General features: G+C 57.4%; 45 protein-coding genes and 1 pseudogene. 16 read left to right on the forward strand and 30 right to left on the reverse strand.

Annotation, left to right across the window (positions count from 1 at the left end):
* On the forward strand, positions 1 to 130 hold a 130-nt coding region (locus JRF57_01795; protein ID MBW2302426.1), incomplete at its 5' end, for a transposase.
* A gap of 95 nt (positions 131 to 225) precedes the next feature.
* Here JRF57_01795 and JRF57_01800 read toward each other — a convergent pair.
* Positions 226 to 1,632 (reverse strand): sigma 54-interacting transcriptional regulator, encoded by a 1,407-nt coding sequence (locus JRF57_01800; protein ID MBW2302427.1) that lies wholly within the window; start codon positions 1,630 to 1,632, stop codon positions 226 to 228.
* A gap of 394 nt (positions 1,633 to 2,026) precedes the next feature.
* On the opposite strand from JRF57_01800, the gene JRF57_01805 reads away from it, so the two are divergent.
* The 5 genes from JRF57_01805 to JRF57_01825 all read left to right on the forward strand — a co-directional run bounded on the left by JRF57_01805 (position 2,027) and on the right by JRF57_01825 (position 6,911).
* Positions 2,027 to 2,326: a thioredoxin fold domain-containing protein gene (locus tag JRF57_01805; GenBank protein ID MBW2302428.1), complete on the forward strand. Its 300-nt coding sequence runs from the start codon at positions 2,027 to 2,029 to the stop codon at positions 2,324 to 2,326.
* Between the two features lie 270 nt (positions 2,327 to 2,596).
* Positions 2,597 to 4,507, forward strand: a complete 1,911-nt coding sequence (locus tag JRF57_01810) for an FAD-dependent oxidoreductase (GenBank protein ID MBW2302429.1) — start codon at positions 2,597 to 2,599, stop codon at positions 4,505 to 4,507.
* A gap of 238 nt (positions 4,508 to 4,745) precedes the next feature.
* Positions 4,746 to 5,177, forward strand: coding sequence for a 4Fe-4S binding protein (locus JRF57_01815; GenBank protein ID MBW2302430.1), 432 nt, complete (start codon positions 4,746 to 4,748; stop codon positions 5,175 to 5,177).
* Positions 5,119 to 5,775: a DUF1638 domain-containing protein gene (locus tag JRF57_01820; protein ID MBW2302431.1), complete on the forward strand. Its 657-nt coding sequence runs from the start codon at positions 5,119 to 5,121 to the stop codon at positions 5,773 to 5,775. The genes JRF57_01815 and JRF57_01820 overlap by 59 nt, the downstream gene beginning before the upstream one ends.
* A gap of 29 nt (positions 5,776 to 5,804) precedes the next feature.
* The gene (locus tag JRF57_01825) at positions 5,805 to 6,911 is read left to right on the forward strand and encodes a PAS domain-containing sensor histidine kinase (GenBank protein MBW2302432.1); all 1,107 of its coding nucleotides are present in this window, start codon (positions 5,805 to 5,807) and stop codon (positions 6,909 to 6,911) included.
* A gap of 72 nt (positions 6,912 to 6,983) precedes the next feature.
* On the opposite strand, the gene JRF57_01830 is transcribed toward JRF57_01825, so the two are convergent.
* The gene (locus JRF57_01830) at positions 6,984 to 7,706 is read right to left on the reverse strand and encodes a peroxiredoxin (GenBank protein MBW2302433.1); all 723 of its coding nucleotides are present in this window, start codon (positions 7,704 to 7,706) and stop codon (positions 6,984 to 6,986) included.
* Positions 7,707 to 7,784: 78 nt separating this feature from the next.
* On the reverse strand, positions 7,785 to 7,961 hold the full coding sequence (locus JRF57_01835; protein MBW2302434.1) for a hypothetical protein: 177 nt from the start codon (positions 7,959 to 7,961) through the stop codon (positions 7,785 to 7,787).
* Positions 7,962 to 8,566: 605 nt separating this feature from the next.
* On the opposite strand from JRF57_01835, the gene JRF57_01840 reads away from it, so the two are divergent.
* The 5 genes from JRF57_01840 (at position 8,567) to JRF57_01860 (ending at position 14,425) form a co-directional block, all read left to right on the forward strand.
* Complete coding sequence (locus tag JRF57_01840) at positions 8,567 to 9,562, forward strand: radical SAM protein (GenBank protein ID MBW2302435.1); 996 nt, start codon at positions 8,567 to 8,569, stop codon at positions 9,560 to 9,562.
* Between the two features lie 185 nt (positions 9,563 to 9,747).
* Positions 9,748 to 9,957: a hypothetical protein gene (locus JRF57_01845; GenBank protein MBW2302436.1), complete on the forward strand. Its 210-nt coding sequence runs from the start codon at positions 9,748 to 9,750 to the stop codon at positions 9,955 to 9,957.
* Between the two features lie 163 nt (positions 9,958 to 10,120).
* Positions 10,121 to 10,345, forward strand: coding sequence for a hypothetical protein (locus JRF57_01850; GenBank protein ID MBW2302437.1), 225 nt, complete (start codon positions 10,121 to 10,123; stop codon positions 10,343 to 10,345).
* 299 nt (positions 10,346 to 10,644) lie between these two features.
* Complete coding sequence (locus tag JRF57_01855) at positions 10,645 to 11,022, forward strand: hypothetical protein (protein MBW2302438.1); 378 nt, start codon at positions 10,645 to 10,647, stop codon at positions 11,020 to 11,022.
* 616 nt (positions 11,023 to 11,638) lie between these two features.
* Positions 11,639 to 14,425: a PAS domain S-box protein gene (locus JRF57_01860; GenBank protein MBW2302439.1), complete on the forward strand. Its 2,787-nt coding sequence runs from the start codon at positions 11,639 to 11,641 to the stop codon at positions 14,423 to 14,425.
* A gap of 103 nt (positions 14,426 to 14,528) precedes the next feature.
* Here the strand turns inward: JRF57_01860 and JRF57_01865 are convergent, their stop codons facing one another.
* Together JRF57_01865 and JRF57_01870 are read right to left on the reverse strand one after the other, a co-directional pair.
* Positions 14,529 to 14,879: a DUF5320 domain-containing protein gene (locus JRF57_01865; protein ID MBW2302440.1), complete on the reverse strand. Its 351-nt coding sequence runs from the start codon at positions 14,877 to 14,879 to the stop codon at positions 14,529 to 14,531.
* A gap of 351 nt (positions 14,880 to 15,230) precedes the next feature.
* A complete protein-coding gene (locus JRF57_01870) occupies positions 15,231 to 15,569 on the reverse strand; it encodes a DUF134 domain-containing protein (GenBank protein ID MBW2302441.1) in 339 nt (112 codons plus the stop codon).
* Positions 15,570 to 15,700: 131 nt separating this feature from the next.
* On the opposite strand from JRF57_01870, the gene JRF57_01875 reads away from it, so the two are divergent.
* Positions 15,701 to 16,009 (forward strand): hypothetical protein, encoded by a 309-nt coding sequence (locus JRF57_01875; GenBank protein ID MBW2302442.1) that lies wholly within the window; start codon positions 15,701 to 15,703, stop codon positions 16,007 to 16,009.
* Between the two features lie 136 nt (positions 16,010 to 16,145).
* Here JRF57_01875 and JRF57_01880 read toward each other — a convergent pair whose 3' ends face one another.
* Positions 16,146 to 17,405 carry a hypothetical protein gene (locus JRF57_01880; GenBank protein ID MBW2302443.1) on the reverse strand — a complete coding sequence of 420 codons (1,260 nt, stop codon included), beginning with the start codon at positions 17,403 to 17,405 and terminating at the stop codon, positions 16,146 to 16,148.
* Positions 17,406 to 17,511: 106 nt separating this feature from the next.
* On the reverse strand, positions 17,512 to 18,306 hold the full coding sequence (locus JRF57_01885; protein ID MBW2302444.1) for an RDD family protein: 795 nt from the start codon (positions 18,304 to 18,306) through the stop codon (positions 17,512 to 17,514).
* A gap of 65 nt (positions 18,307 to 18,371) precedes the next feature.
* On the opposite strand from JRF57_01885, the gene JRF57_01890 reads away from it, so the two are divergent.
* On the forward strand, positions 18,372 to 19,358 hold the full coding sequence (locus JRF57_01890) for a stage II sporulation protein M (GenBank protein ID MBW2302445.1): 987 nt from the start codon (positions 18,372 to 18,374) through the stop codon (positions 19,356 to 19,358).
* Here JRF57_01890 and JRF57_01895 read toward each other — a convergent pair.
* The 5 genes from JRF57_01895 to JRF57_01915 all read right to left on the reverse strand — a co-directional run bounded on the left by JRF57_01895 (position 19,355) and on the right by JRF57_01915 (position 25,017).
* Positions 19,355 to 20,683: a DUF58 domain-containing protein gene (locus JRF57_01895; protein MBW2302446.1), complete on the reverse strand. Its 1,329-nt coding sequence runs from the start codon at positions 20,681 to 20,683 to the stop codon at positions 19,355 to 19,357. The two genes, JRF57_01890 and JRF57_01895, sit on opposite strands and share 4 nt — an antisense overlap.
* A gap of 61 nt (positions 20,684 to 20,744) precedes the next feature.
* A complete protein-coding gene (locus tag JRF57_01900; protein ID MBW2302447.1) occupies positions 20,745 to 21,698 on the reverse strand; it encodes a MoxR family ATPase in 954 nt (317 codons plus the stop codon).
* Between the two features lie 65 nt (positions 21,699 to 21,763).
* Positions 21,764 to 22,906, reverse strand: a complete 1,143-nt coding sequence (locus JRF57_01905) for a DUF4350 domain-containing protein (protein MBW2302448.1) — start codon at positions 22,904 to 22,906, stop codon at positions 21,764 to 21,766.
* On the reverse strand, positions 22,903 to 23,907 hold the full coding sequence (locus tag JRF57_01910) for a DUF4129 domain-containing protein (GenBank protein ID MBW2302449.1): 1,005 nt from the start codon (positions 23,905 to 23,907) through the stop codon (positions 22,903 to 22,905). Before JRF57_01910 ends, JRF57_01905 begins: the two co-directional genes overlap by 4 nt.
* 180 nt (positions 23,908 to 24,087) lie before the next feature.
* A complete protein-coding gene (locus JRF57_01915; GenBank protein ID MBW2302450.1) occupies positions 24,088 to 25,017 on the reverse strand; it encodes an EamA family transporter in 930 nt (309 codons plus the stop codon).
* 450 nt (positions 25,018 to 25,467) lie between these two features.
* On the opposite strand from JRF57_01915, the gene JRF57_01920 reads away from it, so the two are divergent.
* From JRF57_01920 to JRF57_01930, 3 genes are all read left to right on the forward strand, one after another.
* A complete protein-coding gene (locus tag JRF57_01920; GenBank protein ID MBW2302451.1) occupies positions 25,468 to 26,388 on the forward strand; it encodes a substrate-binding domain-containing protein in 921 nt (306 codons plus the stop codon).
* A 574-nt stretch (positions 26,389 to 26,962) separates the two neighbouring features.
* Positions 26,963 to 27,658 (forward strand): ABC transporter permease, encoded by a 696-nt coding sequence (locus JRF57_01925; GenBank protein MBW2302452.1) that lies wholly within the window; start codon positions 26,963 to 26,965, stop codon positions 27,656 to 27,658.
* Positions 27,655 to 28,662, forward strand: coding sequence for an ATP-binding cassette domain-containing protein (locus tag JRF57_01930; GenBank protein MBW2302453.1), 1,008 nt, complete (start codon positions 27,655 to 27,657; stop codon positions 28,660 to 28,662). Before JRF57_01925 ends, JRF57_01930 begins: the two co-directional genes overlap by 4 nt.
* A 54-nt stretch (positions 28,663 to 28,716) precedes the next feature.
* Here the strand turns inward: JRF57_01930 and JRF57_01935 are convergent, their stop codons facing one another.
* The 18 genes and pseudogenes from JRF57_01935 to JRF57_02020 form a co-directional block, all read right to left on the reverse strand.
* The gene (locus tag JRF57_01935) at positions 28,717 to 30,342 is read right to left on the reverse strand and encodes a radical SAM protein (GenBank protein ID MBW2302454.1); all 1,626 of its coding nucleotides are present in this window, start codon (positions 30,340 to 30,342) and stop codon (positions 28,717 to 28,719) included.
* 149 nt (positions 30,343 to 30,491) lie between these two features.
* Complete coding sequence (gene ftsZ / locus JRF57_01940; GenBank protein ID MBW2302455.1) at positions 30,492 to 31,706, reverse strand: cell division protein FtsZ; 1,215 nt, start codon at positions 31,704 to 31,706, stop codon at positions 30,492 to 30,494.
* A 234-nt stretch (positions 31,707 to 31,940) separates the two neighbouring features.
* Positions 31,941 to 33,164 (reverse strand): cell division protein FtsA, encoded by a 1,224-nt coding sequence (gene ftsA / locus JRF57_01945; GenBank protein ID MBW2302456.1) that lies wholly within the window; start codon positions 33,162 to 33,164, stop codon positions 31,941 to 31,943.
* A gap of 13 nt (positions 33,165 to 33,177) precedes the next feature.
* Positions 33,178 to 33,999, reverse strand: coding sequence for an FtsQ-type POTRA domain-containing protein (locus JRF57_01950; GenBank protein MBW2302457.1), 822 nt, complete (start codon positions 33,997 to 33,999; stop codon positions 33,178 to 33,180).
* On the reverse strand, positions 33,996 to 34,925 hold the full coding sequence (gene murB, locus JRF57_01955) for a UDP-N-acetylmuramate dehydrogenase (GenBank protein ID MBW2302458.1): 930 nt from the start codon (positions 34,923 to 34,925) through the stop codon (positions 33,996 to 33,998). Before murB ends, JRF57_01950 begins: the two co-directional genes overlap by 4 nt.
* Positions 34,926 to 34,940: 15 nt before the next feature.
* Positions 34,941 to 36,317: a UDP-N-acetylmuramate--L-alanine ligase gene (locus JRF57_01960; GenBank protein MBW2302459.1), complete on the reverse strand. Its 1,377-nt coding sequence runs from the start codon at positions 36,315 to 36,317 to the stop codon at positions 34,941 to 34,943.
* 55 nt (positions 36,318 to 36,372) lie between these two features.
* Entirely contained in the window at positions 36,373 to 37,461 is a 1,089-nt protein-coding gene (gene murG / locus JRF57_01965) for an undecaprenyldiphospho-muramoylpentapeptide beta-N-acetylglucosaminyltransferase (protein MBW2302460.1), read from the reverse strand.
* Positions 37,462 to 37,491: 30 nt separating this feature from the next.
* Positions 37,492 to 38,607 (reverse strand): putative lipid II flippase FtsW, encoded by a 1,116-nt coding sequence (gene ftsW, locus JRF57_01970; GenBank protein ID MBW2302461.1) that lies wholly within the window; start codon positions 38,605 to 38,607, stop codon positions 37,492 to 37,494.
* Positions 38,597 to 39,958: a UDP-N-acetylmuramoyl-L-alanine--D-glutamate ligase gene (gene murD / locus JRF57_01975; protein MBW2302462.1), complete on the reverse strand. Its 1,362-nt coding sequence runs from the start codon at positions 39,956 to 39,958 to the stop codon at positions 38,597 to 38,599. The genes ftsW and murD overlap by 11 nt, the downstream gene beginning before the upstream one ends.
* Positions 39,959 to 39,969: 11 nt before the next feature.
* The gene (locus JRF57_01980; GenBank protein MBW2302463.1) at positions 39,970 to 41,049 is read right to left on the reverse strand and encodes a phospho-N-acetylmuramoyl-pentapeptide-transferase; all 1,080 of its coding nucleotides are present in this window, start codon (positions 41,047 to 41,049) and stop codon (positions 39,970 to 39,972) included.
* Between the two features lie 27 nt (positions 41,050 to 41,076).
* Entirely contained in the window at positions 41,077 to 41,487 is a 411-nt protein-coding gene (locus JRF57_01985) for a response regulator (GenBank protein ID MBW2302464.1), read from the reverse strand.
* 1 nt (position 41,488) lies between these two features.
* Positions 41,489 to 42,910, reverse strand: a complete 1,422-nt coding sequence (locus JRF57_01990; protein ID MBW2302465.1) for a UDP-N-acetylmuramoyl-tripeptide--D-alanyl-D-alanine ligase — start codon at positions 42,908 to 42,910, stop codon at positions 41,489 to 41,491.
* Positions 42,911 to 44,407: a UDP-N-acetylmuramoyl-L-alanyl-D-glutamate--2,6-diaminopimelate ligase gene (locus tag JRF57_01995; protein MBW2302466.1), complete on the reverse strand. Its 1,497-nt coding sequence runs from the start codon at positions 44,405 to 44,407 to the stop codon at positions 42,911 to 42,913.
* Between the two features lie 55 nt (positions 44,408 to 44,462).
* Entirely contained in the window at positions 44,463 to 46,430 is a 1,968-nt protein-coding gene (locus JRF57_02000; protein MBW2302467.1) for a transpeptidase family protein, read from the reverse strand.
* Complete coding sequence (locus JRF57_02005; GenBank protein ID MBW2302468.1) at positions 46,421 to 46,792, reverse strand: hypothetical protein; 372 nt, start codon at positions 46,790 to 46,792, stop codon at positions 46,421 to 46,423. The genes JRF57_02000 and JRF57_02005 overlap by 10 nt, the downstream gene beginning before the upstream one ends.
* A gap of 2 nt (positions 46,793 to 46,794) precedes the next feature.
* Positions 46,795 to 47,729: pseudogene (gene rsmH, locus JRF57_02010) on the reverse strand (16S rRNA (cytosine(1402)-N(4))-methyltransferase RsmH).
* Between the two features lie 19 nt (positions 47,730 to 47,748).
* Complete coding sequence (mraZ, locus tag JRF57_02015; protein MBW2302469.1) at positions 47,749 to 48,198, reverse strand: division/cell wall cluster transcriptional repressor MraZ; 450 nt, start codon at positions 48,196 to 48,198, stop codon at positions 47,749 to 47,751.
* A gap of 179 nt (positions 48,199 to 48,377) precedes the next feature.
* Positions 48,378 to 48,689, reverse strand: a complete 312-nt coding sequence (locus JRF57_02020; protein MBW2302470.1) for a hypothetical protein — start codon at positions 48,687 to 48,689, stop codon at positions 48,378 to 48,380.
* Between the last annotated feature and the right edge of the window lie 751 nt (positions 48,690 to 49,440).

Genomic DNA, 49,440 nt, shown 5'->3' on the forward strand with positions numbered 1-49,440 from the left:
TTGGATGCTCAGACGTCATGAAGAAGGGATCCTCGCCTACTTTGATATTCGAATCGACAACGGCATTGTCGAAGCCATGAATAACAACGCCAAGACGATCAGCCATAGAGCCCGGAGGATACAGAAGTGAAAAGACCTTCTCTCTGGCTATTATCCATGGCCTCGGTAAACTCCAACTGCCACAATGTCAGCACAAATTCTTATGAGGAGCCAAAAATTTACGGGTCATACCGGCGGCCTTAATGGTATATCCCACTTTTTCATGTACTTCCACACGGCCGTCCTGCTCAAACCCAACCGCCTTCCAACCTCGGCCTTGTTCCAGCCGCAATCATTTAGAAGCCGCAGCAGGCCTTCGCGAGTCAACTTCTCACCGGCCAGGGAACGAACCCGGTCCTGGGAGATCGATCCCAGGGGTTCCGGTGGGAAGGCCACACGCCTCACCTCCATGGGAAGATCGAAGATACCGATTCGCTTTCCATTGCACAGGACGAAGGCGTGTTCAATGGCGTTTTCCAGCTCTCTCACATTGCCCGGCCAGGGATAATCCATGAGGACCCGCATCGAGGGGCGCGTCACGCCCTCTATTCGCTTGCCGGTCTTCCGATTTTGCAGTTCGATGAAGTGGGCGATCAGAAGTGGGATATCCTCCCTTCTTCTCCTTAAGGGCGGAATCGAGATGGGGAAGACCTTAAGCCGGTAGTAGAGGTCTTCTCGGAAATTCCCGTTCCTGACAAGGGCGCTCAAATCCTTGTTGGTGGCGGCAATGATCCGGATGTCTATTTTGCGCTTCCTGGACTCACCCACCCGCTCGATTTCCTTTTCCTGGAGTACCCTGAGAAGCTTGACCTGGATGTAGGGGCTGATTTCGCCGATCTCATCCAGGAATATGGTCCCCCCATCCGCTTCCTCGAATCGGCCGGCCCGGTCCCGGACAGCCCCGGTAAAAGCGCCCCTCACATGGCCGAACAGCTCACTTTCCAGCAGGGATTCTGAAAGGGCGCTGCAGCTCACGGTCACAAAGGGCATATCCCTGCGGGCCCCGTTGTGGTGTATGGCCCCTGCAACCAGTTCCTTGCCTGTCCCGCTTTCCCCCTCGATGAGGATGGTCGCCTCGCTGGCAGCAGCCGCCCTGATAGCAGAAAAGACCTGCTGCATGCCGTGACTCCTCCCGATCAGGTTGTGGAACCTGTGAAGCTCTCCCAGCTTGAGGCTGGCCTCCTCCGCCTTTCGCCGTGCCTTCTCAAGTTCCGTGAGATCCGTGACGGTTTCGACCACACCCTTTACGGCACCGTTCTTATCCTTGACCAGTCTGGCGCTCTTGAGTACGGGAACGTCATGACCCGATTTGTGGCGCAGGAAACATTCCCGACCGTCCAGGCGGCCTTCCTGGTAAATGCCGCACTCCTCGATGCCTGCAGGACAAGCCTTTGAAAAACAACGGGTGAAATTCAGAAGTGTGCAACTGCGCCCGATGGCCTCCTCGGCCGAATAGCCCGAAATTCGCTCCATCGCGGGATTCCAGGTCGAGATCTCCCCCCGCTCATTGAGCGTGAAAACACCGTCGGCCATGGATTCCAGCAATAAACTCGAAAAACTGGGATCCAGCACTTTTCCCTGCCCGTTTTCCATGATCAGCACCCCCTGTTGCTGGGTTTAACTGTGACCTTTGAAAAACGCCTCTCTTGACCGTTACCGTAACGTTACTAAACATTCCTTTACAAGGCAAGTAACGTTACTTCGCTTGTCAATCTTTATCCACGGCCATATTCCCTGGGGAGATTTTTCAAGGGAATTTGCGGGCTGATTCAGGTCATCCGGCCTACTGGGGCTGAACCGCTGCGGACGACATGGGAGGGAGACGCGAACCGGCATCGGAATTGAACCTGAATCTTGCAAGGTCGAGTTTGTAAAAGATGTACTGAGAAAGAACCGGGAGCGATTGGGATTCTGGGGTTGATCTTCCCATGGTGAGGCTAAGACATTGGAAAAAAGGGAAATCGGATTCCGGCGGGAGTTTGAAAGAATGGTGGCGAAGGGAATCGTCCTGATGGACTTTAATGCCCCTTGGTGTACACCCTGCCGCCTGCAGGAGCCGATCATCCGGCATCTCGCGGTCCGATTCAGGGGAAAGGTACGTATTGAGGGGATGAACGTGGATGAGCATCCGGACCTGGCCCTTGACATGGGGATCCGGAGTATCCCAACCCTGATCCTTTTCAAGGACGGCAAAGAGATGAAGCGTTTTGTGGGACTTCAGTCCGAGACCACCCTTGCCGAAGCCCTGGACAATCTTCTTGAATCGGTCCCTGAAGGCCGGGGATGAAAAAGTCACCGCCCCATTTTCCCAGTGGATCTTTGGCGAGCGAGGGTGATTATAGAGGAACTGGCACGGGCGATGCATAAATACAGCATGGGGAGAATAACTTGGCAATGCCTCCTTTTGAAAATTCTCCTTGAAGGGGTGGGTTCGATTCCCTTGCAGCCTCCAATCGACTTCGGCCCACCTCTTCCCTCATCCAACCTACCCTCAGAAAGGCCCAAACCGTTCCTCTCACCCTCTTTCCACCGAAACCCGAAACGAAAGGAGGACCCCATGGAAAGAATGTTCAAGAAATACCCCCTTGGTGATCTGGAGCTTGTAAACCGCTTCGTCTTCCCTCCCATCAAGCTTGCCTACGGCAAACCCGACGGCACAGTAACGGATCGCCAGTTACTCTTTTACCAACAGGTGGCGAAGGAAGGACCGGGCCTCGTCATCCTGGAACCGGTTTCCGTGACGCCTGACGGGAGGGAACACCCAAAACAGCTCTGCGTGCACCATCCAGGTTCGGGGAGGGAGTTGAAAAAGATCGTCGATGTCATTCACGGCCAGGGACGCCTTGTCTGCCTGCACCTGAACCATGCGGGCGGGGCAGCCAACCCCAAGGCCACAAAAAGCAGCCCCCGAGCCCCCTCGCCCTTCACTTGTCCATCGAGCGGCCAGACCTCCGAAGCCCTGACGGATCAAGAAATCGATGACATTTTGGAAGGATACCGCTCAGCCGCGGCGAAGGCCGTGGAGGCTGGTTTCGACGCCATCGAAATCCAGGCCGGGCACGGGTACCTGGTGTCTCAATTCCTGAATCCGAAGATCAACAGGAGGGAAGACCCTTACGGTAAGGACCGCCTGCTGTTCGCCAGGCGGGTCCTGTCGATGGTCAAGGAAGGGGCCCCGGATCTTCTTCTCATCCTTCGCCTGTCAGGAGATGAAATGGCGCCTGGGTCCGGCCTTTCGTGGAACGAGACGGTGACGTTACTTGAGCTGGCGGAAAAAGAGGGGATCGGGGCTGTTCACGTGGGGATGGGGAATGCCTGCTTCAGCCCTCCCTGGTATTTTCATCATGCCAGCCTGCCAGAGGGGCCCCAGTGGGATGCCCTCGCCGGGATCCGAAAGCATACGGACCTGCCCCTGATCGTCGCAGGAAGGATGGGTAGAGCGGAGAAGGTCCAAAGGGTGCTGGATGATGAGCTTGCCGAACTCGTGGCCCTCGGGAGACCCCTCGTCGCCGATCCCGACCTTCTGGAAAAGTGGGAGGAAGGTTTCCAGGAGAAGATCATCCATTGCGGGTATTGCCTCCAGGGATGTCTCCACCGGGTCAAGAGTGGAGAAGGCCTGGGCTGCAATGTCAATCCCGAAATCGGCCGTCCGGAGTTGGGGAGAACTGACCACCCTCTCAAGGTCCTCGTAGCCGGGGGCGGGCCCGCCGGAATGAGCGCGGCACGTTTCCTGGCTCAAAAAGGCCACCATGTCACCCTGGCCGAGGAAAAGGACCGGCTCGGGGGTGGGTTCGATCTCGCGTGGAAGGCCCCGGGCAAAGAAGAAATGAAAGCGACCCTTGACTCCCTCCGCAGGACCCTGGCTCCAAGCGGGGTCACCCTGCTCCTGGGAAGGAGCGTGGACCCCGGTTTGGTGGAGCAATTGAGTCCCGATCTCCTCGTGTGGGCGGTAGGTGCCGTTCAAAACCTTCCGGAAATACCTGGGCTAGACAACCAGTATACCCTCACCTCACTGGAATATTTTTCAGGCCAAAGGGAGGTCAAAGGCAAGCGTATCCTGATCATCGGCGCCGGCCGGGTCGGGCTGGAGATTGCAGAAAATCTGGGACGGCAAAGCCTGGATGTGACTGCGACAAAACGCACCGACCCCATTGGGAGCAATATGGAGATGGTTTCAAGAAATCTGATCCTGAAGCGCCTCTCGGAGATGAAAAACGTCCGACTCATGCCCCATACGACTGTCAAGGCCTTCACAGACACCCAGGTAGTTATAGAGCAGGACGGAGAGAACAAGGCTCTCAAACCCTTTGACACGGTGATTCTCGCATCGGGCCTGATCTCCGCGCCCGGGCCTGGAGAAGAAATCCGCAGGAAGGTCCCTCGAGTCGAGGTCATTGGAGACGCTGCGGAAGTGCTCGATATTTACAGCGCAACCTTGGCCGGTTATCAGTTGGCCGGGAAGTACTGAAAAATCGAATTTTCAACAAGTTTCAAGATTGCTTATGCAAGATTCAGGTTAATGTCCCAATCTGGGAATGGGAGAGGGCCTTCAGGAGAAGACTTTAGTGCGATTGTTGTAAGAGCTGATAAGCCTGTCTCTACGCCTTTCACTCGAACCCTGGACCCCTTGAACCCTCGACTCCTTGGCACCTAAGCTTACGGCTTCAGCCGAGAGTAGTTTACTAAAGCCTATCCACTGAGGTACCATGAAAAACGGAACCGAACTTTCTGTTCTAAAGGCCAGGGCCGAGGCCCTCAAAGCCCGGCTCGACCTGCTGGAGAAGCAGATCAAGAGGAAAGAGCAAGGCGATGCGCCTCCCCGCTCCCGGGTAGCGACGGTTGACCCGGAGCGGTGTGTCGCCTGTGGAATCTGCGAAGGCTCGTGTCCTGCCAAAGCGATTACTGTAAGAGAGGTGCCCCTGGTGGATCCACAGCTATGCATGGGATGCGGAATTTGCGTCGAGCAATGCCCGAAGGGGGCCCTATCCCTCCTGGACCGGGGAGGAGAACTCCCGGGAGGGGTGTCCAGTGGCCAGAAAAGCGCCCTTCAGGGTTATCACAAAACGAGGAGGTTACGGTATGGAAGATCTATCGTTTTCGGGAATCGCGGTCGTTTCCTGCGGCACCCTGAGTCCTGAATTGAACTACTTGAAAAAGGAAGGATTTCTGGACACCCCTCACCTGTATTACACCACACCGGGACTTCACCAGGATGTCCGCGAACTGGAACGCCAGCTCGTTGACCGGATCCGCAGGGCCAAGGAATCCGCGGACAAGGTCCTCGTTGTCTACGGCGGGAAATTCTGTTATGTCAATGTAGAGGAACCCACCCGCACTATGAGAACTATAATCCAAGAACAGGGCCCGGACGTATCGAGGATCGAGGCCACCCACTGCATGGACATGCTTGCCGGAGAAGAGGAACGGGACCGGATCGCCGGGGAGGTGGCCGGAGGGGAAAAAGTCTGGTGGATGACGCCGGGATGGATCCAGTTCCGCCACCAGGTGTTCAAAGGCTGGGATCAGGGTATCGCAAACGAGAATTTTCCCAAGCACACGGGCGGGGCCGTGGTCCTCGACGGTATCGGGTACGTGGATCGGTACATGGAGGAAAAACCGGAGGAATTCCTGGAATATTCCGACTGGATGGGCATCCCCATACAGGGCTATCCGGTCTCCCTCGACCGGTTCAAGTCGCTCTTGCTGGAGCAGGTGAAAAAACTCAAGGGCGATTAGGTTTAAATGGATAAATCAAGGAACGGCCCATGACGAACGGTGAGAGAAAAGGCCCACCGGTGCAGGCCGTGGAAGGAGATCCGCGGGAGGATCTCCTTTTTTACCGGTTCATAATCGACAGCCTCCCTGTCGCCATACTCACGGTTGATTCCCAATACAGGATCACGAGCTTCAACCCGTGGGCCGAGGAGGTGACGGGATATTCCAGGGACGAGGCCCTTGGTCATTACTGCGGCGACATACTCCAGGGCGGCATGTGCAAGCTCGATTGCCCGCTGAAACGGGCGATCCGCAGGGAGAGTTCCTTTGTCCGGCTTGACACAACCATTCAAAACAAACAAGGGGAGACGATCCCGGTAAGAATGAACACGGCGGCGCTGATCGACGATAAAGGCGCGCTAGTCGGTGCTGTCGAGGCCTTCCAGGATATTTCTTTCATGAAGGCCGTCGAGCGGGAAAAAGACAACCTCATCTCCATGTTCGCCCACGACATGAAGTCTTCCCTTACCATCATCGGGGGTTTCGTGCTCCGTTTGATGAAAAGAGCGACCGACCTGGACGATGAGAAGCGCAGGAAATACCTTGGGATCATCCAGGAAGAGACCAACAAACTGGATTTCCTGGTCGACGATTTCCTCGAATTCGCCCGCCTGCAGACCGGTAAACTGAAATTGAATTTCGAGACCACCTCCCTTGACAGGGAGCTGATGGAACTGATGGAAACTTACCAGGCCAAGGCCCGGCAGTCCGGGATCAAATTGGAGTTCCAGGATGATAAAATCCTTCCGGTTGTGGAGGCGGATCCGAACCGGCTGAGAAGGGCCTTTACCAATCTCCTGGACAACGCTTTCAAGTACTCTACAAAGGGAGGGACCATTACCCTGTCGACCAGGGAAACCCCGAAGGAGATCATGATCACCATAAGGGACAACGGACAGGGCATCGACCCGGAGGATCTGCCCCACATATTCGAGATCTTTTATCGGGGAAAAGGCGCCAACGGGAAAGAGGGATCTGGAGTGGGACTTGCGATCGTGAAGGCCATCGTGGAAGGGCACGGTGGGAGGGTGCTGGTCGAAAGCGAGCCGGGCAAGGGGGCCGCATTTACCATCACACTACCCAAGAGCCGGGGATGAAATCAAAAGAGGGGGAGAACGGCTCCTCCCCCTCGGGAAATCCTGAAAAAAGGCAAAGCGTGGCCCTTGCTGTTATAGGGCTTCCTCCACTTTCCAGACCTCCCAGACCTTTCCGACAAGACCGGGCCCGGGCCTGAGGGTGGTCTTTCCGGGCAGCCATCCGGAAGGTGTCGCCTCCTCCCCCTTGCTCGCGCGCACATGCTGGAAGGCCTTCACCTGGCGGATCAGTTCATTCACATTCCTGCCTACCGGCGGAGTAAGGATCTCCATCGCCTGAATCACCCCGTCGGGATCAATGATAAAGCGGCCCCTCATCTCAACGCCGGCGTCCTCGTCATAGACCCCGTAAGCCCTTCCTATGTTTCCCGGCCCATCTGAGAGCATGGGAAAGGGGACGCCTCCTTCCACCATCTTCGACAGCTCGTAATCCTGCCACATCTTGTGCACGAAATGGCTGTCCACGCTCACGGAGAGCAGTTCCACCCCAAGGTCCTGGAGTTCTCCGTACTTGGCCGCAACTGCGGCCAGCTCCGTGGCTCAAACAAATGTGAAGTCCCCTGGATAAAAACAAAGGACCACCCATTTCCCCAGGTAATCCGAAAGCTTGACCTGGCCGAAGGCACCAGCGTGATAGGCCGGGGCCTCAAAATCCGGGGCCTTGTGCCCAACCCTTGCTGTCGGAACGGCTCTCTCCACGTCCATGCTGCCCTCCCTTATGCTTTCATCCTTGTTTTTTCCACCATCCCCCACGGTCGCGCCGGTGGGTTTACCGCAACCGATCTTCAATTCTTTCATGTGTGTCACCCCCTCCATTTGATATCCAATCGCCGGGGGCATCCCTCAGACCCCTTTATTCGTCTTCACCAGCCCCCCCTACGTCATGATGCCGGTCGTTTTCCCGCTGTCCAGCTCCGAAGAACCCTTTGACCTGATCTTCGGTCTTATCACTTCTTTGAGGAAGAGCAGGGCCTCCTCCCTATCCCCATCCATAAGAATCGCCTCGATCCTCATGATCTCCTGTTCGGAGAAGTCAAGCACTATCTTTCCCATCTGCCTGCCTCCTTTCTTTTAATATGATATCCGGAACCGTAACCTCGATGCAACAAGGTTCTGGAGATTGACTTGCCTTCAACAGGACCAGGGGGTTGGTCAGTCCCCGTAGATCCAAGTAAATGAATCATTTCATCTCCCCATGGAACCCCTCCCGGGGTCCAATCAACAGATATCAAACCGAGGGCACTAACCTGACCAAGAAACCCACCAATTGCGATATTGCAATCCTTCAATAAGGCATCATTGCATTCCAAATCATTCAGTGCACTGAAATCTCCACTTCCTCCCCTTGATGTCTTTGCTAGACAACGGTTTGAAACGGATCCCTTTCTATGGAGATACCCTGGAAATATGGTCTTGTCGCGGGCAGGTGGAAAAGGTCGCACCCCTAGGCCGCCAGATAAAACCAACGGAATTCCAATCGGATGGAAGCATGACTCAGTGACGGGAAATGGGGAGGAAAAGCAGAGGAACGTCTCCCGGGGAAGTTTCAAGGAGACTGATTCCATCCTCCTTTCTTCCCTGCTGGCACATGATTTGCTTTTAATGTATCCAGACAGGGAGACCGGACCTTTTAACAGGCTGTTGAAAGGGAATTTCCCGTGGAAAGGAAAACTATGGGGGAAAATCAAGCCAGTGAGAGAAAGTACCTGTTTGGCCCAGTTCCTTCCCGCCGTTTGGGACTGTCCCTTGGAATCGACCTCACTCCCTTCAAGACCTGCAGTCTCGATTGTGTGTTCTGCCAACTGGGACGGACTACAAAAAAGACGGTCCTTCGGAAGGAATATGTCCCCATCGAGGCGGTGATTGCCGAGATCGAGGCCTGGCTGGCATCGGGGGGACGGGCGGATTATCTCACGCTCTCCGGGTCCGGGGAACCGACTCTCCATTCCCGATTCGGAGATGTGCTCTCCTTCATTCGTTCCCACTGCGGGATTCCCACCGTGCTGTTGACCAACGGCACCATGCTTTTTCACCCCGAGGTTCGAAGTGCTGCCTGCAACGCCGACATTGTCAAAGTTTCCTTGAGCGCCTGGGACCAGGCCTCTTACGGGTGGATGAATCGTCCCCATCCGGATCTCCGGTTTGAGCAACTGATTGAAGGGCAAAAGATCTTTCGGGATCAGTTCAAGGGAAATCTCTGGATGGAAGTCTTCCTGGTCGCAGGCATGAACAGCTCCCCCGACGATGTCTCAAAGATCGCCGCCTTGGTGGAGGAAATACGTCCGGACCGTATCCATCTTAATACTGCTGTACGGCCCCCCGCGGAAGAATTCGCCCAGCCGCTCTCAAGGCAGCGCCTGGCCGCTCTGGTCAACCTTTTTCGTCCCACTGCTGAAGTCATTGCAGAGTTCACCCCTCATACCACCTCCGGCATAAGGGCAAGTCAGGAAAGGGTATTCTTCATGCTGAAAAGGCGCCCCTGCACGGCGGAGCAGATCGCAGAGGCCTTTGGCATGCACCTTAACGAGGTTTCGAAAATTATCGGGAATCTGTTGCGCGCCCACCGCATTTTGGCGGAACGGCGGGATACAGCCGTGTATTATCGGGCCAAAAACACGGATGAGAAATCGACGGAAGGCATGGAAGGCGGGTAAAACACAGGGTCCTATTGATCAGGATCCAGCGAAAAACCATGCCCGAGCCGACCGAAGATAGATGATCCGGTCGCAAAAGACGGCGGATCCATTGAGATTAGCCGCCCGTGGAAGGGAAGCGGATCTGTGGTGGCCCGAGAGAGCCGCTTTACACGTAATCGCTTTTCACCATGAAGGAAAGGAGGATGACGAGATGCCCAGAGGAGACGGAACAGGCCCAAGGGGACAAGGCCCTGGAACAGGAGGTGGAAGAGGTAGAGGAGGCGGACGCGGAGGCGGCTTTGGAGCAGGCCCGGGCGGCAATTGCATCTGCCCGAATTGCGGCGAAAAGGTGCCCCACCAGCCCGGAATCCCTTGCTACCAGGAACAATGCCCGAAGTGCGGCACCGCCATGACCCGTGAATGACAATCTTTCTTGAGGTCCATTTTGCTTGAAAACCCGGGACGGGGCCGTCAAGGACCCGTCTTCAGGTCCCGGGAATGGAGACGTGGGGCCGGGGTCCATGATGAGGCCAGAGACCTTGAAAACCACCCAGACCATGACTATGGTTGTATGAGATGGATCACGACTTGGAATTCCAGGACGAAACCGTCAAGAAGAGAATCGCTGAAGAGGATCTCATCCGGGAACGGGGGGGAAAGTCTACTTCGGCGGGGGAAGACATTGCAGGAACCGGATCGAACAATTCAAGGAGCGTGGCGAGGTCCAGGTGGAAGAAGTGGACTCTTCAGGGTTCAAGTGCTTTGAGCAAGCTGGAGAGAAGTTGTACCGGATCTGGCTGAAGATTGATGAAACAAGACTGGATGATCTTTACTGATGTCCCGGAAAGAAAAAAACAAGGTCAGAGGAAACGCCTCGATTACGGGGCCGATGGAGCCTCGGCCCGAAGCCTCCGATCCCGGGCTGCTCCGGAGATTCCTGAGGTGGATCGCCAGGGGTGCTGATCAGGCAAAGAGCGGAAGAACTTATTGCCCCACCTGACAGATCAAGCATTAGGATCCCGCCGGGTCGGCTCGGGATGGATCCAGTGTGCGAGACCTTTAACCCATTCCATGAAACCCTGGTTCAAGGAGGAATCGAAATGCAGTGTGAAAGGTGCGGCGACGCTGTGCCCGCCGGAGAAGAAAGGGAACTTCACGGGCAGATCCTTTGTGAGGACTGTTACATGGACTTCCTATCTCCTCCCAAGGCATGTGATCCCTGGGCGGTCCACAGCGCCAAGTCTTTCACAAGGAAACAGGCCCGAAATGTGCAACTCAACCCAGTGCAACAAAAAATCCTTCGCATCCTCGAAGAACAGGGGCCTGTTGAACCGGGTCGGTTGGCCAAAAGGCTTCAAATCAAGCCAACGGACCTTGAAAGGGAAATCGCTGCTCTCAGGCACATGGAAAAGGTGAGGGGTGCCCTTAGGGACGGAAAGCGTGTGCTCCTGCCCTGGGACCAGCCGCCCTCACAATGAAATACTATCAGGATAGTCTCACTTTCGGGCGCCTCAAGGACTTGGCGCCCTTTTTTCATCCTTTCCGGTGCCTCCTGGTGATCCGGTCCCAGGCACGCGTTCATCCGGGCAAACTCCTCGTCCATACTTTCCGGAAATTTTTCTTGTACTGTGAAAGATCCTTTCAATATTTCATCCATTCCCCCGTTGCCCGGGCTGGGTCCCATTGAGTCCTTTCAGAACGAATAATCTCCCCACACCGGACACTGCTGAAGACGGTTTTCATCTCCCTGGATCCTGCATAAACAATAATTTTTTCTCTTTCCTCAAAAAATGGTACGAAAGGTGCATAAGAGTACTGAGATAAGGCCGACATCCTCTCTCTCCCCGGCCGAAGACTCGCGCTTGAAACCTTACGGGAGAGAGCGCACAACGTTGCGCCGTCGGCACTGAAAAGCCGAGTGGAGCGACAAAAACCTGACGGGGAGATACGGGAGTCTCGATCTGACAACTTCCCCGGAAGGGCAATGTTTTCCAGGGTAAGGAGAGGGCCCTGGGGTAGGGTCTTCTCCGGGATTTCCGGAAGCCAGCCTGTTGAGGGGCGGGACCTTTTTTTTCGGACCCGAAAGCGGCTGCAATGAGATTCAAAACCAAATTGATCTTGGCTTTCTCGGTCCTCCTCGGCCTTGCCGGAGCATCCATCTATTTCATTCTTTCAGGGTATTTCCAAAGGGAAATCACGGAGGAGGCAAGGAGGCGCGAGATCACTTTCGTCAGAGGACTTCGGCAGGGTCTTGAGCCTCTTCTGGCCAACCGGGACGCCCGAAGTTTAAACCGCAGGCTCCGCCGAATCGGTCGAGATATGATCCAGATCCGTTACATCGTGATCCTGGACGAAAACGGCCAAGTGATTGCAAGCAGTAGTGGGCGTAGATTTCCACGCTGCCTCCTCCGGGCCCACCCGCCCCAACGCGCCAATGTCACCCACGACCAGGTTTTTCACTCTGAAAACGGAAGTGTCAGGGACTTCGTTTTTCGCTCCTCCCGGTGGCCTGGAACCGAAATCCACGTGGGGATGAGCGAAGAATTCCTCCGACAAGACATCCGCAGGGCTCGCAGGACAATAGGCTTTGTGGTGCTGGCCTGGACGGGTGTCGGGATCCTCTTGGCCTGGTTTCTGTCGTTCTACCTAAGACGAAATCTCGAAGATCTCTCTTATGCCCTCGAAAAGTTCGGGGAAGGTAGATTAGACTTCCGTTTGGAGGAAAAAGGGGATCCGGAGGTTGCGGCCCTCATCCGAAGTTACAACCGCATGGCCGATATGCTCCAGGAAAGGGCGGCCGAACTTCTTCAATCCAATGAAAGGATCGAGCACCTGAACGCGGTCCTGGGAGCCATCCGAAACGTAAACCAGCGTATCACCCGGGAAAAGGACCGGGACCGTATGCTCCAGGGTGTGTGCGACGACCTCTGTGAGACCCGGGGGTTTCTCCATGCCTGGATCGCCCTAAGGGACGGTGCCGGAGAGTATTTCGCCTTCAAGCAGGCAGGACTCGGAAAAGATGCCGCCTCCTGCATCCTGGAAACCCTTCGGAGCAGCGACTCCACAGATCCCTGGAACAGGGCCCTCAGGACGGGCGAAGCCCTGACGATTGAGTCTCCTTCCATTTCATGTCCCAAGTACCCTTTGCCCAGCCCCAACGACAGCCAGGGTCTCATGACGGTACGGTTGGAGTACGGCGGGGAAATCTACGGTCTTATGACCATCGGCCTGCCCGCCAAGTTCATAAATAGTGAACAGGAGAGGCGTCTGTTTGAAGAAGTAGCCGGGGATCTTGCTTACGCCCTCCATACCTTGGACCTGGAGGAGAAGGGAAGGCGGGCAGAAGAAGACCTCAGGGAACGGGAGGAAAGGCTCCGGGCCGTATTTGAAGCAGTCCCCAATCCCATTGTAGTCTATGATCCGAACGGGCACCCCCAGTACCTGAACTCGGCCTTCACCCGGGTATTCGGATGGACCCTGGAGGAACTGAGGGGAAAACGCATTCCTTACGTGCCCGAGGATCAAGAGGCCATCACAGCTGAGAAAATACGCGAGATCAATGAAACAGGCGGGCCGGTAAGAATCGACACCGTTAGATTGACCCGCGACGGGAAACCCGTCGAGGTCCTCTTGAGCGCGGCCAGCATCCGCGGCCCCCATGGGGAACCAGACGGGATGGTGGTCAACCTCACCGACATGACCGAAACGAAAAGGCTGGAAAAGCAATTCCGGCAGGCCCAGAAGATGGAATCCATAGGCACCCTTGCCGGAGGGATCGCCCACGACTTCAACAACCTGCTCATGGGAATCCAGGGGAATATCACCCTGCTCTCTTATGACATCGATCCGGAAAGTCCTGATTTCCAGCAGGCCCGGGGCAGGATCCGGAACATTGAACAACTGGTGCGAAGCGGGGCCGACCTGACGAAGCAATTACTGGGCTTTGCAAAGGGGGGTAAATACGAGGTCAAGCCCACGGACCTGAACCGCCTCGTAAGGGAACAGACCCGGATCTTCGGGCGCACCAAAAAGGAGATCCGGATCCATGAAAAGTATGACGAGAATCTCTGGATGGTGGAGGCGGATCGGACCCAGATGGCCCAGGTCTTGATGAACCTTTATGTAAATGCATGGCAGGCCATGCCCGGCGGTGGAAATCTTTATGTCGAAACCGCAAACATGACCGTGGAACCGGATTCGATCAAGGCCTTCGAGGTCAAGCCCGGCCGGTATGTCAAAATCTCCATCACGGACACGGGTGTCGGGATGGATGAGGAGACCCAGAGGAGGATATTCGAACCCTTTTTCACTACCAAGGCTAAAGGCATAGGAACAGGTCTTGGGCTTTCCGCTGTTTACGGAATCGTCAAGAATCACGGTGGATTCATCACCGTATACAGCGAAAAGGGAGAAGGAAGCAGTTTTCACATCTACCTCCCGGCCTCGGGAGATGCCGCAACCGATTCACTATCCTCGCCCCGGGAAGACGCGATCGAAAAAGGAAAAGAAGGAATTCTGCTGGTGGACGATGAAGAGATGATTCTCGAGGTCGGCAGGGGGATGCTTGAAAAACTCGGATACCACGTCTTTACTGCCGGAAGCGGTAAAGAAGCGCTGGAGACCTACCAAAGGGAAAGGGAGCGGATCGACCTGGTCATCCTGGATATGATCCTGCCGGACATGCCCGGCAAAAAAATCTTTGAAGAAATCAGAGCGATCTATCCGCCGGTGAAGGTTCTGCTTGCCAGTGGATACAGTCTCAACGGTCAGGCCCAGGAGATCCTGGCCGGCGGCTGTCTCGGGTTCATACAAAAGCCTTTTACCATGAACGAACTTTCCCGCAGGTTACGGGAGTGCCTTGATCCTTCACCCGGGAGATGAGAATATTTCCGGGATATGGCTGTTAAAAAACGGGGCCCCTGTCGGAGCCCGAGGGAGACTGCCGACAGGAGACCCTGGAATGTGGAGGAGCCTGATTCCTGATTTATGCCTCCGAAGGCTCCGCCTCCAGTTCCTCGATACGCCTGTTGATGGCCTCAAGGTCCTGTTTCAGGGCCTGGGCCTCCTCCTTCAGGGCACCGAGTTCATCCTCGGGGTTCATGCCATAGGGAACCCCGTAGTCAGGGGCGTACCCCGGCCTCCAGGCCGCCGGGTATGCGCCGCGCCAGCCGAAGCCTCGCCCACGGCCGAAACCGGGACCGAAGCCCCTTCTGAAGCCGCGACCCCGCCCATAACCTCTCCATCCATAAGACCTTCCGTATGGGCCGCAGAAACCCCGGCCCCAACCGGTCATGGGTCCTGCTCCCATGGGTCCCGTTCCATCAAATCCGGGCATCTCTATCACCTCCTTGAATTGAAATATTCATCGATTTTGATAGGGACGTATAAATTCGAGTCTCATTTTTCCTCTGTCGGCTACCACCATCCCCTGAACCCGCGGCCCCAATGCCGACCGAAACCTCTCCAGAAGCCGCGACCCCAGCCGGGTCTCCATCCAAAACACCTCCCCATGAAGCGGCCTCGACCGAACCAACGGGCCGGCATCCAGGATCCGGGTCCCCACGGAGGCGTCCACCCATAAGGCCTTCCGTATGGGCCGCAGAAACCCCGACCCCAACCGGTCATGGGTCCTGCTCCCATGGGTCCCGTTCCATCAAATCCGGGCATCTCTATCACCTCCTTCCCTCTAAAAACCACCGCCCCACCCGTGACGGTGCCGCCTTCTTCCCCGGGGAGGCAGCTCAAAGTGTCCGCCCTCGATCCTGAGAACCTTCCCCATCACCAGGGCTTCGGCCACGGCGGCCCTGGCGTCGGCCAGTATCCGGCCGAAGGTCTGCCGGGAAACGTTCATCATCCCGGCGGCCGCCTCCTGGTCCAAACCCTGGTAATCGATCAAGCGGATAGCTTCAAGCCCCTCGATAGGCAGAACCACTTCCGCCCTACCCCACGGCGGCACCCTGTTGGGGATGAAGGCATCAACAATGGGGGGGCCTTGTACAAACCTGCGTTTTCTGGGTCTTGGCAACGGATCCTCCTGTTTTGAGCCTGCGCTCATAATATAATTCTTGCCCAGCAATTAGTCAAGAAATTTTTTGAGCATATGACCATTATTGCATATTCGAGAGATGAGAGGACCTATGGCCTTCGGGCGCACTGGTGGCTGAAATCGCAGAAGCCTCGGATAAGCAGGCCAAGGGAATCGAGCAGTTGAATAATGCGGTGGCGGAGATCGACAAGGTGGTCCAGCGAACCGCGGCCAGCGCGGAAGAATCGGCTTCCGCCGCTGAAGAGATGCGCTTTCAATGTGATATGACTTTCCAAATGGTCAAGGAACTCAATGCCCTGATTCAGGGCGGGAAGGCTATCCGAAAGCAGAGCGGCGAAACCAGGGAAATAGCCTCGGGCAAGCCGGGAAAGGAAAAATCTTTACCCTCCCCCTCCATGAAATCCAAAAAAAAGGAGTGAGCGATCAACCATTCCGGACGATGGAGATCACCCCTGAGCATATTATTCCGATGGATGAGGCGGACTTCAAGGACTTCTAAAGGAATTTTTATCAGGTGGAACAATCCGCTGAGCCGTCCTCTCCCTGTATTTCTGCTCATAGATTTTCCGCCATCATCTTCAGGTCGAACCCCTCCTTTCGGACCCGGATATCGTAATAATAGAGGATCAGAGCGGTGGCGGTAAAAACAGTAGCCAGGCAGTTGGAGACCACCTGGAGAAAGCCATGAAACGCGGCGGCCGCAAGGTGACCCGGGAGAAGAAAGTTGACCACGGCCCCGGGCACCTGAACCACAAGATGGATGCCAACGGCAATTACCCCGCCAAGAAGGAGAATAAATGAGGCCTTCATTTTAGGTCCTTTCCAGAATCCGGTCTCCGTCCTGGCCTTCATGAGTTCCTTGCTTCTCCTCAGGGCCTGCATCCATCCCAGGTTCTCTATGACCACCACCTTGTCCACCATCAGGAAGTTGAACATAAAATGTATGGCGGCCCATACGGCCAAAACAACGGCCCCGATACCGAGGAGTACCAAGACTCCCCTGTTGATCCCGAAACCATGAAGAACGGGGACAAGAACGGCAGCCAGGATCCCCAAAACGGCCGGCACCAGCCCGATGAACACACCCATGAGAAACAGGGACCCGATAAGTCGTCCCAGGCGGGGACGGATGGCCCCATATGCGGATTTCACCGAGGTGGAGTGTCCAAGGTAGGTTTCTGATACGGCATGAATAAGGGCGCCCTGGGCCCAGAATTGAATGACAATAAAAATCAATGCCGTCAATCCTATAGAAATTCCCATGCCGATTCCAAGGCCGCCCCCTCCCGCCTGCAAGGCCTCCCCCCCTGAGAATACGGTAAATGCCGTGTTCAGGGCGAAAACCAAGAACTGGGGGATGAAAAGAATTAAAAAGAGGAGCATAAAATGCTCCCTGAGCATGCGGAAGGATCGGTCCAGAATCTCGCCGATTCCCAGGGGCCGAAGTTGAATCCCAGGATGGACCCGGGGCCTGGCCCTTCTTTCTATCCCGCCGGGAGGTCCCGTGGGAGCCGGTGGGGGATGGGCATCCGAAGTGGGTTTTGCGATAGGTTCCTCTGTATCGGTATGTGGTGTCAAGCTGACAACCGCCCCTTTTGATTCCAGGAATCGCCGGATCTTCTCGGCTTGATCCTCAAGGGCACGGCGCGTCAGGACCAGGGGGATATGCTCCAGGGCCCTCTCGATCTCCCCGGAAGACCTGCCTGGATAGAGGCGCTGAAGCGCAGCAACCAGTTCTTCTCTGGATATACCCGGCCGGATTCCTTCAAGTCGAACTATGTATGTCATTTCTTTTCCACCCTGTTCTCCTGACATATCGGCCTCCCATTTTCTCGTAATATTTCCCTTCGCTCCGGGCAAGATGAAGGGGTCCCTGGTGGTGCCGAACCATCCATACCTCTCCCCTTCTGCTCAGCCGGATTCAAACAGCCTTTTTTCTCGCCTCATAGAGAGCAACGACCCGTTCCAGAAAGGGCTCGTAATCGGCCTCCCCGCCGTCCCTGATCCCCCAATGTTCCATGAGGCGCCGTACCAGAGTTTTTGCCAGATCAGCGCGGTGGTTGGGGTCCATTTCTTCCCTCCTCTCCAGGAACGAACGAAGGAGTTGGTACTGCCGGGCTTCCAGGTGAAGCACCTGGATCTCCATCCCGGGAAAAAGGCTTTCCTTAGAGGTCTCCTCAAGGACACTTCCCATGGGGATCTTTCCCCGCTCTTCCCGGACCACCAGAGTTCCCGCCGCATAATCTCCTATCCGCTGGTTGTTCCTGCTGAGGAAAATCACGAGCAGTCCAAGGGGATAAACACCTCCTAAGATGTCCAGGGCCCGTAAGAGGTTTCGCACCGCTGACTCGACCCACCCGATGGGCTGGCCGTTGCGGCGGATCACCCGGAGATTAAACCGTTTCTTTCCCGGGGTCTGTCCGTTCCAGAAGGCCTCAAAGAAGAGAAAATACCCCAGGTCCACCAACCCGTATGCCAAAATCCCGAGTGCCACGGCCCAAGAGCCTGAAATCCCGGCCAGCACTCCGGAAGGATCCAGGGAAGGCAAAACGGCGGAAAACAGGCTGACCAGCACGAAAATGAAAAGCACAAAAAATGCACGGATGAGGAAGTCCAGAAAGAAGGCGGCTCCCCGGGAGCCCAGGCCTGCCGGGACGTATTGAAATCCGACCTGTTCAGGGGTGTGTACCGTAAAATCTCCCTTCGTGGTTTCCATAGGGCTCACCTTCTGGTATGCTGGAGAAGATCCAAACTCCTTTCCTCGATCCGGGGAGGCACATCATGGTCCAGTCCATCCAGCACTTCATACAGTCCCGGAGACCCAGATGGGAGAGGCTGGAAAGGCTTGTCCGCTGTTTCGAGAAAGGGGAATTCTCCCGTCGCGAGGCCGGGGAGATCCTGGGATTGGGAGGCCTTTACCGGGACGCGGCCGCGGACCTTGCCCGCCTGCAGGCGTCGAGGGAAGAAGGCATGCCCCCGGACGAACTCGAAACCTTCTTGAATCAATTGGTGGCCAGGGCCTATGGCCAGATTTACCGCTCTTCCCCTCCCCGCTGGGAGAAGCTCCGCGAATACCTGGTCCGTGGGCTCCCGGAAGTCTTCCGGGAGACGGCCTCCTGGACCCTGTTCGCCATGGGTATTTTTCTGCTGGGTTTTTTTCATGCCTTTTTCGCCGCCCTTTCCGACCCCTCCTTCGTTCCCCTCATCGTCCCCGCAAACCTGATCCGCCAGGTCGAAGGGGGAAACGTATGGTTCGACCACATCCTGGCCGTGAAACCCGCAGCCTCGAGCATGATCATGACAAACAACATCTCCGTAAGTTTCCTCGCCTTCGCCCTCGGTATGACCATGGGCCTCGGGACCCTTTACCTTATGGCCTTCAACGGCCTCCTCGTCGGAGCCCTTGCCGGCCTGTGTCACTTGAACGGCCTGGATCTGCCTTTCTGGTCCTTTGTCCTTCCCCACGGGGTGATCGAGCTTACCGCGGTATTCATGGCCGGCGGGGCGGGTTTTTACATGGGAACGGCCCTTTTCGTTCCCGGAGATCTTCCCCGGAAGGAGGCTCTCGTTTCCAGGGCCCGCAAGGCGGTGAGACTGGTTCTGGGTTGTGTGCCTCTCCTCGTGGTTGCGGGAATCATCGAGGGTTTCTTCTCTCCTGCCCATGTGCCGGCTTCGCTGAAATTCGCCCTGGCGGCCTTCCTGCTCCTCCTTCTCCTCTGCTACCTCCTCATTACCCCGGGGGGCAAGGCCTCCGGGCCTGGGAATTAGATCAGCCCCCTTCTCTTGACCTCCAGATACCGCTCCATTGTTTCCGTGCTCAGGCGTTCCGGCGGCAGGTCCAGGACCAGCGCTCCCTTCTGGGCCAGAAGGCCCATGGCTTTACGCCGCTGCCGGAGTGACTCCCAGAGGACTGCCTGCTCGTACACCTCCCGGGCATTACCGGGTTTGCGGCCGAGCACCTGGTCCCAGGCCGAATCCCGGATGGTCACGCAAAGGGGGAGGTGGCGCGGTCTCAGCAGGGACACGGCCTCCAGGAGGTTTTCCGAGGCGGTCTCGTCAAGGAGATCCGTAAAAACGACGACCAGGCTCCGGCGGCGGACCCTGGATCTCATCCAGAGAAAGGCCTCCTCATAGCGGGGCTCCACCATGGAGGCCCGGATGGAGAGTGTGGCCTCTAGGATGGAACGGACCTGGGGGGGTTTCCCGCCGGGGGGAACGAAGGAAACCACCCGATCGGAGAAGGCCAACATTCCTGCCCGGTCTCCGCCCGAGACCGCTGCGTGGGCCAAATGGACCACGGCCTCCAAGGCATGGTCCAGCTTCGTCTTTCCGCCTGAAACCGCTCCCATGAGGCGTCCGGTATCCACCAGGGCCATGACGATCTGGTTCGCCTCGGGTTCATATTCCTGGACGATGGGCCGGTCGAGCCGGGCCGTGGCCTTCCAATGGATCCGCTTGAGATCGTCCCCTTCCCGGTATTCCCGAAGGGCCTCGAACTCCCTCCCCTCGCCCCTCCACCTGGCCCTCCGAAGTCCCTGATTCATTCGCCGGAAGGCTGAAAAATCCGTGTAACGGAGGGGCTGGAACCGGGGATACACCTTGATGATTTCATCGGCCTTTCTACTCGAAATCCTTAATATCCAGCCAAGGGGCCCCCGCTCCCGGAGATGCAGGTCACCGAAACGAAACATCCCCCTTTCCTCGGGCCGGACGAAGTAGTGAAGGACCAGGGTGGAACCGGCAGGCACTACCCCTTCGAGTATCGGCGCCCCCTCCCACTCGAGAGGCGGCTCATCCCTTACCAGGACCCTCACCTCCCGGCTCCCGGGATTTTCCACGACGATCTCCACCTTCTGCTTGATGCCCTGGAGGAAGTGGGCGGGAAAGCGGCGCCTGCAGGTTATGCTCTCCTTGCGGGTAAAAGACAGGTAATCCCAAAAACAGAGGAGTAGAAGGGCTACGTCCAGCAGGAGCATACCGCTCCAGCCCCAAAGCATGGCGGCGGGGATCCCTAAGGCCGCCACCCATAGGGCCCGTTGGGTGGGCAGGGGGATGCGGTCCAGGATATGTCTTGCCGTCTTCTTCAAGGTCACGAATCTATCCTCTAAAAAACCTCCCTTCCCCGGGGCCCAGAGCTCCGGGGCCGTCACTTACCTACCGCGGCACCGGGATCCCCTCCAGGATCTGGCCGATCACCCGGTCCGCGTCCAGTCCATCCAGCTCGGCATCAGGCCTCAGGATCACCCTGTGTCTCAGGACGGGACGGGCCATACTCTTAACATCGTCCGGCGTGATGAAATCCCGCCCTTCCAGAGCGGCTAAGCACTGGCTGGTCTTGAGAAGGGCGATGCCTCCCCTCGGGCTGGCCCCCAGGTAAAGATACGGGGATCGCCGCGTTTGTCCCACAATCTCTTGAACATATTTCACAATCCCCTCCTCTGCGTGGACCTTCTCGACCTGTCCTCGAAGAAGGGAAGTCCAGGCCCCTTCCTTAAGTCGTTTCAGGCCCAGGGCCTCGAGATCGTGGGCGGATTCCGCCTTTCCATACCGGCCCAGGATTTTCACCTCGTCCTCCCTGTCCGGGTAGTCCATGCGGATCTTCATCAGGAACCGGTCCAACTGGGCCTCCGGGAGGGGGTAGGTCCCCTCTTGTTCGATGGGGTTCTGGGTGGCCAACACCATGAATCCCCCCGGAAGTGGCAAGGTCCTTCCGTCAATGCTCACCTGCCGCTCCTCCATGGCCTCCAGCAATGCCGACTGGGTTTTGGGCGGGGTACGGTTCACCTCGTCGGCCAGAAGAATCTCGGTGAAGATCGGACCCTTTCGGAGGCGAAAGGTGCGGCTCCTCATGTCATATACATGGGTCCCCAGGATATCGGCCGGCATCATGTCCGGGGTGAACTGCACCCGGGTAAACCGGGCCCGCAGTACATGGGCCAGGGTCTTGGCCAGGAGAGTCTTTCCAAGGCCGGGGACACCCTCCATCAACACATGCCCCCGGGCCAGGAGGCCCACAACGAGATGGGTCACGGCCTCCCGCTGCCCGATGACCACCTTGGATATCTCTTCCGTGATCTGATCCACCACTCTTTTCAATGTCTTCTCCATCGTCCTTCCTCTCCCTTTTTCCGGGGGGCCAGGGTATCCCAGGTAAGCACCCGCCCGGGCGAATCTCACCCCCGAATCTTTCCTGACGCTCCCCGCCGCCTTGCCTCCATGAGGGCATCGTGAAGTTCTCCGGCCCTCCGCGTCAACTCCCTGTCCGATATGCCCTTCAATCCGCCTCCCTCCCTCGCCTTCCTGATCCGTTTCAAGAGGACCTCGTCTTGGTTGAGCAGAAGACGCTCGGCCTCTTCCTCCGCCCGGCGCGCAAGGAGTTCAAGGGCGAGGGCTCCTGCTCCAGCCTTTTGCAGGAGCCGGGCCACGGCCTTGACGTATTCCATGGAGGAGCGCGCTTCTTCCTTTATCTCCGAACGGGCCGGTCCGAATCGCCTACCGGTGGCCGCCCAGAGAACCAGAAGGAAGATCACGGCCTGGAGCAAGGGGACTGCGGCACTGGATGTAAAGAGATGCTCCCATACCGAAGCGGCCCTCCCGTAGCCGTGGTAATACTCATCCATACAAAGGGCGCCCTGACCAAGGTGGGCGAGTGCCAGGTTGAGGGCCAGGCGGGCATGGTCGGCCTTTCCGAGGAGGATGTTCGAAAAGAGGGTTGGATCCGCCAGGGCGATCACCTGTCCCTTTCCCTCCCTCACTGCGGCCAGGAGTCCTCCCCACCGGTCCCTGCAGTGAAGGACGGCCTCCGGGCGTTTGGTTACGAGGTCGAGGTGTCCGCCGCCCTGGATGGAAGAGACCTTCAGGGTATAGGGGCCGGGTTGAAAGGCGGGAAGCCCCTTGGTGACTCCACCTCCATTAGTCCCTGTCGGCGGAGCGAGTTCAAACCCGAAACAGCTCAAGAATCCCTTCGGTCTTCCCACGGCCAGGATCAGGGTGCCCCCTTTCCTGACCCATCCCGTGAGGGCTTCTAGTTCCCTGCCTTCAGGAACTAGTTCCGGTTCCACTATCAGGAGCACCGAGACTTCACCGGCAAGACGATCCGGTGGCTGTTCCCACCGCTTGACCGGCAGGCCGAGCCCCTTGAGCCAAAGATAGAGAGCCTTGTATCCTCCCGGCCCCGGGAAGTAGCTGGTGGGCCTCTGCAGTCCCTGGGGACCCTCGACCGCGGTCTTGATCATCACCAGCCCGTAAACCGCCAAGAAGAGCCCTCCCCAAAGAAGCGCCGTCTTTACCCAGGGGATTTTCCGGGCATTTCTCATCCTTCAAGCCTCATCTTTTGAAGAGCATTCTCACAGGCCCGAAAGGTCTCCTCGTCCGCTCTCCCGTGCCCGTACCAGACCCCCTCGTAGCGGGAAATCAGGTCTAGGAAGGCCTCCCGCATCGCCGGGGGGCCTTTCAACCGGGCGAGATGTTCTCTGTTGGTGGCAGATGGCTCGTGGGACCACCACCCCCGCTCGTGCCCTTCCATGAGGACGGAAACAAAGAAGGCACGGACCGCCTGCCGGTAGTCTCCCCGAAGGGCCGACTCCCCGGCCTCCCTTCTCCACTCGGGCCATTCTTTCTCGGAGGTGGATGGGGTCGGAGACCGGGAGGGTGCGTGGCTTCTCCGCCGAAAGCGTCCTCTGTAGTCCGAGCGACGGATAATCCAGACCAGGATCAGGAGACCAAGAATGATCACGATTCCATAGGCCGGATAAACAATCCACCCGGCCGAAAACCCCTTGAAAAGACCGCTCCCTGAAAACCAACGTATGATACGACCAAGAAGTTCAGCGATGTATCGCCGCCATGCCGGTACAGGTTTTTCCCTTAAGCCCTCAAACTCCTTCCGATTAAAGACCGCTTTCAGTTCTTTGCGGCAATCCTCCCATCCCCGGTTCATCCGGGGCGCGACCCGAACGGCCATGGAAGTCTGCTCCCGGAGGGCCTCGAGGTAGGTCCTCAACCGAGCCCTCCCACCAGGTGGTGCAGCAGCCTCCCGAATCCATCGATTCAGATCTCCAAGATCCACCCGAAACGCCTCGCCCTCCTGGGGCCTGATCTCCAACCCCCTTGGGAAGAGGATCCGAAGGCGGGAAACCTCCTCGGATCGCAAGGGGCCCTGAGTGGCCTCGAGCAGTTCGATGGCCTCGTGGATCCTGCGGTCATAGTCTTCCTCTGAGACCGGCTTTGCGGCTCCTTGGGAGCAGAATACCAAGAAAAGGAGTAAAACCTGTAAAATTAAAAGGGCGGGGACCTTTCGGCGCACTTCGTTGGACAAGAACCGTCTCCGCCCCCGGCGAAGCGGAGGGAAAGGGAACAGGGGCGGGCCAGGGCCGTTTGTTTCACACTGCCTTTTCATCGCCCTCCTGGATCATTGGATTTACCGGGGGAGCAGAAGTCCATCCGCCATGCCCCTGGTGGCCGTTTCAGGTACGGGTATTTCCCGTCCTCTTTTCACTCATCCGCTCCCGCGGATCCTTGCAGGCGCCATTTCATCCTGCTCCCTTTGAAGTTGGAGCAGTATCACGGCGGCAACCACCAGAACCCCTCCCAGGATCTGCAAGGGCTCCATCCGTTCGCCCAGGATGAAGAAGGCCATCAGTCCTGCCGAGATGGGTTCCAGGGTGGCAGTGATGCTTGCGCGGGTGGAGCGGATATAATTGATCCCGACGAAATAGAAACCGAAGGGGACAATGGTTCCAATCAAAGAAATGTAGAAGATCCAGCCCCATTGCTGCAGGCTGTACTTCCCGCTGAGGTAATGGGAAGGTGAGAAGAAGATGTTCCAGCTCAGGGCCGCAAATGCGATGGCATAAAAGAGGACCGTCCAGGGACCGTACCGGTGCATTCCCCGCTCACCCAGAAGGGTATACCCGGCGAAGCAGACCGCCGCGGCAAGCCCCCCGATAATCCCCAGCCGGTTCATCTGCAGGAAGGCCAGGTTGTAGCCCCCCACCACCAGATAACAACCGCCGAAGGCCAGGATTAGGGCCGAGATTTTTGTAAAGGTCAGGCGCTCTTTCCAGAAGCAGATGGAAAAGAGGCCGATGAGGGCCGGAGCCATGTATTGCAGCAGGATAGCTGCAGCCACCTGAATCTTGCTGATGGCAAAAAAGTATGTGATCTGTACCAGGGCCATGGCACATCCGCCAAGCAGGGCGAAATACCCGAGGTCCATAAAGCGGATCTTCATGACCCCCGGACAGAACAGGGCGAAGGCCGCGGCCATGAGAACGGTTGAAAGGGTGACCCGGATCTGCACCAGTTCAAAGGGCGTCATGCCGCCCTCGAAAAGTCCCTTACCCGCCGTACCCGAGGATGCCCACATCACCGCCGCCAGTACCACGCAACCGTACCCTTTCAATGTCTCCATTCGCACTTCCGTCATAGCATCTCCTTTTCGGGCGGCAGCACCCCCCGCACCTCCTTCCCTGCTACGAATCTGTACTTCCCAAGGTTGGGTTTGTATCATTGTAGGACTGGCGGGTCAATAAGATCCCGAAAGACATCTTCTCTTTGGGAAGAATCTTTCAAGGCTTCAACGCCTGGCTCCCCCATTCTCCTCACCTTCAATGAAATTTTACTTGACCTATATATCTAAATTGATATATGCAATAAAATGTCATTTTTGACATATGAAATGCCGATGGAGGAGCCGCTTCCGGGAAGATCCCTTTACCCTTCTTTGGGCAAGCGTTCACGCATAATTTGGGTTAAGGAAAGATGATTTTCACTTGATCCCTTGCCCCTAAAGCTATCGAATTCAGCCGATAGTAGTTTACTCTGGGCCGTTTGAGGAAGCATTACTCATGTCCTTTAGTAAAGAAAGGAGAAAAACATGAATGGTTTGAAGTCTAGAAAAGGATTTGGAGTTTTGTTCGCCGCCTGTCTTCTCATTTTCACACTGGTCGGTTCGGTCTTTGGGGAACCCAGTATTCTCAAGATGTCCACCACCACGAGTACGGAAAACTCCGGCCTTCTAGACGTTCTTCTCCCCGAGTTCACGCGGGATACCGGGATCGAAGTACGGGTTTTCGCCAAGGGGACAGGAGCAGCCTTGCGCGACGGTATGGACGGCAATGTGGACGTCGTCTTCGTCCATGCCAGGGCCCGGGAGGAAAAATTCGTTGCCGAGGGTTACGGAACAAAACGATATGCTGTCATGCATAATGACTTCGTGATCCTGGGTCCGGCCGGGGATCCTGCGGGCATCAGGGGAATGAAGGGTGCCGCCGCAGCCCTGAAAAAGATCGCCGGATCCCGAGCTCTTTTTGTCTCACGGGGGGACGACAGCGGCACCCATACTAAGGAACAGGCCCTGTGGAAGGCTTCAGGGGTGCCCCTTGAAAAAAAGATACGCACCGTCTTCAAGGGAGGGAAGAAGGCCTCGATCGCTTTTCTCTATCCCCGGGGATCGGAGAACTGGTACCTCTCCATCGGGCAGGGTATGGGGAAGACCCTGACCTTTGCCGAAGAAAAACAGGCTTATGTACTCTCGGATCGCGGGACCTACCTGAAATTCAAATACGGACGGGAAAGGGGGCTCGACCTGGAGATCCTTTGCGAGGGAGACCCGGCCCTGTACAACCCTTACGGGATCATTCCCGTAAACCCCAAAAAGTTTCCCCACGTGAACCACAAGTGTGCAGAAATCCTGGCCCGCTGGCTGGTATCGCCCAAGGCACAGTCCCTGATCGCCCGATACAGGATCCACGGCCGGCAAGCTTTTTATCCCGATGCGATCCCGGAGGCGAAGTAGGAGAGGAAACCTTGACGGCCATTGCCTCCGGAACGCCGCTACCGCGTTCCGGAGGCGGGATGTCACCGGCCCAGGGGCATCTCACGATTTAAACCTAAATTGAGCGATTTCCGAATTTTTCAGAGACCTGCCTGAGGCGGGCGACGCAGCGGATCCAGTAAAATCGGAAATCGCTCAGTTCAGGTTAAATGAAGCATTGCCTTTTAATGGGTCTTTCTTTATGTTCAAACGGATCTCATCACTATCCAAAATAGAATTATTTTGCTATTCATTAATAATAAAATCAGATGGATACCCATACATAACGTTTACTTTCAAATTCAGCTCCATCTTCAGGCCGGTGGAAAGCAGGGGCTCGGGATTTTCTCCGGAGCAGGCGTATTTCGGCCCTGAATCAGGACAGATGAAGGGCCGAAATCCGCAGTGAGCGGAGCCATGGACGGCGGAGCGCTTGCCCGTCCGCTGTCTGGCGGGAACGTTAGCGAGGAGAACATCCCGAGCCCCTGCTTAAAGCGGCAAATTCTATTTTCCGGGTGGAACCCCGGAACTTGTGCGATCAACGACGGTTGATTCCATGGATTTCCTCTTCGACAGCATCCTTTCCGCCTTCTGGCTCCTGTGGACCCTGGACCCGGAGCTTACCAGGGTCATTTACGTCTCTCTGAAGGTCAGCATCCTTTCAACCCTTTTTGCGGGGCTTGCGGGGGTTCCGGCCGGTTTCCTCATCGCCTTCAGGGAATTCCGTCTTAAGCGGGCTCTTCTTACGGTCCTCAATTCCCTCCTGGCCCTGCCCACCGTAGTAGTGGGACTCCTGGTCTATGCCTTTCTATCCCGAAAGGGCCCGCTGGGAATGCTTGATCTCCTCTATACCCAAACGGCCATCGTGATCGGCCAGATCATCTTGGTCTTTCCCATCGTGACTTCCCTTACCATCGCCGCCGTGGGTCAGATCGACACCCGCTACCGGAAAACCGCCATGACCCTGGGGGCCACTCCTTTTCAAACCGCCCTCGCGGTCTTCAGGGAGGCCCGCTTCGCCGTCATGGCCGCTGTTATCGCGGCCTTTGGCCGCGTCATCGCGGAGGTCGGGATCAGCATGATGCTGGGGGGCAATGTTAAGGGCTATACCCGAACCATGACCACCGCCATGGCCCTGGAGTATGACAAGGGAGAATTCGTGCTGGCCGTTGCCTTGGGCATCGCCCTCCTGTTCATCGCCTTTGGGGTCAACGTCTTCCTGAACTATATCCAGGGGAGGACCCGGTCATGAACCTATTCGAAATTCGGGAACTGACCAAGACCTATGGCGACAGGACCGTCCTGGACCTCCCGAGGTTGGATTTCGAAAAGGGATTCGTTTATGCACTTCTCGGGCCCAACGGGTCCGGCAAGACCACTCTCCTGGAGATCCTCTGCCTCCTTTCCCGTCCCACCACAGGACATATCCGCTACCTCGGGAAGGCCCTCGACTTCAGGGGAAACCGTCTCTTCTCCCTTCGGCGTGAAATCATCATGGTACACCAGAATCCCGTTCTCTTCTCCACGACAGTAAGGAAAAACCTGGAATTCGGCTTGAAGATCCGGGGAATCTCCCGCAAGGAAAGATCCATAAGGATCGGTGAGGCCTTGGAAATCGTGGGATTGCGGGATTGCGAGCGCGCCCAGGGACGTCATCTCTCAGGAGGAGAGACCCAGCGGGTCGCCATCGCCCGGGCCTTGGTATGCTATCCCAAGGTTCTGCTCCTCGACGAACCAACGTCCAATATGGATATGGAGAGCCAGGCCGCCGTCGAACGCATCATCCAGGATATCAACGAGCAAAAGGGTATTTCCGTGATTTTCACCACCCACGACATGGTCCAGGCATCCCGCCTCTCCCAAAAGGTCCTTTCCCTTTTCGAAGGCAAAAAGGTGCCCGCCCCTTTCGAGAACATCTTCTCGGGAAGGATCGATGGGAGCGGAAAGGGTCCTAAGAGCTGCCTGGTCCACGACAGGGTGCGCCTCTCCCTTGGCTCCGGAAAACCCGGACCCGTTCGACTGTGTATCGATCCGTTGAGGGTGCAGTTGTCGACCGGGGATCGGCCCTTTCACGGAGAGAACAGTTTCAAGGGAAAGGTGATCCAGGTTACCGATGAAAAGGAATTCGTGAGGGTGATCCTTGATATCGGGATCCCCCTCCACGTCCGGGTCCCCAAGGAGAACCTGGGTCGTTCCCTCTGGATCGGCGACGAGGCCCTGGTCCATATTCCCCCGGAGGCCCTCCAGCTCCTGTGACCGGGAAGCCCTTTCCATCTCCGCCCTTCCAGAGGACTGGGATCCCAAGGGGAATCACCGCGGACAGACCCCGCACCTCCTGCACTCACCCACCCGGCAGGTTTCAGACTCCCTGGCCTCGAGTGCGAGTTCGTACTCTTTGCGGAGGTGTTCCCTTCGGATCCCGTGATCGATGAAATCCCACGGAAGGAGTTCCTCCAGACCCTTGGGGCGGTATACGAAAAAGTCCGGGTTGATATCCGAGTAACGAAGCGCCTTCCGCCAATCCCCGCCAGCCTCGTGGACTTTCCGCAGGATGGACCCAACGCGCCTGTCCCCCATGGAAAGCAGGGCCTGGACGTAGGCCCACCTTGGAACATCAAAATGAACCGTAACCCCACCTTCCCGGAGCAGCACCTTTTTCAACCATTTCTGTTTCTCCTTGAGGGTTTCGACCTGCTCCATCGGAAACCACTGAAATGGGGTAAAGGCCTTTGGTACGAAGCAGTTCACGCTCAGATGGATTTTGCCGATCCGTCCCCGGGTGCTGGATTCCTTGACCACGTGGTGCTTTATGGCCTTTACCAGGTCCCGAATGGCCTCCAGGTCTTCCCGGGTCTCCGTGGGAAGGCCGATCATGAGGTAGAGTCTGAGTCCGAATCCCCCCCTTCCGGCGGCGAGCCGAACGGCCCTGAGGATCTCTTCCTCGCTCAAGTGTTTGTTGATGACCCTTCTGAGTCTCTCGGAACCGGCCTCGGGGGCGAAGGCCAGGGTCTTCTGCCCGGATGCCTTCAGGTGATCCAGAAGGACGGGTGTCAGGGAATCGGCCCGGACCGAAGAGACCGAGAAGGTTCCCCCCTTTTCCAGGATCCTTGCCGTGAGGCGTTCGATGCCGGGGGTGTCCGAGACAGCGGCACTCAGGAGCCCGAGGCGCCTGGATTTTTCAAGGGCCGTATCCACGGCCCGTCTCAACCTGGATTCCGGGTGGGTCCTCGGGGGCCTGTAAACGTATCCGGCCGCGCAAAACCTGCAGGACCGGCCGCAGCCCCGCCCCAATTCCACCAGGACCCGGTCTCCGAAGGGGGTATCGGGGGTCAGGATCGCCGACGTGGATACGGGTGCCTGGAGTGGATGGGAGCGGACCACGGGGATCCTTTCGGGAATCCCCGGCTCCACGGGTTCCCTGGAACGAAGCGTGCCGTCCTCGTTATAGGTGACCCTGTAAAGGGAAGGAACATAGAGGGAGGGAACGCGGCGGGCAAGGATCCTCAGGATCTCCCGCCTGCTGCCGCCGGAATGGAGGACCTCCCGGAAAACCTCCAGGAATCGGTCCAGGATCGGCTCGGCCTCTCCCAAAAGAAAAAAATCGAAGAAAGGGGAAAGGGGTTCGGGGTTCAGAAAAGTGGTGATCCCACCCCCCAAAACAAAGGGGTCGGACTCATCCCGCTCTCCGGCCAGGAGAGGTATCCGCCCGGCCTCGAGGATCTTCAAAACGCCGGGATAATCGTTTTCAAAGGGAAGGCTGAATGCGACGAGGTCGAATCTGGAAAGGGGGGAGCGGGACTCCAGGGACCCGAGACCCCGCCCCCCCTCAAGAAGGAGGGATTCTTCCCTGGGTTCAGGCAAAAAGACGCGTTCCGCGACAATGGTCTTCCGGCGGTTCAGCAGGTGGTAAAGGACCTGGAAGCCCAGGCTGGACATGCCGACGGAGTAAGTATTGGGATAGGCGAGGGCGACCGAGATTCTGCCCCCCCAGTCTTTCCTTACCGTCCCCTTTTCCCCGTGACTCCCGGGAAGGTTCAGGTTTTTCAGGATACCGGACACGTCCTCTGATCCGCCGGGGTCTTTCCTTAATCGGCCTTGGCCCGCAGAAAAGTCGGGTAGTCCAGATTATCCTTGAAAAGGCCCCTTTTGAAGAACCCTCCCCGCTTTCCCTTGCGGGCTTCCGGTTCCTCCGGCTCCTCGAGTTCGGGTTCTTCCCGAACTCGCTGGAAGGTCGGGGTATCCAGGGGATCCACGACCTCTCCATTGACCCGTACACTCCATGACTCCTCGGCCTCCTGGGGAGTCAGATCCCGGAGCTTCACCACCTTTTCCTGCCGTTCCTTGTCGATTCCCGTCGCGATGACCGTGATCATGACCTCATCTTCCATGCTGTCGTCGAAAACAACGCCCCAGAAGATATCCGCATCCTCGTCGACCTCTCCCCTGATATAGCTGGAGGCCTCGTCGATCTCGTCCATGGTCATGCTGGAGGGTCCCGTGATGTTCATCAGGAGGCCTTTCGCACCGCTGATGGAGATATCCTCGAGCAACGGACTGTTGACGGCTTCCTTGGCCGCCTCAACGGCCCGGTTTTCACCGCTGGCCCTCCCGGTCCCCATAATGGCCGTACCCATCTCCTGCATGACTTTCTTCACGTCTGCGAAGTCGAGGTTGATGAAGCCACTGCTCATGATCAGGTCGGAGATGCCTTTGACGGCGTGCAGGAGGACCTCGTCCGCCCGGACGATGAGTTCTCTGAAAGTGGAATTCTTGTTCCCGACCGCCTTGAGCCTTTCGTTGGGGATGACGATCAAAGTGTCCACTTCCTTCTTCAGCTTTTCAATCCCCTCAAGGGCCCGGTTCATGCGCTTGGTCCCCTCGAATTTGAAAGGCTTGGTCACCACGGCCACCGTCAGGGCATTGCTCTCCCGGGATTCCCGGGCCACCACCGGGGACGCCCCTGTTCCGGTCCCCCCACCCATGCCGGCGGTGATGAAAACCATGTCCATGCCGCTTACAGCCTCACGGATCTCCTCAAGGCTTTCTTCCGCCGCAATGCGGCCGATCTCCGGGTCCGCCCCTGCACCCAGACCCCGGGTTACCGTGGCCCCGAGCTGAATCCGCTGGGTACAACTGGAGCGTTCAAGGTCCTGGCTGTCCGTGTTGGCCACCAGAAAATCGACGCCCTTGAGCTTCGCGGCGATCATGTTGTTGATGGCATTACCGCCCGCTCCGCCGACGCCGATGACCTTGATCTTGGCCTCGTACCTTTCCCTTTCTTCGACGAATTCAAATTGCATAGAAACATCCCTCCTTTGAGTATTGTCCTTTTGCCTATTTAGTGCCCATCCATAAATGGCCAATTTCCGCAATCTCTGCGTCAGGTTCAAATTTTAATCCTCGAAATACTTCAATGTATTCCTCCGGTTAAAATTTTCGCCTTCCTTGACCTTGCATAAATTTTCTCATTTATGTATGGGCACTATCTGAAAACCTTCTCCCTCAAGGCTTTTCCCTTACACCGCCGCTCCGGCTCAGATGACTTCCTTGAACCACCGCTTCATCCTCTCCATGACCCGGGTAAAGATGTTGTTGTCCCTGATTCTGAACTTCTTGCTCTCCTTTGTCCGCTTCGCACCGTAGAGGACCAGCCCGACAGCCGTCGCGTACATGGGCTTGTTGACCACCTCCACCAGACCGCTGATCCCCTGGGGATATCCCGTCCTCGTAGGGGCGTTGAAAATCTGCTCGGCGATCTCGGGAATGCCCGCGAGTTCCGATGAACCCCCGGTCACCACTACTCCCGAGTTGATGGCGTTTTCAAAGCCCGACCGGACAAGTTCGTTATGGGTGAGGGTGAAGATCTCCTCGACCCTCGGCTCGATGATCTCACCGAGAATCTGCCGGCTCATGACCCTCGGTTCTCTCCCGCCCACCCCCGGGACCTCAATGGTCTCATCCTTTCCGATCATGGAGGACAGTGCACACCCGTACTTGATCTTGATCTTCTCTGCCTCCATTCTGGGGGTGCGAAGGCCGATCGAGATGTCGTAGGTCAGGTTGTCCCCCCCCAGGGCCAGGACCGAGGTCTGCTGGATGGTGCCCCGCGAAAACACCGCCATATCAGTGGTGCCGCCCCCGAAATCGATGAGGGCCACGCCGAGATTGCGCTCTTCATCAGTCAGCACCGATTCGCTGGAGGCCAGGGACTCCAGGACGATGTCACAGACATCCAGGCCCGCGCGGTTACAGCACTTGATGATATTCTGGGCCGAAGTCACCGCACCGGTAACGATATGGATCTTGGCCTCCAGCCGGACCCCCGCCATGCCCAGGGGATCCGTGATGCCGTCCTGCTCGTCCACGATAAACTCCTGGGTCAGGACGTGGATCACCTCCCGGTCCATGGGGATCGCCACGGCGCTTGCCGCCTCGATGACCCTTTCGATATCTTTCTTGGTGACCTCTCTTTCCTTGAGCGCGATGACCCCGTGGCTGTTGAAGCCCTTGATGTGTCCCCCCGCGATCCCCGCGTAAACAGAGCCGATCTCGCAGCCCGCCATGGTTTCGGCTTCTTCAATGGCCTCCTTTATGGAATTCACCGTCCGTTCGATGTTGATTACAACGCCTTTCCGGAGACCGTCCGATGGGTGGGTGCCGATGCCGATGATTTCGATGGCATCGGGTCTTACCTCACCCACGACCGCGCAAATCTTGGTCGTACCGATATCCAGCCCTACAACGATTTCCCCAGACATAGTTTCTCTTCCCTTATCCCTTTTTCATCGTTACGACCGCCGCATCCCGGTAATTCAGATTGATACCCTTCACCATGTGGATGCGTCCCGACCCCTTCAGGTGCCGTACGAGTCTTTTCAGATCCCCGAGCCTGCGCTCCAATTCCCCGCCCCGGACCTTGATGACCATGGGGAGCGAGGAGAAGTAGAGGGAAACGATCCCGTTCCGGCCGACGTGGACCTCGGAGAGTTCCTTGAGGGACCAGGGAGATTCCTGCTTCTCGAAACACCGCAGGATCCCGGCCGCACATGCCAACCGCTCCATCTCCTCCTTTTCTCCTCTCCTCACCCCCGTGATGAGTGGATAGTCCAGGTTTCCACCCTCCCCCGCACGGGCGAAGATCTCCCCCCACCGATTCATGTAGTAAAGTCCGTCTCCCACCACCAGTGCCCGGGGAACCTCTCTTTCCGCATGGATTACGAGGGAATGGGGAAACCGTTTCTCGATTTCGACCCGCCTGATCCAGGGATGTCTTTCGATCTTCTCCTTCAGCTCGTTTAGATTCAGGGACAGCAGGCTCACCTCCTCCTGAAGGCCGCAATCCTCCAGGATCTCTTCCTGAAGATCCCCATCCAGGCCGGAAACGACGATTTCATCCAGGCTGAAGTAAGGAGACTTGACCAGGCATTCGTATAGGTAAACGAACAGGAAACTGGTCACCACCAGCACCGCCACGAGGCATGAAAACTTGGCCAGGCAGATTCCCACCAGGGAAAAGGCCTTACGAAGAACCGAGTAGTCTTTCCCCTTTTTCTTTACGGCCTTCTTTTTCCTTACGCCGACCTTTCTCTTCATGACAGTCCCTTACCGGCGCCTTCTCCCACGATCCTGATCTCCGGCTCCAGTTCGACCCCTCGCAATTCCCTCACGGCCCTTCGTGCCATCTCCATGAGAGCCAACACGTCTTCAGCACTCGCGGACCCCGTGTTGACGATGAAATTGGCATGTTCACCGGAAATCATGGCATCCCCCATTCTCTTTCCCTTAAGACCCGCTTCCTCGATCAGTTTCCCGGCGAAAAGCCCGGGTGGATTCTTGAATACGGACCCGGCGCTCGGATAGCGCAGGGGCTGTTTCTCCCTGCGTCTCTTCAAGTAGTCCGCGATCCTGTGGGAGACGGTTTGCTGATCCTCCCTCACAACCTCCAGGCTGACCCGGAAGATTACGGCTCCCTCGGGAAGGGAGAAAGCCCTGTAAGAAAAGCGGAGGTCGGGTGGCACCAGGGCCACCGTCTCTCCCCCCGGCATCACGATCTCCACGGCCCGTACCCTGCTCCCGATATCATGGCCCCATGCCCCGGCGTTCATGGCCACGGCACCCCCCAGGGTACCCGGGATTCCGGCAAGAAATTCAAGTCCCCCCAGACCTCGTTCCGTTGCAAAGGCCAGGAGGCGTTGGATGGGAGTCCCGCCTCCCGCCTTGATTCCACGACCTTCCCCTTCTTCATCCAACTCGGAAAACCTGCCTTCCAGGAGGATCACCAACCCCTTGATCCCTCCGTCCCGGACAAGAAGATTGCTGCCCCGACCGACCACCAGGCAGGGGAGTTTCTCCTTTTGAACGAGGGAGCACAAGCGTCGGAGGGTCTCCAGGTCTTTCACGAAGCACAAGCATTCAGCCTTTCCCCCAACCCCGAGGGTCGTGTACTTCTTCATGGATTCCCCGAAGCGCACTCCTTCTCCGCAGATCTCCTTCAGTACGGTTTTCAGCCTTTGCTCCAAGTTGAACCCCGTCCTCTACTCCCGTTTCAGGAACTCCTCGCCTACCCTGTGGATGTTTCCTGCTCCCAGCGTCAGAATCACGTCGCCGGGCCTCGACACCCTGTCCAGGATCTCCAGGATATCTTCATCACTCTCCCCCAGGAGGACATCCCTGTGTCCGTGCTCCTTGATGCCATGGTAAAGCCACTCTGAATCCACTCCCTCGATGGGCGTTTCTCCGGCGGGATAGATGGGGGCCACCACCAGGATGTCCGCATCGTTAAAAACGGTCACGAATCGGTCATAGAGTGCCTGGGTCCTGGTATAGCGATGGGGCTGGAAAACCACGATCAGGCGCCTCTCCGGCCAGCAGTCCCTTGCGGTCTCAAGGGTCGCCGCGATTTCTGTCGGGTGATGACCGTAATCGTCCAGGACCAGAATTCCCTTTCGCTCCCCCTTGACGTGGAACCTGCGGGCTAATCCGCCCAGATCCCTCAATCCCCGCTTGACGGCCTCAAAGGGGACGTCAAGTTCCAGGGCCACCGCGATGGCCGCAAGGGCGTTCAAGACGTTGTGGTTTCCCGGCATTCCCACCAGGACCCGGCCCAAGGATTCGTCTCGGAGAAAGGCCTCGAAACTCACCTTCATCCCGCTCCGTTCGATTTTCCTCGCCCGAAGCTCGGCCTGGGATGTCATCCCGTACGTGAAGGAGCGTTTCCTGAGACGGGGCAGAATTCCCTGGATCTCCTTGTTGTCCAGGCAGAGGATGGCAAGGCCGTAAAAAGGGATCTTGTTGATGAACTGGACGAAGGCATCCCGGACCGCCTCCATGGTTCCATAGTGATCCAGGTGCTCGCGGTCGATATTGGTCACCACCGCAATGGTGGGAGAGAGCACCGTGAAGGACCCGTCACTCTCATCGGATTCCGCCACCAGGATATCCCCCTGACCGAGCTTGGCATTGGATCCGCCCCATATGTCGAGCCTTCCCCCGATCACCACGGTGGGGTCCAGGTTCCCGCTGTTCAGGATGGAGGCCACCATGGTGGTGGTGGTAGTCTTTCCGTGGGCTCCGGCCACGGCGATTCCGAACTTCAACCGCATGAGTTCCGCAAGCATTTCCGCCCTGGGGATAACCGGGACGGCGCGCTCTCTGGCTTCCATTACCTCCGGATTGTCCATTCTCACCGCCGAGGAATAGACCACTACGTCCGCCCCTTCTATGTGCTCCGGCCTGTGGCCGGCATAGATCCTTCCCCCGAGCGCTCCGAGCCTTCGAGTCACGGAGGATTCCTTGATATCGGAACCGCTGACCTCATATCCAAGGTTGAGGAGCAGTTCCGCGATCCCGCTCATCCCGATGCCCCCGATCCCCACGAAATGGATGTGTTTCGCCTTTCCGAATGTCTTCATGACGCTCCCGCCGCTCCCCTGTAAAAAGGCCTGATCATCCGCCAGCCCTGCATCTTCAAGTTTTCGCCGGATCCCGCCCGATCATCTCCAGGAGATGATCCGCAATCGCAACGGCCGCATCCCTTGACCCCACGGCCGCGGCCTTCTCCCCCATAGCCTTCAGGGCGGAAGGGTCTTCCATGTAACGAAGCAGGGTACGCGCCAGGGATTCACCGTTCAGGTCCCTTTCCAGGATCATCTCCGCCCCTCCAGCCCGCGTCAGCACCCGGGCGTTGGTCACCTGGTGATCGTTGGCGGCATGGGGATAGGGAATGAGGATAGAGGGCTTCCCCAAGGCCGAGAGCTCCGAAACCGTGGTCGCCCCGGCCCGGCCCACCACGATATCAGCCCGGCTGTAAGCCCGGGCCATGTCCCGGATAAATGCATGCACTTCTCCCTTCAATCCCCTCTCCTGGTAGGTCTTTGAAATCGACTCGTAGTCGAGCTCTCCAGTCTGGTGAATCACGTCCGGCTCCCTGCCCATCCGCTTTAAGATCTCCAGTGCCTCAACAAAGGCCCTATTCACGGCCCGTGCGCCCTGGCTCCCGCCGGTCACCAGGATTGTGAAGGGATGATCCTCCCCGGCGGGCCCCGCCTCCAGGAGTTCCTTTCGAACCGGGTTTCCCGTGAGAATCAACCGCCCCCCCGGGAAATGGGACCGGCTCTCCTCGAATGAAATGAACACTGCATCCACAATCCGACAAAGCAGCCGGTTCGTCAGGCCGGGGAAAGAGTTCTGCTCGTGAATGGCCGTTGGTATCCCCTTGAGCCAGGCCGCCAGGCATACGGGCCCGGAGGAATACCCCCCGACCCCCAGGACCAGATCCGGCCCGAACTGGTCCAGGATTCGCAGGGACTGTAAGAGTCCTAAAGGAAGTTTTACGAGGCTTACGATCCCTCGCCCCCATCCCATTCCCTTGAGTCCTTCGGCGGACACCGAAACCTGTGGATACCCGCTCCGTTTCAGGATCTCCGTTTCCATCCTGCGGCGACCCGTGACGAACAGGACATGGGTTTCTCCAATACGCCTCTTCAACTCCCCGGCCACTGCCAAGGCGGGGAAAAGATGACCGCCCGTCCCCCCTCCGGCGATGATGATTCGGATCTCTTCTGTTTTTCTTTCCGCCGACGTGTCCTATCTCCTTGCCGAAATGCTCAGGAGGATCCCGATGCCCAGGAGACTGACCACCAGGGATGATCCCCCATAGCTCAGGAAGGGCAGGGTCAACCCCTTCGTGGGGAGGAGCCCCATGACCACACCCATGTTTATTAGGACCTGAAACCCCAGGAAACAACTGATTCCCAAGGCCAGGTAGCTGCCGTAAAGATCCCGCGCGTTAAGGGCGATATATATCCCCCGGGCGATCACGATACCGAAAAGCACCACCACGACGCTGACGCCCACCAAACCCAGTTCCTCCGCCAGAATAGAGAAGATGAAATCCGTGTGGGGCTCCGGGAGGTAGAAGAGCTTCTGCTTGCTGTTTCCAAGTCCCAGGCCGAAGATCCCCCCCGAACCGATAGCCAGGAAGGAGTGGATGATTTGAAAACCCAACCCCTGAGGATCATCCCATGGGTTGAGAAAGGCCCACCACCGCCTCAACCGGTAGGGACTTGTCCAGATGAGCCAGGCCAACCCCGGGGCAGAGATCAGCCCGAGCAGAAGCAGGTGCCGGAACCGGACCCCTCCCACGAAAAGAAGCACAAGGAGCCATCCGGCGATGATCACGCAGGTGCCCAAGTCCGGCTGAACCAGGATGAGCCCCATGAAGGCCCCCGCCACCAGGAGATGGGGCACGAACCCGGTGGAAAACCGCGCCATGTCATCCCCTTTCTTGGACATGGAATAGGCCAGGTATAGGGCCAGGGACAACTTGGCCAGCTCCGAGGGCTGGAAAGAAAAACCCCCGATGCTTATCCAGCGCGAGGCCCCACCCACCCTCATCCCGATACCCGGCACAAAGACCAGGAGTAGAAGAAGGGCGCTGATTCCCAGGGACGGGTAAACCAGCTTCCGGTAGACTCCCAAGGGAAGATTCTTGGCCACGATCAAGAGAAAGAGGCCCAGGAGGCAAAATCCTCCTTGACGTTTCAGGAAGTAGTAGCTGTCCCCCATCCTGTGGGCGGCCAGGAAGGAGCTGGCGCTGTAAATGGCCACCAGACCCAGCCCGAGAAGCAGTAAAGTAGGGATTAGGAGCACATAATCGTACCCCCCGGGTTTTTGAGCCTTGAGTGCGGTCTTACCGCCCATGTCCGAGACTCCTCGCCTCTTTCTTGAAGACCTCACCCCTTTGGGCGTAGTCCCTGAACATGTCGAAGCTGGAACAGGCGGGGGCAAGAAGTACCACGTCTCCGGGATCAGAGATCTCGAAGGCCTTCTGTACAGCCTCCCCCATGTCTTCCACCCTGTACACCGGGACAACGTACCGCAGGGCCTTCGCCAGGAGATCCTTGGCCTCTCCCATGAGGAGGGCCGCCTTGACCCGGTTTTTGGAGGCCTCGGCGAGAGCGGTGTAGTCCCCGCCCTTGTCACGCCCCCCTGCGATGAGGATCACCGGGCGATCAAAGCCCTCCACAGCCCTTGCCGCCGCCTCCACATTGGTGGCCTTGGAATCATCGTAAAAATCCACTCCCTGAAAATTCCCTACGAATTCCATGCGATGGGGCAATCCACGGAACCGGTCGATACTTTCCTGGACGACCCTTTCCTCCACCCCCAGGACCAGGCCCGCGAGCACACAGCCCATCAGGTTCTGCCGATTATGGATTCCCGGGAGGGCGAATCCGCCGAGATCGAAATCCGCTTCCTTTCCATCGTCCATGAGGACCCTGAGCCGATCACCCTCCAGAAAGGCCTGCCTGTGGTCTCTCCTCTCCGTCCCGTATCGAAGGAATGTGGGGCCCTCTCCGGGTTGGACCCTGGCAAGTATTTCATCGTCGTCGTTGAGAATCACATAGTCCCCCGGGCCCTGGTTTTTGAAAATCTTAAGCTTGGAGGCCGCATATGCCTCGTAGTCCGGGTAGCGGTCCAGGTGGTCCGGTGAGATGTTCAGGATCAGGGAAAGGGCCGGGTGAAAACGATCCATGGCATCCAGTTGAAAGCTGCTCACCTCCACCACCGCCAAGTCCGCTGAAACCTTCCGGCCGACGAAATCCATCAGGGGTGTGCCGATGTTACCCCCGACAAAGACCTTCCTTCCGGCCCTCTCCAGCATGAATCCCAGGAAGGCCGTGGCCGTGGACTTTCCGTTCGTGCCCGTCACCCCGAGGATGGGGACGTCCACCAGCCGGGAGGCCAGGTCCATTTCCCCGGTTACGGGAATGCCCGCCTCCCTGGCCTTCCTTAAGGGGGCCATGTCTAATGGAACCCCCGGGCTGACGATGATCCAATCGGATTCCAGGAAGGTTTCCGTCCGATGCCCGCCGGCCTCCACCTTCACGCCGAGCTCCAGGGCCTCCTCCAGGAAGGCCGGATCCATTTCTTCCTCCCTCTTGATATCGCTCGCAAGAACCTGGGCCCCTTCGGACCTGAGCCACCGGCAGGCCGAGAGCCCGGACCTACCCAAACCCACGACCACCACCCGTTTGCCGGCGAAATCCATTCAGGGCCCCCCTAACGCAGCTTAAGCGTGCTGATGGAAAGGAGGGCAAGGATGATGGCGATGATCCAGAAACGAACGGTCACCTTTGACTCCGGCCATCCCTTTAATTCGAAATGGTGGTGGAGTGGGGCCATCCGGAATATCCGCTGCCCGCCTGTAAGTTTGAAGTACCCCACCTGGAAGATCACCGAGAGGGTCTCCACCACGAAAAGTCCCCCTACGAGGATCAGCACGAACTCCTGCTTGGTCATCACCGCTACGGTGCCCAGCACCGCCCCCAGGGGCAGGGAGCCCACATCCCCCATGAACAACTCCGCCGGGTAGGTGTTGTACCATAGGAAGCCCAGCCCAGCACCAACCACGGCCCCGCAGAGGACAGAGAGTTCTCCGGCCCCGGCCACATAGGGGATCTGAAGATACCCGGCGATCTTCACGTGCCCGGCCAGGTAACTGAAGATCAAGAAACTGGCGAAGGCAATATTGATGGGGCCGATCGCAAGCCCGTCCAGTCCGTCCGTGAGGTTTACGGCGTTGGAGGTCCCGACAATGATGAAAACCGCCAAGACCACATACCATCCCCCCAGGTCCGGGGTGAGATATTTGAAAAAGGGAAAGTACAATTTGGAATCAAAACCCGGATACCTCTCAAGTACAACAGCCACGAACAGGGCCGCCAGGATCTGGAGGGAAAATTTGCTCTTTGCCCTGAGACCCCTGCTGTTCTTGCGGATCACCTTGAGATAGTCGTCCATGAACCCGATCATGCCGAAGGCCAAAACCACGAACAGGCACAACAGCACATACAGGTTCGAGGTTTCGGCCCACATAAGGGTCGAGATCACTACCACCGGGAGGATCAGGCAGCCGCCCATGGTGGGGGTTCCGGCCTTCTCGAAGTGGTTCGGGGGTCCGTCGTCTCTGATCTGCTGCCCCACCTGAAGGGTCCTCAGCCTCCGGATGCCCCAGGCGCCGATGACGAACATAAACAGAAGCGAGGATAGGGTGGAGAGGATCGTCCTGAATGTGATGTATCGAAAGACATTCAGCCACGAGAAATCATCCTGGAAAAGTAGAATCAGTTTATAAAGCAACGCTCACGTCCCCTTTCACTCGCCCTGTCACGCAGCTGCACGAACCCGCTTCTTCCCTTTTCTTTTCTTCGACGGGCCGAGGGCGGAGGCCACCACCTCCAGGAAGTTGTCCAGGGGAAAGGGTTTTTGAAGGGTTCGGAACACCGGTTGAACATCCCTTCCAAGATCCTCCTGATCCAATGGTCTTCCAGACATCACAATGACCTTTTCCTTCCGTCCCTCTCTTTTCATCCGCCTCAAAAGCTCCATTCCACTCAGGCCCGGCATATCCATGTCCGTGATCAGAAGATCGAAGCGGGTCCTTTCCATCTGATCCAGAGAGTCCTTTCCGTCCTTGGCAAGGGTCACCCTGAAGCCCTCGTTCGAGAGCACCTCAAAGAGGAGGCTCCGAATCCCCGCCTCATCGTCCACAACCAATATATTTTTTAAAACGCCCATGTCAGGTCTCCTTTTCCAGCGCCGCCCGCAGGAGGTCGACAACCCTCTCGAGGGCCATACCGCGGGACCCCTTGAGGAGCACCAGGTCCCCATCCTTAACGATCGTTCTTATCCTGGAGGCCATTTCCTCACGGCTCCCGACCACCTCAGCCCTATCGGCCGCAATACCCCTTTCCAGGGCCCCTTGAACAACCTCCCGGGCGTAATCTCCAATGGCCAGCAGGTGATGAATACCGACCTCGGCCGCCACCGCCCCCGCCTCCCTGTGGGCGGCGGGGGTTTCGTCGCCTAGCTCCAGCATATCGCCGATTCCCGCAATCATTCGTCCCTCTCCTCTGCAAAGATCTTTCAGAGTCCGCAGGGCGACCTTGAGGGAAACGGGATTTGCATTGTAAGTATCGTCCACCAGGGTGATCCCTCTGGGCAAGGGCAGAAGCATGAACCGACCCTTGATCCCCCGGAAGGACTCAAGGCCCCGGACCAGGTTTTCCGGCTCCTCCCCGAGACTGAGGGCGATAGCGCAAGCGGCCAGGGCATTGGCGACATGCTGGGTGCCGGGAACCCCCAATGTCAGGGACAAGACCTTTCCTTCGTAGTGGAGCTCAAAGGCGATGCCTTCTCTTCCGAGGTTGCGGATTCCTGTGCCACGGAAATCACAGTTCCTTCCTGTTCCAAAGGTCTTTATCCTTTTTCCGAAGGGAAGGGATGCCTCCAGGAGTCTTTTATCGTCTCCGTTCAGGAGGACCAGGGACCGGGCGGAAATCTTCTCCACCATTTCCGTCTTGGCCCGAAGAACGCCCTCCTCGCCGCCCACTCCCTCGAGATGGGCCTTGGCCACGTTGGTGATGAGGCCGATATCGGGATCAGCGATTTCGGTGAGGCGCGCGATTTCTCCCGCTCGATTCATTCCCATCTCGACAACCGCCCGGCGGTGCCTCTCCTCCATGGAAAGGAGGGTGAGGGGGAGACCGATCAGGTTGTTCAGGTTTCCCTCGTTCTTCAGGGTCGGCGCCCCCAACTGCAAAATGGCCGCCGCCATTTCTTTGGTAGTGGTTTTACCCACACTCCCCGTGACGGCCGCGACCGGGATGCCGTGACCCTGCCGCCACCATCCGGCCAGGTCCCCGAGGGCCTTCAGGGTATCCGGCACCTTGATGACGGCCGGGCGGCTTCCCTCCGGGATTCGGGCCTTTAAGGGCTCTTCCAGGACCACACCGGCGGCACCTTTCTCCAGGGCGTCCGCGACAAAGTCATGGGCGTCATGGCGTTCCCCCCGCAGGACCCAGAAAAGGTATCCCCGTGGAATCTTCCTCGAGTCGGTGCTTATTCCTGAAAAGACGGTATCCGGGGAGCCAGCCACCAGGCTTCCGCCCAATGGCGTCAGGATATCCCGCGCCGTGACGTCTCCCCAACGAAATCCCACCTATGTCCCTCCGCCCGCGGCCAGGAGGACTTCCTCCCGGTCATCGAAGTGTTTCCTGACTCCACCCACGATCTGGTAATCCTCGTGCCCTTTTCCTGCGATGAGAATGAGGTCGCCTTCGCCCGCGACTTGAATCGCCTTACGGATGGCCTTTCTCCGGTCCACCTCCATGAGGTATCCCGAAAGGCTGTAGGGGCCGGTCCCCTCAATCCGTTGCTTTCCGGCCTCCTGGACCCCCTTTTCGATCTCCTCCATGATGGAGAGGGGATCCTCGCTTCGCGGGTTGTCAGAGGTGACGATCACCAGATCACTGTTCTCCCCGGCCGCCACACCCATCTCGAATCTCTTTCCGCGGTCTCGGTCCCCTCCACAACCGAAGACGGTGATGAGTCGCCCCTCGGCCAGGGGTTTCAGGGTCTTCATGGCCTTGTAAAGTGCGTCGGGGGTATGGGCGTAATCCACGACAACCAGCCGTCCCAAAGCGTTTTCCACCCGTTCCAGGCGACCCGGCACCCTCTCGAGGGACTCGATCCCACGGACCGCTGTCTCAAAGTCGACCCCCAGGGCCAGGGCGGCCCCCATCGCCGCCATGATATTGTATACATTGACCTCCCCCAGGAGGGGGGATCTCAATTCGGTCACGCCTGCAGGGGTCCTGATCTCGATTCTCAGCCCGTTCTTATCCGATGAAAGGACCCTCGATCGGATCTCCCCTTCTTCCCTGAGACCGTAGGTAAGGACCTTGGCCCTGGTTATGCCCCATAGGGTTTTCCCCCGGGGATCATCCAGGTTGATCACCGCCGTCGCTGCCGGGGCCAGGGAGCGGAAAAGGCGGCTCTTGGCCTCGAAGTAGGCATCCATTGTTCCGTGGTAGTCCAGGTGATCCCGGGTCAGGTTGGTAAAAACCCCCACTTCGAAGATGCACTCCCCGATCCTTCCTTGCTCCAATGCATGGGAGGAGACCTCTATGATCACGTCCGTGGCACCAGCATCCTTCATCCGCCGCAAAAGGCGCATGAGGTCCAGTGATTCCGGCGTGGTTACCGGGGCGGGCCAGCACTGCGCTCCGATCCGATAGTTGATCGTCCCGATGACCCCGGTCCGCCGGCCCGCCGCAGAGAGAACGGCCTCCAAAAGATAGGCCGTTGTGGTTTTTCCGTTGGTCCCTGTTATCCCGATCAGCCGGAGTTTCGCCGAAGGGTGACTGTAAAAGCGGTCGGCAAGCAGAGAAAGGGCCTTCCGGCTGTTCGGCACCCGGATCCTGGCCGCCTCCGTCTTCCCGATCACGTCAAAGGACTCACCCACCAGCGCCACCGCCCCCCTTTTCAGGGCATCGCTGAAAAACCGGTGTCCGTCCAGGACGTGTCCCTTCACGGCCACGAAGAGGTATCCCGGCCTGACTTCACGGGAGTCATAGGCCAGTCCCTGGATCTCATGGTCGGGATCTCCCTCGAATTCCAGGAAATCGATACCGTTTATCAACCGGCCCAGTTTCATAGCTCTACGTGTTTCCTCCCGAGAAGAATCCCATTGCTTAAAAGCCGGCTCCTCATCACATGGGGGGCCTGAAGGTGACCTTTACGGCACTCACAGAATCAAGGGGCCGGCCGGGTAAAGGACGCTGCGAGGCGGCCAGTCCGGTTCCTTCCAGGACCACCTTGAGTCCGAGGGACGTTGCCCGGGTCAACACCTCCCTCATGGTTAACCCTCTAAAATCCGGGAGGCATCCTTCCTCTTCCTTTTCCCTGCCGCCGCCCTCTTCCATGGATTCTGGACGCCACAGGCTATCTCTGATCTTTGCCACTTCCTTGTTCACCATCACCACCTGGTGCCTTGGATTGACGCGAAGAAGGTTCAGGGCCCAGGCCCCCACTTCCCTGAAGACGGGAGCGGCCACGGATCCCCCATAGTAGAGTCCCCTGGGTTCGTCAACAGCCACAAAGATCACCAGGCGGGGCCTCGAAGCCGGCACGAAACCCACAAAGCTGGCCATATAGTTCCGCCTCGAATACCTCTTGGTCTTTGGATCCAGCTTTCGGGAGGTTCCCGTCTTGCCGGCCACCCTGTAGCCGGAGATGCCGGCCAGGGGAGCCGTTCCTTTTTCGCTCACCACACCTTCGAGGATCCGTGCCACCTTCCTGGCGGTACCCTCTGAGAGGACCCGGCGGACGACCTTCGGGTGGAACCGCTTCACCACCCTGCCCTGCTGATCCGTGATCTCCTTTACAACGTAGGGTTTCATCAGCTTACCGCCGTTGGCGATGGCCGCCATGGCCATGGTCATCTGCAGGGAGGTGACCGACAGACCATGTCCGTAAAAGATGGTGGCCCGGTCGATCGCCCTGGTTTTCTCGTAGGGTCTGATGAACCCCCGGGCCTCGCCGAGAAGGTCTATGCCCGTTTCCCTGCCGAACCCGAACTTTTTCAGATAGTCGGTGAACTTTCTGTAACCCAGCTTCTGGCCGATCTTCACGGCCCCGATGTTGCTGGAGAGGATAACGATATCCGATACCGTCAAGAGGCCGTGGGGCTTGGTATCGTGGATCGTGCGCCCGCCCACCTGGAACTTGCCCTCCTCGCAGTAAAAGGTCGTCTGAGGGGATACCACGTGATTTTCAAGGGCCGAGGCGAGCAGAAAGGCCTTCATGGTGGACCCGGGTTCATAGGTATCCGTTACGGGTCGGTTCCGCCACCGGGCGGGACCATATCGCCTGAAGACATTCGGATTGAAGAGAGGGACCACGGCCATGGCCAGTATCTCGCCGGTTCGTGGATCAACCACGATACAGTGGCCGCTTTTGGCACGATATTTCTCCACCGTCGCCTGAAGGGCCCTTTCGGCCTTGTACTGGATATCCTTGTCGATGGTAAGCCGCAGGTTGTACATTCTCCCCTTCTCGTCCGCGGGCATACTGACGTAGAAGGGGCGGCCCAAGGCATCCCGCATCTGGATAAGGGTAGGTTGTGGCCCCTTGAGGAGATCATCATACTTCCTCTCCAATCCCTCGAGCCCCTGGTTGTCGTCCCCCACAAAGCCTATAAGCTGCCCTCCGATCTCCCTTCCAGGGTAGTACCGCCTGCTTTCTCGGGCGAACCCGATCCCCTCGAGTTCCAACGCCTTGACCATTTCCACTTTTTCAGGAGGCACTTTCCTTTGAATCCACACAAAGGCCCTCTTGCTCTTCAACAGGCCGAGAAGTTTACTCCTCGGTATGCCGATGACCTTGGAGAGGCGGGAGGCGGTCTGGAGCTTATTCTTTACTCGCTTCGGATGGGCATAGATGGAATCGACTTCGACGCTGACGGCAAGTTCGTGTCCCTCCCTGTCACATATCGTGCCCCGCTTGGGGGGAAGTCTGATCACCCCCCGGTAACCCGCCCGCGCAATGGAGGCGAGCCGGTCTTTCTGGAGGACCTGGAGCTGATACGCCCTCGCCAGAATGGTCCCCAATCCCCCGAGGAAAAAGAAGGCGACAAGCAGGATGCGGAACCTAATCCACTTTTTTTCCCTCACCTGCATGGCAAGACACGAATCTGTTCAGGCAAGGCTTCCCTGAGCCCGGATCTTTGGGTGGCCTCCTCGAGGTACTGGGGGGAGAGGTAGGTGGCCAACTCCACTCTCAATTTCCGGTTGAGTTCCTTAAGGCGCAGTTCCTCTTGCTTCAAGCGGCTCAGGTCATACCCGATCTGGGTTCCCTCGAAACTGGACCAGACGTACCCGATACCGCTTCCCATGAAAAGCAAGAGCAGGATGGTGATGAGAAAAAGCTGCCGACGGGTGATGCGGAAACCCCGCTCCTTGATCTTCGCGTTCCGGATACGAACTCCCGTACGGGTATTCCTTTTTCCCGAAACATCAGATGTCCTGAGGGGTCTGACCATCTTCAGATCCTTTCCGCCGCTCTCATGACGGCACTTCGGGCCCTCGGGTTCTTGGCAATCTCCCTCGGGTCCGGCTTGATCCCCCTTTTGTTCAACCTCTTGAAAAGAGGTCTCTTCCCGCAAACACATCGGGGAAAATCCGGGGGACAGGTACATCCTTTTTCCCATTGGACCATCGTCCTCTTGACCAGCCTGTCTTCCAGAGAATGATAGGAGAGGACCACCAGGCGGCCTCCCGGTGCCACCAGGGGCGGCAGTTTTTCAAAGAAGATCTCCAGGTGCTCCAACTCCCTATTGACAGCGATCCTCAAGGCCTGAAAAGTACGGGTTGCTGGGTGTTTCGCTCCAGGGCGGCGGGACCACGGGATCACGGAAGTCACGAGATCCGCGAGTTCCCGGGAGGAGTCGATCCTTTTTTTTTTCGCCGCCTTGCCACGGCCCGTGCAACAGCCTTGGCCCGCTTTTCTTCGCCGTATTTCCTCAAAATAGATTCGAGGTCCTTCTCCGGAAGGTTGTTGAGTAGGTCCGACGCCCGCCTACCCTCTTCCGGGTCCATTCTCATGTCCAGGGGTTCGTCCCTGCTGAAACTGAAGCCTCTACCGGAATGGTCCAGTTGATAGGTGGACATACCAAGGTCGAGAAAGACACCGTTCACCGTCTCGATCCCCCTAGCGGCGAGGATATCGCCGAGTTCCGAAAAATTGGCCTTGATAATGTCGACCCTCTTTCCCAGGAAGGAGAGCCGCCCGGCCGTAATACGAATCGCCTCAGGATCCCTGTCCAGGCAGATGAGGCGCCCTCCCTCGCTCAGTTTACGCCCAATGGCCTCACTGTGGCCTCCGCTTCCGGCCGTCCCATCCACATAAACTCCTGCAGGATCCGTGAGCAGATGCTCCAGTGCCTCCCTGACCATGACCGGGCGATGGGGAAATTCCAAGACGTCTTCCTCTCCGTCCCTAGATACCGAGTCCCGACAAGGACTGACTGACTTCCGGAAAACTCCGTTGTGCCTCCTGGAATTCCTCTTCCCACTTCTCCAGGTCCCAAATCTCAAAAATCTTGAGCCCGCCGACCAGGATCACGTCCTTTTTCAGGCCCGCAATCTCCCTCAAGTCCTGTGGGATAGTGATCCGGCCGGCTTTGATTGGACATTCCTGTGCGCCCGAGATAAAATAGCGGAGGTAACGCGTCACCGATTGGTCCAGAAGGGACATTCCCGCAGCATGCTCCTCGATGGTCTGCCAGATGTCACGGGTAAAGGCCCAGAGGCAATTGTAGTGGTTGGTCACGACGAGGCAATCCTCGCTTTTCTGCTTGAGGACCTCCTTGAATCGCGCGGGGATCGCCAATCGTCCCTTCTCATCGAGTGTATGTCTGAAACGTCCCTTGAACATCATCTGTGACACTTTATGACACTTTTCTGCACTTTATTCCACTTTTATGACAAAAATACCCCTGATGTCAAGGAAAAAAAGAAATGATAAGGGATGATTAGGTCGGAATTGAGGACACCGGAATTAAGCAAAGGTGGGCGTTCTGCAAAGAAATCGTGGAGGCCGGATGGAGAATACCGGGGCAGGAGGGCTCAGGGAAGGAGATAAACGATATAGATGATCGATCCGAGGTAGATGAGGGAAAAAAAGATATTGAGCACGAGCCCGGAATAAGCGTAGTCACGGTCTCCCAGGTCTTTTATCCGGGGAAGAGAGCGGAGGGAGAAGACCAGGCCGGCTGCAAGGATCAGGGGCACCACCACGAGTAGAAAAAGCAAGGAGGAAGGCGTGCCGATACGGCCCTTATTGAAAAGGACCCAACCGCATCCGGCACCCGCTGCGACGAAGGACAAGAGAAACCCTGCGACGGCGTAATGATTCGTCTTTCGAATTTGCTCTTTCATGATGTCGCCCTCCACCGGGAGGCAAAGTCGGCCCGAGAGACCTCCTGAATGTCCGGAGCAGCCCCATCCTACCAGGAATCCCTCCCGTTTTACAGTCCCGATTTTTTCTCCCTTCCCCCCTTCCAAATCGTCTCCATAGAAAGTCCTTGCATCGGCCCAGGCTAATTCCTAAGATAGTGCCCATACATAAATGAAATCTGGGCACTAGTGAGTTACCAATTCATAATTGAGATATTTTTTACAAGATCAAGGAAACCGGGGACCCACCCAAAGGGTGGGGAGTCGTCGCTTCGCGCGGACAAATCAAGGGATTACGCGTCCCGCCCTACAAGAGGCGGGAACAAGGAATCCCGCAGATTGACGCTGAGATCGTGAAAAATGGCCATTTATGGATGGAAACTAAGATAGTGTCCATCCATAAATGAGAAAATTTGTGCAAGGTCAAGGAAGGCGAAAATTTTAACCGCAGGAATACATTGAAGTATTTTGAGGATTAAAATTTGAGCCTGACGCAGAGATAGATTGCGGAAATTGGCCATTTATGGATGGACACTAAGATAAGTGTACCGGTTATCACAATGAGATTTCCCATGCGGATTTCCGCTTCAAGAACGGCCGTAACGATGCCGATGTCGTTCCTTTCCGTTTTCATTCGGACCGCGTATCCACTCCCGGGGTACATTCTGGATCATCGCGTTAACCGCGAAAGGGACTGCATCTTAACGGAGACGAAAAAACAAAGTCTTCAAAC

Source organism: Deltaproteobacteria bacterium (assembly GCA_019310525.1).
Lineage (GTDB): Bacteria > Desulfobacterota > DSM-4660 > Desulfatiglandales > HGW-15 > JAFDEE01.

Coding starts and splice junctions, on each gene's coding strand:
- JRF57_01855 (MBW2302438.1), top strand. CDS start 10,645: ATGCAGTGTGAAAGGTGCGGCGACGCTGTGCCCGCCGGAGAAGAAAGG.
- JRF57_01925 (MBW2302452.1), top strand. CDS start 26,963: ATGGATTTCCTCTTCGACAGCATCCTTTCCGCCTTCTGGCTCCTGTGG.
- JRF57_01930 (MBW2302453.1), top strand. CDS start 27,655: ATGAACCTATTCGAAATTCGGGAACTGACCAAGACCTATGGCGACAGG.
- JRF57_01815 (MBW2302430.1), top strand. CDS start 4,746: ATGAAAAACGGAACCGAACTTTCTGTTCTAAAGGCCAGGGCCGAGGCC.
- ftsW (MBW2302461.1), bottom strand. CDS start 38,607: ATGGGCGGTAAGACCGCACTCAAGGCTCAAAAACCCGGGGGGTACGAT.
- JRF57_02005 (MBW2302468.1), bottom strand. CDS start 46,792: ATGGTCAGACCCCTCAGGACATCTGATGTTTCGGGAAAAAGGAATACC.
- JRF57_01835 (MBW2302434.1), bottom strand. CDS start 7,961: ATGGGAAAGATAGTGCTTGACTTCTCCGAACAGGAGATCATGAGGATC.
- JRF57_01985 (MBW2302464.1), bottom strand. CDS start 41,487: ATGGGCGTTTTAAAAAATATATTGGTTGTGGACGATGAGGCGGGGATT.
- JRF57_02020 (MBW2302470.1), bottom strand. CDS start 48,689: ATGAAAGAGCAAATTCGAAAGACGAATCATTACGCCGTCGCAGGGTTT.
- JRF57_01900 (MBW2302447.1), bottom strand. CDS start 21,698: ATGGAGAAGACATTGAAAAGAGTGGTGGATCAGATCACGGAAGAGATA.
- JRF57_01935 (MBW2302454.1), bottom strand. CDS start 30,342: ATGTCCAGCCTGGGCTTCCAGGTCCTTTACCACCTGCTGAACCGCCGG.
- JRF57_01845 (MBW2302436.1), top strand. CDS start 9,748: ATGACGAGATGCCCAGAGGAGACGGAACAGGCCCAAGGGGACAAGGCC.
- JRF57_01995 (MBW2302466.1), bottom strand. CDS start 44,407: ATGAAACTGGGCCGGTTGATAAACGGTATCGATTTCCTGGAATTCGAG.
- JRF57_01810 (MBW2302429.1), top strand. CDS start 2,597: ATGGAAAGAATGTTCAAGAAATACCCCCTTGGTGATCTGGAGCTTGTA.
- JRF57_01865 (MBW2302440.1), bottom strand. CDS start 14,879: ATGCCCGGATTTGATGGAACGGGACCCATGGGAGCAGGACCCATGACC.
- murD (MBW2302462.1), bottom strand. CDS start 39,958: ATGGATTTCGCCGGCAAACGGGTGGTGGTCGTGGGTTTGGGTAGGTCC.
- JRF57_01800 (MBW2302427.1), bottom strand. CDS start 1,632: ATGGAAAACGGGCAGGGAAAAGTGCTGGATCCCAGTTTTTCGAGTTTA.
- JRF57_01820 (MBW2302431.1), top strand. CDS start 5,119: ATGGAAGATCTATCGTTTTCGGGAATCGCGGTCGTTTCCTGCGGCACC.
- JRF57_01850 (MBW2302437.1), top strand. CDS start 10,121: ATGGATCACGACTTGGAATTCCAGGACGAAACCGTCAAGAAGAGAATC.
- JRF57_01880 (MBW2302443.1), bottom strand. CDS start 17,405: ATGTCAGGAGAACAGGGTGGAAAAGAAATGACATACATAGTTCGACTT.
- JRF57_01885 (MBW2302444.1), bottom strand. CDS start 18,306: ATGGAAACCACGAAGGGAGATTTTACGGTACACACCCCTGAACAGGTC.
- JRF57_01890 (MBW2302445.1), top strand. CDS start 18,372: ATGGTCCAGTCCATCCAGCACTTCATACAGTCCCGGAGACCCAGATGG.
- JRF57_01920 (MBW2302451.1), top strand. CDS start 25,468: ATGAATGGTTTGAAGTCTAGAAAAGGATTTGGAGTTTTGTTCGCCGCC.
- JRF57_01905 (MBW2302448.1), bottom strand. CDS start 22,906: ATGAGAAATGCCCGGAAAATCCCCTGGGTAAAGACGGCGCTTCTTTGG.
- JRF57_02000 (MBW2302467.1), bottom strand. CDS start 46,430: ATGCAGGTGAGGGAAAAAAAGTGGATTAGGTTCCGCATCCTGCTTGTC.
- JRF57_01860 (MBW2302439.1), top strand. CDS start 11,639: ATGAGATTCAAAACCAAATTGATCTTGGCTTTCTCGGTCCTCCTCGGC.
- ftsA (MBW2302456.1), bottom strand. CDS start 33,164: ATGTCTGGGGAAATCGTTGTAGGGCTGGATATCGGTACGACCAAGATT.
- JRF57_01960 (MBW2302459.1), bottom strand. CDS start 36,317: ATGAAGACATTCGGAAAGGCGAAACACATCCATTTCGTGGGGATCGGG.
- JRF57_01805 (MBW2302428.1), top strand. CDS start 2,027: ATGGTGGCGAAGGGAATCGTCCTGATGGACTTTAATGCCCCTTGGTGT.
- ftsZ (MBW2302455.1), bottom strand. CDS start 31,706: ATGCAATTTGAATTCGTCGAAGAAAGGGAAAGGTACGAGGCCAAGATC.
- JRF57_01915 (MBW2302450.1), bottom strand. CDS start 25,017: ATGACGGAAGTGCGAATGGAGACATTGAAAGGGTACGGTTGCGTGGTA.
- JRF57_01825 (MBW2302432.1), top strand. CDS start 5,805: ATGACGAACGGTGAGAGAAAAGGCCCACCGGTGCAGGCCGTGGAAGGA.
- JRF57_01950 (MBW2302457.1), bottom strand. CDS start 33,999: ATGAAGAGAAAGGTCGGCGTAAGGAAAAAGAAGGCCGTAAAGAAAAAG.